The following is a 55735-nucleotide window of genomic DNA, read 5'->3' on the forward strand; positions in this document are numbered from 1 at the left end:
GGGCCGGGCTACTGATCAGGATCGGCAGGCGCGGCATCACGGTGCCGACGTGCAACTCGGTCTTCGAGTAGCGCATCTTGCCGGTGATGCCCAGCTCGGAATACTCCTGCGCGGCTTCGCCGCTGCCGCGCTGGACCGGCAGCAGGCCGGTGCCGACCCGCTCGCGCGAGGAGTCGAGCTGGACGCCGAGCATGCCCTGCAGGTCGAGGCCGAAGCCGACCGGGCCCTCGGTGAAGCCGGACTTGAGGTTGAGGATGAAGCCCTGCGCCCATTCGCGGCGCGCCGAGACGTTGGTCTCGCCCTTGTAGTCGCGGTCGAAGTAGAAGTTGCGCAGGGTCAGGCTGCCCTGGCTGTCCTCGATGAAGCCGCCTGCCTGCGCCGTTCCCTGGGCGAGCAGCAGCAGGGCTGCGCCGGCCGCGCCCCGTCGTGTGTCGAGCATGTCGGTTACCTTTTATTGTTCTTGTGGTCTGCCAGCGCCCCGCAGCGGGACGGCGGCGAAGAAACGGTATGGGGAAATGCAGCGCGGCTCCGCCGAACCGCGCCGATTGGATCAGGCCAGCGCGCTCCGGTCGCGACGCCGGCCGAGCAGGTAGAACACCGCGATGCCAGCGAGCACCAGACCTGGCGCCGAGGCCAGCATCACCCCGGCGCTGCCGAAGCCCAGCGCCAGCATCTTGCCAGCCACCAGCGGGCCGCTCATGGCGCCCAGGCGGCCGACCGCCACGGCGCTGCCGACCCCGGTGGCACGGACTTCGGTGCGATAGAACAGCGGCGCCAGGGCATAGAGCACGCCCTGCCCGCCGGTGGCGAACATGCCGGCGGCGAAGCCGGCCACCAGCATGCTGGCGAACGCCTCGGACAGACCGAGCGCCGCCAGCGCGGCAAGCAGGCCGAGATAGATCAGCCCGGCCATCGCCAGCGGCCGCAGGTGCTCCATCAGCATGCCGAGCATCAGGGTGCCGACCGCCGCACCGATCTGCAGGGAGAACATCACCCAGCTGGCCTCTCTGCCGGTGAACCCCTGCCCCACCAGCAGGCTCGGCAGCCAGCTGATCAGCATGTAGACGACCATCAGGGTGAAGAAGTAGGCGCCCCACAGCAGCAGGGTCGGCAGCGCACTGCCGTTATGGAACAGGCCCTCGACGACCGGCACGGATGCGGCCCGGGTGGCCGCCTGCTGGCGGGCGCGAAAGGCCGCCGACTCGGGCAGCCAGAAGGCCAGCAAGGGCACCACCAGCAGCGGCAGCACGCCGCCGACGTAGTAGACCACCGTCCAGTCGGCAGCGAAGCCGGCGATGCCGATGGCAGCCGCCAGCGCCGCGCCCAGCGGCACGCCGCAGTACATCAGGGTCACCGCGGTGCCGCGCAGGCGCGGGCCGGCCGCCTCCGAACACAGCGCAATCAGGTTGGGCAGCGCCGCACCGAGGCCGACGCCGGTCAGCAAGCGCGCCGCCAGCAGGCTGTAGAGCTCCCAGGCATGGGCGGTGGCGATGGAGAACAGGCCGAACAGCGCCACCGAACCGATCAGCACCCACTTGCGGCCGATGCGGTCGGCCAGCCAGCCGCCGACCAGGGCGCCGGGCAACAGGCCGAGGATACCGGCGCTGAACACCCACCCCATGTGCAGCCTGTCCAGACCGAAGGCCGCGGCCATGCCCGGCGCCGCGATGCCCGGCGCCTGGAAGTCGATGCCCTCCAGCAGCGCGACGGCAAAGCACAGGGCGATGGTCAACCAGGTTCGCCGGGCGTCCTGTTCCGTCTCTGCAGGCGCCAGATGTTGCGTGGTGTAGGTTGTCATTATTGTTGTACCTATGGTTTGTGGGGACGTGCGTAACCGGCCGGCCGCCCGAAGGCCGCCGGCGCAGCTGTGGTTTTTCGGGTTCAGCGCTTGAGCAGGTCCAGCGCCACGTCGACGATCATGTCCTCCTGGCCGCCGACCATCCGCCGCCGGCCCAGCTCGACGAGGATGTCCACGGTGCTCAGGCCGTATTTCTGCGCCGCCACCTCGGCATGGCGCAGGAAGCTCGAGTAGACGCCGGCATAGCCGAGCGCCAGGGTCTCGCGGTCGACCCGCACCGGACGGTCCTGCAGCGGGCGGACGATCTCGTCGGCGGCGTCCATCAGGGTGTAGAGGTCGGTGCCGTGGTTCCAGCCCAGGCGCTCGGCCGCGGCGATGAACACCTCCAGCGGCGCGTTGCCGGCCCCCGCGCCCATCCCGGCCAGGCTCGCGTCGATGCGGTCGCAGCCTTCCTCCACCGCGACGATGGAGTTGGCCACCCCGAGCGACAGGTTGTGGTGGGCGTGCATGCCGGTCTGGGTCGAAGGGTCGAGCAGGTCCTTGACCGCGCGGAAGCGCTCGCGGATGTCCTGCATGCCCATCGCCCCGCCCGAGTCGACCACGTAGATGCAGGTGGCGCCGTAGCGCTCCATCTTCTTCGCCTCGACGGCGAGGTTCTGCGGGCTGGTCATGTGGCTCATCATCAGGAAGCCCACGGTGTCCATGCCGAGTTTTCGCGCGTGCTCGATGTGCTGCCTGGACACGTCGGCCTCGGTGCAGTGGGTGGCCACCCGGACGATGCGCGCGCCGGCTTTATAGGCATTGTCGAGGTCGTGGACGGTGCCGATGCCGGGCAGCAGCAGGGTGGCGATCCGGGCGTGGCTCACTTCGGCCACCGCCTCGATCCACTCCAGATCGGTGTGCGCGCCGAAGCCGTAGTTGAAGCTCGAACCCTGCAGGCCGTCGCCGTGGGCCACCTCGATGGAGTCGACCTTCGCCTGGTCCAGCGCGCGGGCGATGGCCTGCACGTTGGCGATCGAATACTGGTGGCGGATCGCGTGGCTGCCGTCGCGCAGGGTGACGTCGGAGATGTACAGCTTCTTGCCGGGATTGAAGGTCATGGCGGGTCTCCTTACGCGTTCAGCATCGACTGGGCCATGCGCTCGGCGGTGGCCAGCGCGGCGGAGGTCATGATGTCCAGGTTGCCGGCGTAGGCCGGCAGGTAGTGGGCGGCGCCCTCCACCTCGAGGAACACCGAGGTCTTCAGGCCCGAGAGATGACCGAGGCCGGGGATGTTCAGCGGCGCGGAGTCGGGAATCACGTCGAACTGCACCCGCTGCTTGAGGCGATAGCCCGGCACGTAGGACTGCACCGCCTGGGCCATCTCCGCGATGGACGCCTCCACCTGCGCCTGGTCGGCGAGATCCGACAGCACGTAGACGGTATCGCGCATGATCAACGGCGGCTCGGCCGGGTTGAGGACGATGATCGCCTTGCCCTTCTGCGCCCCGCCGATCACCTCGATGGCTTTCGAGGTGGTCTCGGTGAATTCGTCGATGTTGGCGCGGGTGCCGGGGCCGGCGGATTTCGAGGCGATCGAGGCGACGATCTCGGCGTAGTGGACCCTGGCGACGCGCGACACCGCGGCGACCATCGGGATGGTGGCCTGGCCGCCGCAGGTGACCATGTTGACGTTGGTCTCGTGGAGGTTCCGCTCCAGGTTGACCACCGGCACGCAGTAGGGGCCGATGGCCGCCGGGGTCAGGTCGATCATGCGCAGGCCGGGTTTCAACCCACGGAGGAACACGTCGTTCTTCACGTGGGCGCCCGCCGAGGTGGCGTCGAAGACGAAATCGATGTCGGCGAACACCGGCAGGCGGGTCAGGCCCTCGACGCCCTCAAAGGTGGTGGCCACGCCGAGGCGCGCGGCGCGGGCCAGGCCGTCGGAGGCCGGGTCGATGCCGACCATCGCGCCCATTTCCAGATGCTGGCCGTGGCGGAGGATCTTGATCATCAGGTCGGTGCCGATGTTGCCGGAGCCGACGATGGCGACTTTCAGTTTTTTCATGCTTGTTCTCACTGATACACCCGCAGGAGGGAAGCCGCTCACGCGGCGCTGAATGTGATGCCGACGGCACCGATGCCCGGGATATCCGCTTCGAAACGATCGCCCGCGACCACGCCGACCATGGGGCCCAGCGCCCCGGTAAGGATCAGGTCGCCGGCCTTGAGCGGCTCGCCCAGGCGGGCCATGGTGCGCGCCAGCCACACCGCGGCGTTCAGTGGATGGCCAAGGCATTCGGCGCCGCTGCCGCTGGAAACCTCCTCGCCGTTGCGGGTCATGCGCATCGCCGCCTGGCGCAGGTCGACATCGGCCAGCCGGCGCGCCGGGCCGCCGAGCACGAAGCAGCCGCTGGAGACGTTGTCGGCCACGGTGTCGACGAAGCGGATGTTCCAGTCCTGCACCCGCGAACCGACGATCTCCAGCGCTGGCAACACCCAGCCGGTGGCCGCGACCAGCTCGGCGAAGGTGGTGTCGGCACGTGGCAGGTCGCGCTCGAGGATCAGCGCGATTTCCGCCTCGATCTTCGGCTGCAGCACGCGCGTGAAGGGCACCACCTCGTTGTCGCCGTAGCCCATGTCGGCGAACAGGGTGCCGAAATCCGGCTGGTCGACGCCGAGCTGGGCCTGCACCTTGGGATTGGTCAGGCCGATCTTGCGGCCGACCACGCGGCGGCCGGCAGCGACGCCGTGGGCGATGTTGAGGCGCTGGATGGCGTAGGCGGCCGCGCCGTTGTCTTCGCCGATCAGTCCGCGCAGCGGCTCGACGGCCACCCCGCTCGCCTCGGCCTCGCGCAGGACGGCGGCCAGTTGTTCCAGGATCTGTTGGGTCACGCTCATGGAGTACCTCGCAGGGTGCGGGCCGATCGAGCCGAAGCCGGCGACGCTGTTCCGTAGGCTGGCGGTTGTACGCTTGGGCTCATTGTTGTTTCCCACAGGGGGCTTTCCGCCATCGGGGGCGAGTATAGGAATGCCCTCAAAACCCCTACAATGAAAAAACTCCCCCACGTGCACTTAGTGCACTTAATTGTTTTTAAAAGGATTTTTAGTAGACATGAGCAACGAGCGCGATACCGAATACAAGACCGTGCGTGGCCTGACCCGCGGCCTGCAGATCCTCAACGCCCTCAACCGGGTGGACGGCGGCGCCAGCCCGGCGAAGCTGGCCGAACTGACCGGGCTGCACCGCACCACGGTGCGGCGCCTGCTGGAGACCCTGCAGGACGAGGGCTACGTGCGACGCAGCGAGTCGGACGACAGCTTCCGCCTGAGCATGAAGGTGCGCGAGCTGAGCGAGGGCTTTCGCGACGAACAGTGGATTTCCGCGCTGGCCGCGCCGCTGCTGGCCGAGCTGCTGCAGGAGGTGGTCTGGCCGACCGACCTGTGCACCCTGGACGTGGACGCCATGGTGGTGCGCGAGACCACCCACCGCTTCAGCCGGCTGTCGTTCCACCGCTCGATGGTCGGCCGACGCCTGCCGATGCTGCTCACCGCCACCGGCCTCGCCTACCTGGCCTTCTGTCCTGAGGCCGAGCGCGAACGCATCGTCGAACTCCTGGCCAGCCGCGACGACGACCAGGGGCGCCTGGCGCGCGACCGGGCGAACCTGGACAACCTGCTGCGGCGCACACGCCATCGCGGCTACGGCGAGAACTACGGCAGCTGGAACAGCGAGGAAAGGATCGCCGCCATCGCCGTGCCGATCCGTGGGGAACAGCGGGTCTACGGCTGCATCAACCTGGTCTACGTGGCCAAGGCGATGACCATCGATCAGGCCGCGAAGCGCTACCTGAAGGCTTTGCAGCGCTTCGCGGCCACCGTCGAACAGGGCATCCACGAACGCGAGCAGGCCGGGCCGGTGCTGGCCGGCAACTGATCCCGGACGACACGAACCGCCCGTGGAGCCAGCTTGGTGGCGATCGGTTGGCATGGTGGACAAGCCTGCGGCGTTGTCCGCCCTACGAACTGGAGGCTGCACATTTTCGCGGCCTCCAGATCGGGCGCTGCAGGCGCAGGCAAAAGCCTGGGGAAAGGCGCCCCGCTCAGTGGCCGAGGAAGTCCAGCACCATGCGGTTGAACTTGTCGGCGTGCTCCCACTGCGCCCAGTGGCCGCAGCGGTTGAACACGTGCAGTTCGGCGTTGGGCAGGCCGGCGAGCAGGCGCAGGCCGGTGTCCATCGGCACGAAGCGGTCGTTGCTGCCCCAGACGATCAGGGTCTGCGCCTTGATCTCGGCAAGGCGCGGACCGAAGTCGGGGAACTGCTTCGGGTTGGCCGTCAGGCTCTCGACGAAGTTCTCAAGGTGGTCGCGCCGGCCCAGCATGTTGTCGAGCCGGGTCTGGAACAGCTCCTCGGTCAGCTCGCTGGTGTCGTAGACGAAGACGCTCATCATCTTCTTCAGGTTGTCGATGCTCGGCTCGCGGTACAGCCCCTGCAGCAGCTTGATGCCCTCGGTCGGCATTGGCGCGAAGGGACTGGCGCCGCCGGTGCCGCCGCCCATCAGCACCAGCTTGCCGACCCGCTCGGGGTTGGCGAGGGCAAAGGCCACCGCGCTGTGCCCGCCCATGGAGTTGCCGATGAGGTGCGCGCGGTCGATGCCGATGGCGTCGAGCAGGCCTTTCAGGGCGCGGGCGTTGAGGTCCGAACGCGAGCCGGTGCAGACGATGGGATCGCTCTTGCTCCAGCCCGGGCAGTCCATGAGGATCACCCGGTAGCCGGCGGCGACCAGCGGCTCGATGTTGCGGTTGAAGTTGGCCCAGCCGCTGGCCCCCGGCCCGGAGCCGTGCAACATCACCACGGTCTCGGCGCCCGCGCCGCAGTCGTTGTAGTGCAGTTGCAGGTCGAGATCGCCTTCGTGGATGCGGACGAAGCGGCTGCTGGAGGCTTCGGTCAGAGCCTGGGTAGTGGTCGTCATGTCGTGTCTTCTCCGGTCGGGGTTAGGGGGCGAGGCGACGGAAGGCGCCGTTCAGGTACAGCAGCGGTTCGCCGCCCTGCTGGCCGCGGGTGGCCAGCACCTCGCAGAGGAAGGCGTGGTGGGTGCTCTCGTCGAAGACCTTGACCACCCGGCAGTCGAAGTTGGCCAGCGATCCCTCCAGTACCGGCACGCCGGTGATCAGCTCGTGCCACTGGCCATGCTCGAAGCGCGCCTCGCCATGCACGCCCTCGACCATGCCGGCGAACACCTTGGCCTCGTACTCCTGGTCGCCGGACAGCACGTTGACGCACAGCGCGCCGCTGTTGAGGATCGCTTCGCAGGCGGCGACCCTCTTGTTGACGAAGACCACCAAGCGCGGCGGATCGGCGGTCACCGAGCAGACCGCGGTGGCGGTGAGGCCGAAGCGGACAGCACCGTCGCGGGTGGTGATGAGGGTGACGGCGGCGGCCAGGTTGCGCATGCCGTAGCGGTGGTCGTCGGCGCTGACCAGCGGCAGCCCGGCCAGTTCGGCATTCGGGGCCCAGTCGAGCAGTTGGTTGATCTCTTGGTTCATGGCATTCGCTCTCGCACAGCAGGCAGATGGGAAAAGGCCCGGCGGATGCGCCCGGGCCCTGGCGATGGCTCGGCTCAGACCCTGACGCCGAACGGATTGGCGGCCGGCATGGGATTGCCGAGCAGCTGGCCGCCCAGCAGGTCGCCGATGTTGTCCTGGTTCTGGGTGATGTGGTTGGCGCCGACCAGGATGTCGCGCAGTTGGCGCTGCATCGGGTTGTTCAGCCAGACGCCGCGGGTCGAGGTCTTCTTGAAGATCATGTGCGCCGCTTCGAAGCACTCGCCGCCGGTGAACTGGTTGGTGGCGAAGTGGCGGACGCGCACGTCCAGCGGCACCAGCCTGCCCTGCGAGGCGTAGCTCCAGGCTTCCTCGGTGTTGTGCAGCACGCGGCTGGCACAGGCGAGAATCTTCGCCGAGGCCTCGCCCAGCCGGCCCCGGATGAAGGGGTCGTTGACCGCGGCGCCGACGGCCTGGTTGAGGTTCTGGCGCGGCACCATGTGCTCGATGTAGAGGTCGACCATGCCGCGCGCCATGCCGATGATCACCGAGGACACGGCGGCGTAGAACACGTAGAAGAACGGCATCTTGTACAGATCGTTCACCTGGCCATGGGAGGCGTCGTCGTAGGCGGCGATGACATGGCTGCGGTAGGCGGGGACGAAGACCTCCCTGACGATCAGCTTCTTGCTGCCGGTGCCGGCCAGGCCGACCACGTGCCAGTCGTCGACGATCTCGAAGTCGCCGGCCTGGACCCAGAAGGAGCGGAACACCGTTTCGCCGTTCTCGGCGACGCGGCCGCCGAGGAAGGCGCCGCCGGCGGCATGGTCGCAACCGCTGGAGGTCAGCCACTCGCCGTTGAGCAGGTAGCCGCCGTCGACCGCGGTGACGGTGCCGAAGGGCGCATAGGAGGAGGACACCAGTCGGGTGTTGTCCTCGCCCCACAGCTCGTCGCCGCAGCGCGGGTCGAGCAGGCCGACCTCGAAGGGGTGCACGCCCAGCACCATCACGTTCCAGGCGCTGGACGGACAGCCGCGAGCCAGCTCCATCAGCACCTTGTTCAGCACGTTGGGGTTCATTTCGTAGCCGCCCCAGCGCCTGGGCTGCAGGATCCTGAAGAAGCCGGCCTCCTGGAAGGCCTGGATGGTTTCGCGCGACACCATGCGCGCCCTCTCGGTGGCGTCGGCCTTCTCGCGCAGCCAGGGGATCATGGCCTCGGCGCGCGCGACGATTTCGGCTTCGCTGGGGATGGAGGTATCGATATGGCTCATTGTTGTTCTCCGCGGGTGACGCATTCGCATTGTTGTTGTGGGGGCTGTTGCCCAGAAAAGGCTCAGCGTTGCTCGGCGCTCACCACGCCATAGCCGGCGATCCATTCGTTGATCGGCCGGTAGTAGTCCTGCCGCGCGCGATAGGCGCCGGTGGCCGCCAGCGCGGCGAAGGCGGCGACCCAGGTACGGATCTCGTGGGTCGAGCGGCCGGCGGCCCTGGAAATCTCCTCGATCCCGAAATCGTCGACTTCCTCGAGGCGGCCCTGCACCAGCAGGTCAATGAAGGCCAGGTCCCAGTCGGTGTTGAGCGGCGTCTGCGGGGACTCCGCAGTGCCGTAGATCTTGCCGGCGGCGATGGTGCGCGCCTGACGGGCGGCACGCGCCTCCGGGGTCGGATTGCGCCCGGCGATCAGAAACTCGGCGATTTCCTCGGGAGCGTCCGACAACAGCGGTACTGGGGGCTCGTGGGACAAGCCGCCGGTGCCCAGGACCAGCACGCGCTTGTTCAGGGTGGCGATGAAGCGGCCGACCGCCTCGCCCAGCTTGCGGATGCGACGGTACGGCCCAAAGGGCGGCGCCACCGAGTTGATGATGATCGGGATCACCGGGTAGCGGGTCAGGCTGCCGGTCAGCTCCTCGAGGGTCTGGGTGCAGCCATGGTCGACCTGCAGGCGATGGGACAGGGCGATGTCGAGGTCGCTGTCGAGAATGAAGCGCGCCATGTCGAGCGCCAGCGCCCGGGGAATCGACAGCGGACCGGGCAGGGTCCGGTAGTCGGCGACCGATTCGGCGGCGGTGGCGATCACGAACGGCGGCATCAGGTCGTAGAACAGGCCGTTGTAATGGTCGGGTGCGAAGATCACGATCAGCTCGGGGTCGAAGGCCTCGACCTCGGCGCGCGACCTGGCGAGAACCGCATCGACCTCCGCGACGACGTCGGTCCCCGGATCGTTGAGGCCGCGCAAGGGCGTATGCGACAGGCATTTCAGTTTGATGGTCATCAAGCCTCCTGGAGCCTCGGAGCGAACCCCTCCCGCCGGCCGCAAATCGCCGGTATCGCCTCGTTCGGGCGCCGTCATTCAGCGGGTTGCCAGGTGGGTTCGCTTCTTGGCTGTTTTTTGTTCGTTTCGGGCCTGGCCATTCTAGAAGCGGGCAATCGACAGCCCCAAAAGCTATCTGCCCTATCGTGCACCATGTGCACTTCATTGTTTTCAATGGATTTTTTATATTGCGTGCTGCTCGGAGAGCCACCCCGGAGTAGCCGAACGGGCGGAACAGCCAAGGGGCCCCGAGAGGATGAAGAACGCCGAAAGGCTATCGGGAGGCGTCGGAACGGAGCGGGCGGGCCGCTCGCCTGAAGCAGGGCTGCACAACGCAGCCCTGGCGCGGTTCAGTCCTGCGGACCGAGGGGGAAGAAGGTGCCGTGACTCCACACGCCCAGCCAGCTGCGCCCGTCGATCTGCCGCGTCTCGGCCAGCTCGACCAACTGGTAGAAGACATTGCGATGGACCAGCGCCTCCAGGTTGGCGCGCACATGCAGGTAGGGCGCGGGCTCCTGGGTGTCGGGGTCGAGCGCGACCCGCAGCGGGTGCTCGGCGCCCGCCTCCACCTCGTCGCCGACCTGGGTGGTGAAGCGCAGCACCTGCTTCTCGCCGCTGCCCTCGACCTGCAGGGAAACCGCGACGAAGGGCGCATCGTCGACCCGGATGCCGACCTTCTCCACCGGGGTCACCAGGAAGTAGTCGTCGCCGTCACGCCGCAGGATGCCCGAGAACAAGCGGACCAGGGCCTTGCGCCCGATCGGGGTGCCCATGTAGAACCAGCTGCCATCGCGGGCGATGCGCATGTCGATGTCGCCGCAGAACGGCGGGTTCCAGAGGTGGACGGGAGGCGGCCCCTTGCGGCCGCCTTCGGGAATCTGCGCCAACAGGTCGTCGGCCTTGCCTGGATCGCTCATCGCTTCTCCTTCGCCGGGCGGGACAGTGACTCCAGGTGGAATATGATGCCTTACAATACGATTGCAAGGAGCAAGCCCATGCATGCCATCCATGATGAATTTCCGCAGCTGGCCGGGCTGCGCTATCTCAACCACGCCGCCGTCGCCCCCTGGCCGAAACGGGCCGGCCAGGCGGTGACGGCCTTCGCCGAGCAGAACGTGCACATCGGCGCACGCGACTATCCCCAGTGGCTGGGCATCGAGCGGCGCCTGCGCGAGCGCCTGATGCGCCTGCTCAACGCACCCAGCACGGCGGACATCGCGCTGGTCAAGAACACCTCCGAGGCTTTGTCCTTCGTCGCCTTCGGCCTGGACTGGCAGGCCGGTGACCGGATCGTCATCAGCGACGAGGAGTTCCCCTCCAACCGTGTCGTCTGGGAGGCCCTCAAGCCGCAAGGCGTCGAGGTCGTGGCGGTCAGCCTCAAGGGCAGCGATCCGGAGGCCGATCTGCTGGCCGCCTGTGGCCCGCACACGCGCCTGCTGTCGATCAGCGCCGTGCAGTATGCCAGCGGCCTGCGCCTGGATCTGGAGCGCCTCGGCCACGGCTGCCGGCAGCTCGGCGTGCTGCTTTGCGTCGACGCCATCCAGCAGCTCGGCGCCCTGCCCTTCGATGTGCGTGCCTGCGACTGCGCCTTTGCCATGGCCGACGGGCACAAGTGGATGCTCGGCCCGGAGGGGCTCGGGGTGTTCTACTGCCGCAGCGACCTGCGCGAGCAGCTCAAGCTGCACGAATACGGCTGGCACATGCTGGAGAACGCCGGCGACTATGATCGTATCGAGTGGGAGCCGGCACGCACCGCTCGGCGCTTCGAGTGCGGCAGCCCGAACATGCTCGGCGCCGTGGCGCTGGAAAGCAGCCTGTCCCTGCTGGAACAGGTCGGCATGCTCAACGTCGCCCAGGGATTGCACGAGCGACTGGCCTGGCTCGAAGAGGGCCTCCTGCGTATCCCCGGCCTGCGCCTGCACAGTCCGCGCGATCCCGAACGGCGCGCCGGCATCCTGACCTTCGCCCTGGACGGCTGGGACAACCAGCAGCTGTTCGAGCGTCTCAAGCGCGAGCAGATCGTCTGTGCCCAGCGTGGTGGCGGAATCCGTCTGTCGCCGCATTTCTACACGCCGACCACGGTAGTCGACGAAACGCTGGCGATCCTGCGCCAGTTGGCATCCGGCTAGGTACTCAACAATGGCGGAAGTATTCCAAAACCGTTTAAAAAATGAACAGCTCGTACTGGACTGGAGCCGATCCGGAGCGATACTTCCCCTACTGACATGGCATTCCCCCGATGCCAAGCCAGCCGGAGGCACCGAGGAACGCGTGCCTTCGCTTACTCCTAACGCTTTTGACCCGGTTTCCTCCCCCAGACTCCGGGTTTTTTTTGCATGGCGGAAAGTCTCAGCAGACGACCCGTGCCAACGGAAACAGGCGCCGGAAGTTGTCGGTGGTCTGCTCGGCCAGCGTCTCGAAGGAAACGCCGCGCAGTTCGGCGAGAAACTCCGCGACTTCGCGCACGTATTGCGGCAGGTTGGGCTTGCCTCGATGAGGGACCGGCGCCAGATAGGGCGCGTCGGTTTCCACCAGCAGACGATCCGCCGGCACCCGGCGCGCCACTTCGCGCAGGGCCTCGGCATTGCGGAAGGTGACGATGCCGGACAGCGAGATGTAGAAGCCGAGATCCAGCGCCGCCCGGGCCATCTCCCAGTCCTCGGTGAAGCAATGCAGCACGCCGGCCTGCGGCAGTGCGGCCTCGCGCAGCAGCTGCAGGGTATCGGCACGTGCCGCGCGGGTGTGCACGACGAGCGGCTTGCCGGTCAGGCGCGCCGCCTCCAGATGCAGACGGAAGGCCTGCTGCTGCAGGGCCGCGGACTCCGGCTGATAGTGATAGTCCAGCCCGGTCTCGCCGATGGCGACCACCCGCGGATGGGCGAGCTCGCCGAGCAGCCAGTCGAGGGCGGGCACGGCATCGGGCTCGACGTCCAGCGGATGCACTCCGACCGAACAGTCCACATCGCTATGCGCTTCAGCCAGCGCCTTGACCGCGGCCGCGTTGTCCGCGCTCACGCCGATGCACAGGAAATGTCCGACGCCGCAGGCACGGGCGGCGTCCAGCGCGGCGTCCAGGGAACCGCCATGGGCGGCGAGATCGAGACGATCGAGATGGCAGTGGGAGTCGACCAGCATGGGTTACATCGTATGGGTGGGACGGTCCGACTTCAGGGCGCCGGCCAGATAGGTTTCGATCTTGTTGCGCGCCACGTTGTCGCCGTCGCCGAACTGCACGCCGACCCCGGCGGCGCGGTTGCCCTGGGCACCGGGCGGGGTGATCCAGACGACCTTGCCGGCGACCGGGATCTTCTCCGGCTCGTCCATCAGGCTGAGCAGCAAGAAAATTTCGTCGCCGAGCTTGTAGCTCTTGTTGGTGGGGATGAACAGACCGCCATTCTTGAGAAAGGGCATGTAGGAAGCATAGAGGACCGACTTATCCTTGATCGACAGGGGCAGGATGCCATTACGCGATCCCAGACCGGGTGGCAGGCTCATGCAGGTTTCCGGATGGCTGATTCAGGTGCCGATTCTAGCCCGGCCCGGGCAGGCTTGCCCACTGTACGAGCAAGGCCTCGAGAAGCAGGGCACGGTTGAGATTGGCCTTGGCGAGCACCTTCTGGCGCTGCGCCAGCAGCCAGTCCTGCATGGCCAGCACCCGGGGCAGCGTGCTCTTCTCCGCCAGGTAGCGGACGACCTTGGCCATGTCGTCCAGGCCCAGGCCCTGTTCGTCGCCGGTCAACTGATAGCGCAGGATCAAAAGGCTCCAGTCACAGAACCAGTCGAACAGCAGCAGCAGCGGCACGCCGTTCCAGGCCTCGGCGAGCTGGCTGGCGCCGGCCTGCTGCTTGAGCAGCTGCTTCACGCCCTCCACTATCCGCGCACGCTGCTCGCGCACCCCTTCGCCGTGCAGCTTCAGAGCGGATAGCGGCGAACCACCGGCCAGGGCGAGCAGTTCCCCCAGCTCCGCGTCGCTCTGCTCTGGCAGGGCCCGGCGCAGCCAGGCCAGGCTGTCGGCGGCTCCCGGCAACGGACAGGCCTGCTGCACGCAGCGGCTCCTGATGGTCGGCAGCAGCCGGCTCGGCTGGTGGCTGATCAGCAGCAGCACGCTCTCTCCGGAAGGCTCCTCGAGGCTCTTGAGCAGGGCATTGGCGGCGTTCGGGTTCATCGCCTCGGCCGGCTCCAGCAGGACCACCTTGCGGCCGCCGAGCTGTGCCGTCTGCACGACGAACTCCACCAGATCGCGCACCTGATCGACCCGGATCGCCTTGTCCGCCTCCTCAGGCTCCAGCAGAAAATGATCCGGATGGCTGCCGGCTTGCAGCAGACGACAGGACTTGCATTGGCCGCAGGCTTCCAGGCCGGCCGGACTCTGGCACAACAGACGGGCGGTCAGGCGCTCGGCCAGCGCCCGCTTGCCGATGCCGGCCGGACCATGCAGCAGATAGGCATGGGCGTGTCGACCACGGCTGGCCAGGCGCTGCCACAGTGCCTGCTGCCAGGGATAGACCTCAGGCACCGCGCAGCTCCAGCAACCGCGGGAGCAGGTCATCCAGCGTGCGCTGGACATCCGCCAGGGGCCGCCCCGCATCCACCACCCGATAGCGGGCCGGATCGCTTGCCGCGCGGCGCAGGTAAGCCTGACGCACCGCCTCGAAGAAGGCGCGCCCCTCCTGTTCGAAACGATCCAGGCGGCCGCGGGCGGCGGCACGGACCAGTCCCATCTCGACCGGCAGGTCGAAGACCAGGGTCAGGTCAGGCCGCAGGTCGCCCTGCACGAAACTCTCCAGGATCGCGATGCGCTGCTCGGGGACGCCGCGGCCACCGCCCTGGTAGGCGTAGGAAGCATCGGTGAAGCGGTCGCAGAGCACCATGGCGCCCCGCGCCAGCGCCGGGCGGATCACAGCGGCCAGGTGCTGGGCGCGGGCAGCGAAGACCAGCAGCAGCTCGGTGTCCACCGCCATCGCCTCGCTGCTGGGCGCCAGCAGCAGTTCGCGGATGCGCTCGGCCAGCGGCGTTCCGCCCGGCTCGCGGGTCAGCACCACCTCACGGCCGGCGGCACGCAAGCCTTCGGCGAGGTATTCGCGATTGGTGCTCTTGCCGGCCCCCTCCGGGCCCTCGAGGGTAATGAACAGGCCGCTCACGGATTTTCCTCACTGTCCTGCTGCACGGAGCGCTCCAGCGCCTCGGGCGATGGGCTGGAGCGATAGTCGGCGCGGCGCTTGAGCTGGTAGTCGCGGACCGCCTGATTGTGCGCCTCAAGGGTCTCGGAAAAGACATGGCTGCCGTCGCCGCGGGCGACGAAATACAGCTCGCGGCCCTCCGCCGGGTGCAGCGCCGCATTGATCGCTTCGCGCCCCGGCAGGGCGATCGGCGTCGGCGGCAGGCCGGGCTGGACGTAGGTGTTGTAAGGGGTGGCCGCGACCAGATCGGCGCGCCCGAGCTTGCCGTTGTAGCGCTCGCCCAGACCGTAAATGACCGTGGGATCGGTCTGCAGCAGCATGCCCTGCTCCAGGCGCCGCACGAACACGCCGGCGATCTGCTTGCGCTCGCGGGGGATGCCTGTTTCCTTCTCGATGATCGAAGCCATGATCAGCGCCTCGTAGGGGGTTTCGTAGGGCAGGTTCGGCGATCGCTCGGCCCACTCCTCGGCGAGCACCTGTTGCAGGCGGGCATGGGCCTGCTTGAGCAACTCGAAATCGCTCATGCCGCGCACATAGCGATAGGTATCGGGAAAGAAGCGCCCCTCCGGATGGGCATCCGGCTGGCCGAGTCGGGCCATCAGCTCGGCATCGGAAAGCCCTGCCAGGGACTGCTCCAGCTTGTCGGCCCGCGCCAGTGCGGCCCGTACCTGACGGAAGCTCCAGCCCTCGACCAGGGTCAGGTTGTACTGCACCACCTCGCCACGCTGCCAGAGATCGAGCAGCTCGACGGCCGTCATACCTGGCTCCAGGCGATATTCGCCGCTACGCATACCTTGTTCGGACAGATTGAAGCGCCAATACAGGCGCAGCCAGAAGCTCCCGCGCAACAGCCCCTCGTCCTGCAGACGATTGAGCAGGCCACCGGGCGTGGCGCCGCTCGGAACCTCCAGCAGGCGCTCCTCGGAGAGCTTCAGGGGTTGTTCGAGTGCGGCCCTCTGCTGCCAGACGGCGAACGCCAGGAGCAGTCCACCCGCCAGCAGGCCACTTTCCAGCAGCAGCAGCCATTTTCGCATCACGTATCAGGAGTCCAGTAGCTTGCAGATCAGGCCCTGCAGTTTACGGGTGAGCGTGCCGACCGGCCAGTCGTGTCCTTCGAACCCGCGCACAGGCCAGATGCCATAGAGGCTGTTGCAGAGAAAAACCTCGTCCGCCGCCAGCAGTTCGGCGAGGTCGATATCACGTACCTGCGCCGGAATGCCCACCCGCTCCGCCTGCTCGAGGATCTCCGCACGCATGACCCCGGCAACCCCGCAGCGCTGCAGGCCGGCAGTCAGCAGGACACCATCCCGGATCAGGAACAGATTGCTGAAAACCCCTTCGATCACCCGGCCGGACAGGTCGCGCATCAACCCCTCGGCATGCTCGGCATCCTGCCACTCGGCACGAGCGAGTACCTGCTCCAGGCGATTGAGATGCTTGAGTCCGGCCAGTCGGGGCTGCTCGGCCAGACGGGTGCTGCAAGGATAGAGCCGTATGCCCTGCTCGGCATTAGCCGACGGATATTGCGGCGGTGGACTGCCGAGGAGGATACGTCGCGGCCGCGACGGCTGGGAAGCCGCATAGCCACGCAGGCCGTCTCCGCGGGTCAGCAGCAGCTTGGCCACCCCCTCGCCCAGCTCGGCCGAGAAGGCCAGCAGCTCGGTACGGATCAGCGGCAGGTTTCCGGGAATGGCCAGCCTGGCACAGCCCTCGGCAAGACGCGCCAGGTGCCGCTCCAGCAGAAGCGGCTGTCCCCGACGCACGGCGATGGTCTCGAACAGACCGTCGCCGTAGGCCAGTCCCCGGTCGGTCAGAGGCAGCGACTCGCCAGGCTGGCCATCGATCCAGCAGGGCATCAGCCAACAAACCGGCGGAACACCAGCGAGCCGTTGGTGCCGCCGAAGCCGAAGGAGTTGGAGAGTACCACGTCGATCGGCAGGCTCTTGGCTTCATGGGCCACGAAATCCAGGTCACAGCCCACATCAGGCTCATCCAGGTTGATGGTCGGCGGAGCGACCTGATCGCGTATCGCCAGCACGCTGAAGATGGCCTCGACCGCACCGGCAGCACCGAGCAGATGACCAGTCATGGATTTGGTCGAGCTGACCGACAGCCGATAGGCACTCCCGCCGAAAACCGACTTGAGTGCCGCCACCTCGGCCAGATCGCCAGCCGGCGTCGAGGTGCCATGGGCATTGATGTACTGGACCTGGTCGACGTTCAGGCCGGCATCGTGCAGGGCGTTGCGCATGCAGCGGGCTGCACCGGCGCCATCCTCCGGCGGCGAGGTCATGTGGAAGGCATCGCCGCTCATGCCGAAGCCGACCAACTCGGCATAGATGTTGGCGCCCCGCGCCCTGGCATGCTCCAGCTCCTCCAGCACCAATGCACCGGCGCCGTCGGAAAGCACGAAGCCATCCCGCCCCTTGTCCCACGGGCGGCTGGCGCGCGCCGGATCGTCGTTGCGGGTGGACAGTGCCCGGGCCGCACCGAAGCCACCGATCCCCAGGCCGCTGGCCGCCATTTCGGCACCGCCGGCAACCATTGCATCGGCTTCGCCATAGGCGATGTTGCGCGCAGCCATGCCGATGCAGTGGGTACCGGTGGTACAGGCGGTAGCCAGGGCGTAGTTCGGCCCCTGCAGCCCAAGATGAATCGACAGGAAGCCGGAAATCATGTTGATGATCGAGCCTGGCACGAAGAACGGAGAAATGCGCCGAGGGCCCTGCTCGATGAGGGATTTGCAGTTGTTCTCGATATTGGTGAGGCCGCCAATGCCGGAGCCCATGGCCACGCCGATGCGCTCCCGATTGACATCGGTGATTTCCAGACCGGAATCGCGCACGGCCTGGAAGCTGGCAGCCAGACCGTACTGGATGAACAGGTCGAGCTTGCGGGCTTCCTTGAGCGACAGGTATTGCTCGACGTCGAATCCCTTCACCGAACCACCGAAGCGGGTTGAATAGGCGGAAAGATCCATGTGCTCGAGCGGAGCGATGCCACTGCGACCAGCCAGGACCCCCTGCCAGCTGCTCGGCACATCGGTACCCAGCGGCGACAACATCCCCAGTCCAGTGACCACGACGCGTCTACGTGACAAAGCAATCTCCTCTTTTCTTTCTTCATTACTGTGCCAGACAGGAGCAGGCACCCTGCCTGCAGGCGACAGGCGATCCCATGCGGGCGGCGTATCTTGTAGCTATCTTGCCGAACTGACCAGAGCCGGCAGGTATCGGATGAAATTCTAGTTATTTCTGCTAAAGAAAAACCGCACGCCTTTTGGGCAGTGCGGCTTTCCGAGTCGGGAGCGACGATTACTTATTGCGCGTGAGCATTGATGTAATCGATGGCTTCCTGCACAGTGGTGATCTTCTCGGCCTGTTCGTCCGGAATTTCGGTCTCGAATTCCTCTTCGAGAGCCATCACCAGCTCGACGGTGTCAAGAGAGTCGGCGCCCAGGTCTTCGACAAAGGAAGCGCTGTTGGTGACTTCCTCTTCTTTGACGCCAAGTTGCTCAGCAACGATCTTCTTGACGCGTTCTTCGATGGTGCTCATACCTTATTTTCACTCCTATGGACAAACCAGGCAGATGGAATGCGATTAAGTTTATAGAAAGGGATTTCAGCATTTCAAGCTGAAGCCCTGCCCCTCCGGACGGCCCCGACGACCTGCTTTTTTCGATCTAGCAGCTCGATGAGATTTCGGATTGCTCTTTGACTGTTGTCTCGAGGCTCTCGTCACATCAACTCATGTACATTCCACCGTTGACCGGAATGGTAGCTCCGGTGACATAGGATGCACCATCGGAGGCAAGGAAAGCGACAACCCGGGCAATTTCCTCGGCCTGCCCCAGACGACCCAGCGGGATCTGACTCAGCAACGCATTGCGCTGTGCTTCGGGCAGCTCGCGGGTCATGTCGGTATCGATGAAGCCCGGCGCCACCGCATTGACCGTGATGCCGCGCGAACCGACCTCACGGGCCAAGGCGCGACTGAATCCTTCCAGCCCCGCCTTGGCTGCAGCATAGTTGACCTGGCCGGCGTTGCCCATGGCACCTACCACCGAGCCGATATTGATGATGCGTCCCCAGCGGGCCTTGGTCATGCCGCGCAGGACTGCCTTCGACAGGCGGTAGAGGCTGTTGAGGTTGGTATTGATGACGTCATGCCATTCCTCATCCTTCATTCTCAACATCAGGTTGTCGCGGGTGATGCCGGCATTGTTGACCAGGATCGCCGGCTGGCCGAGATGCTGCTGGATATGCTCCAGGGTCGTGGCGACGGACTCGTCGCTGGCCACATCCAGCACCAGGCCGGCGCCCTCGACGCCATGGCTCTTCAGGGTCTCGGCGATGCTTTCAGCACCGGCCGAGGAAGTGGCAGTGCCGATCACCACTGCGCCCTGCCGCCCCAGCTCCAGCGCGATCGCCTGGCCGATGCCACGGCTTGCGCCGGTCACCAGCGCCACTTTGCCTTGCAGACTCATTATCATCTCCTTGTTCAGGCCAGCGCAGCACGAGCCGCGGCGAAGGCCTCGGGGGTATCCAGGTTGTGGGTGTTGATGCCCTTGACGCAACGCTTGTTCAATCCGGACAGTACCTTGCCCGGGCCACACTCGACCAGGTCGGTGACACCCTGGGCAGCCAGGCAGATCATGGACTCGACCCAGCGCACCGGACTATAGAGCTGCGCCAGCAGGTCACGCTTGAGGGTATCCAGGTCGCTGACCACGGCAGCGCTGACATTCTGCACCAGAGGAATGCGCGGTGCCTGCCAGGCAATCGCCTCCAGCGCCTCGGCGAAGCGCTCCGCTGCCGGGCGCATCAGGGCACAATGCGATGGCACGCTGACCGGCAAGGCCATGGCGCGCTTGGCACCGCGCGCCTTGCAAGCCTCGATGGCGCGGCCCACCGCCGCAGCGGAGCCGGCGATCACCACCTGTCCCGGTGCATTGAAGTTCACGGCACTGACCACCTCACCCTGCTCGGCCTCGGCGCAGGCTGCCAGAACGTCGGCATCATCCAGGCCGAGAATCGCCGCCATGCCCCCCAATCCAGCGGGCACGGCCTGCTGCATCAACTGCCCCCGGCACTCGACCAGCCTCACCGCATCGACAAAGGGAAGGCTGCCAGCAGCCACCAGCGCGGAGTACTCGCCAAGGCTGTGTCCCGCGACAAAGGCTGGAAGCGCCCCACCCTCGGCCTGCCAGAGCCGCCACAGGGCGACGGAGGCGGTCAGGATCGCCGGCTGGGTCTTGTCGGTCTGGTTGAGCAACTCTTCCGGCCCCTGCTGGACCAGTCCCCAGAGATCGTAGCCGAGGGATTCGGAGGCCTCGGCAAAGGTAGTGCCAATCAGCGGGTGCTGGGCAGCTTGATCGGCGAGCATGCCGAGAGACTGCGAACCCTGGCCGGGAAAGACGAATGCGGGGGAAACAGACATATGAACAGATCCCTGATGATCTTTCTTCGGGAGCGTCCGGGTCATGCCGGACGCGTGTTAATCAGTTGGATGACAAGCCCCAGGCCGCAGTCACATCAGCGCCCGACCAACAGCGCCTCCAGGCGGTCATGCAGATGTTGCGGCAGGTTCTCGCGAACTTCCGCCTGCGCGCGAAGTATCGCGCTGCGAAACCCTTCGGCACCTGCCGCACCATGGCTCTTCACCACGATTCCCTGCAACCCGAGGAAACTGGCCCCATTGTGTCGTGCCGGCGCCAGGCGGGCCTGCAATCGATGCAAGAAGGGCAAAGCCAGGACACCAACCAGTCGCGAAGCGAGACTACGTCCAAATTGCGCCTTGACCTCTCCGGCAATCATGGCGGCAAGTCCTTCGCTGGCTTTCAGCAGAATATTGCCGACAAAACCGTCGCAGACCACTACGTCGGCTTCTCCACGATAGAGACCATCGCCCTCGATGAATCCAACGTAGTTGATTCCCCTGGCCCGCTGCAGCAGAACGGCAGCCTGCTTGACCTGCTGGTTGCCCTTGACCTCTTCGGTACCGACGTTCAGCAGGGCCACCCGCGGACGCTCCACTCCCAGCGTTTCCACGGCGACCGAACCCATCACGGCGAACTGATAGAGGTGCTCGGCACTGCAATCCATGTTCGCCCCCAGATCGAGCAGATGGCAGAGCCCCTGCTCGGTGGGGAGGGCCGCGAACATCGCCGGCCGGTCGATGCCCGGCAGGGTCTTCAGAACATGCCGGGACAGCGCCATCAGTGCTCCCGTATTGCCAGCACTGACACAGGCCTGGACCTGCTGCTCACGCAACAGGTCGAGGGCCACACGCATGGAGGAATCGGCCTTGCTGCGCAAGGCTTGGGCGGGCCGCTCATCCATGGCGATCACCTCCCCGGCATGCACGATGCTCAGACGCGCGCGATCGACCCGGGGGTGGCGAGCAATCAGCTCTTCGAGAAGGGGAGCTTGACCGACGAGGGTCAGATGGAGCGAAGGGATCTCACCCAGGCAGGCAAGACAGGCTGGAACAATACAGCGGGGACCGAAGTCCCCGCTCATTGCATCGACAGCGATGAGCGAAGCGGACAAGAGTTACTCGTCGGAGCCCTTGTCGATCACTTTGCGGCCGCGGTAGAAGCCGTCCGGAGATACGTGGTGACGCAGGTGTACTTCACCGGTGCTCTTCTCAACGGACAGGGCATTCGCCTCCAGCGCGTCATGGGAGCGACGCATATCGCGTGCGGAACGGGACTTTTTGTTCTGCTGAACAGCCATAACTGATTAACTCCTAAACGTTTGGGTCGCGCTTTAACTGCGCCAGTACGCTGAACGGGTTGGACCGCGATACCTCGTCCTCGCTCGGCTCGGGCTCTTCAAGCCCGGCCGGCGGCTGGCAAACATCAGGGTCATGGAGCGGAACGATGGGCAAGGCAAGCAGCAGCTCGTCTTCGACCAACGCCAGCAGATCCAAGGGGTCTTCCCCAACCTCCAGCACGTCATAGTCCTTGGGCAACGACTGAGTGCTCGCCCCCTCCTTCACCACCGCATAATGGCATTCGCTGTGGATCGGCAGGGCGACCAGTTCCAGACAACGCTGGCAAACCATCTTGACCTCGACATCGAGCTCGCTGTGAATGACCACAGCCTTGTGCTCGTCGCGCTCAAAATGAAGTTTCGCACGCACCACTCCCGCCTCTTCGGCAAGCGGATCGCAAAGACGCGGCAGACTGGCCAGCGGCAGCTCACCCTCGAGGGTTGCGCTGCGATCAGCCAGCTTGCGTGGATCAACGTGAGGTGGAATCGGCCCATTCAACATAGGGGCGGCATTCTAGGGATGGGCTGGAGCGCTGTCAAAGGGTATTCTGTCGTGTCCGCCGACCGGCAGCACCGCGAGAATCGCGCCACCCTCCAGGAGAATGCCATGCTGCCCCTCGTACTCGCCTCCAGCTCCCCCTATCGCCGCGAACTGCTGAGCCGCCTGCGACTGCCCTTCAGCTGGAGTGCGCCATCCATCGACGAGACCCCGCACCCCGGAGAAAGCGCCGACACCCTGGCCAGACGTCTGGCCGCCGAAAAGGCCGGCGCCCTCGCCCAGGAACACCCGCACCACCTGATCATCGGCTCGGACCAGGTCGCCGTACTGAACGGACAGATTCTCGGCAAGCCACACGACCTGCCCCGCGCCCGCGCCCAACTGCAGAGCGCGAGCGGCAAGAACGTGACCTTCCTGACCGGCCTGGCCCTGCTCAACACGTCCAGCGGAATGCTGCAAATCGACTGCATCCCCTTCACAGTCCATTTCCGCCCCCTGGACACAGCTCGAATCGAGCGTTATCTGGCAGCCGAACAACCCTTCGACTGTGCCGGGAGCTTCAAGTCGGAAGGACTGGGCGTAAGCCTGTTCCGCTCCACCGAAGGCGAAGATGCCACCAGCCTGATCGGCTTGCCCCTGATTCGCCTGGTCGACATGCTGCTGGCCGAGGGCGTACAGATTCCCTGAGCACAGCAAAGGACCGGCATCAAAGCGATCCGATCGCACGCCATCTCAGCGCAGAACCGGAGCCTGCAGCCCCATCCACATGCCCAGACGCTCGGCCACGCCGCCCCCCAACTTCTTGGCGAAGCGATCGAAGGGGGTTTCCCGCACCGTAAAGTCGACCAGTTTTTCCGCACCCACCACTTCGCGCGCCACATGACTGGAGCTACCCAGCGCATCGACCAGCCCCAGCTGCAAGGCCTGCTCACCGGACCAGACCAGACCGGAGAAAAGTTCGGGGTGATCCCCGTCCTTCAGTCGCTCGCCGCGCCCCCGCTTGACACTATCGACGAACTGCCGATGGGTAACCTCCAGCACCTCTTGCCAGAAGCGAACCTCTCCCTCTTTCTGCGGCTGGAACGGATCAAGGAAAGCCTTGTGCTCGCCGGCCGTATAGACCCGACGCTCGACGCCCAGCCGCTCCATTGCCCCAACGAAACCAAAGCTTGCCGCCGTCACCCCAATCGAGCCGACCAGGCTGGCCTTGTCCGCATAGATGGCGTCGGCGGCGCTGGCGATATAGTAGGCGCCGGAAGCGCCGAGATCGGTGATGACCGCATAAAGCCTGGTGTCGGGATGCGCAGCACGCAGCCGACGGATCTCGTCGTAGATATAGCCGGACTGCACGGGGCTGCCGCCAGGGCTATTGATGCGCAGCACCACACCTTTGGTGTGCCTGTCCTTGAAAGCAGCACGCAGACTGCCGACGATGTTGTCGGCACTGGCAGCCTCGTCATCAGCAATCATCCCGCGCACCTCGATCAGCGCAGTGTGCTCGCCGGTACCTGCCGCCTCCTTGAGGCTCAGCGCCGGGGAAAACATCACCAGGAGCACTGCCAGATAGGCAAACCCCAGCAACTTGAAGAAGATCCCCCAACGACGAGCCCGCCGCCGCTCCTCCACGGTAGCAAGCAAGGTCTTTTCCAGCAGCTTCCAGCTCTTCTCGTCACCACCCTCCGGCGGCGCCTTCCATTCGTTCGCCATGCCTATCCCCCAGCGACGACATTCCGCACCGGCCGGACACCCAGCCAGGCACACAACTCGCCAAAGTCATCGATAATCAAGCGTGGCTCGTGCAAGCGTAGCGCCTCGAGGGGCTGCGCCCCATAGCTAACCGCCACCGCCCCCATCCCGGCATGTCGCGCCATCTGCAGATCGAACGAGGAATCCCCCACCATCAGCGCCTGCTCGGGCAGCATCCGGCAGTGCGCAAGGATCTCGTGCAGCATTCGAGGGTCCGGCTTGCTGGCAGTTTCATCCGCGCAGCGAGTGACATCGAAATACTTCTGCCAACCATGTCCCGCCAGCACCCGGTCAAGCCCCTGACGCGTCTTGCCGGTAGCTACCGCCAGGCGATAGCCCGCGCTCCGGAACGCCTCCAGCGCCTCGGCCACCCCTGCGTACAGCGGCGACGGCTCGCTCTCCAAAGCCAGGTAGTGCCCACTATAGAGCTGACGGAACCGCTCCAGCAGCCGGATATCCTGCAGCCCCGGATAGAGTGCACGAATCGCCTCGGGCAGGCCCAGCCCAATGATGCCCTTTATTGTCGACTCGCCGAGCGGCTCGAGATCACAAGCCGCCGCCGCGACGCGCATGGCTTCGACGATGCGCCCGATGGAGTCGACCAAAGTGCCATCCCAGTCGAAGATCAACAGCCGATAGTCAGCCACTCAAACGCTCCAGAGTCTGCGCCCACATCTCGTCCACCGGCGCCTCCAGGCGCAGCTCGCCCCCCTCCGGCAGCGGCACTGCCAGCGAGTACGCATGCAGAAACAGGCGTTTGCCACCGAGCGCACGAATCTCGCGGGTGAACTCCTCGTCCCCATACTTGGCATCGCCGGCGATGGGATGCCCGGCGTGACGGGCATGCACCCGGATCTGATGCGTCCGCCCGGTGATCGGCCTGGCCTCGACCAGGGTGGCAAAGTCACCGAAACGCCGCAGCACCCGAAAGAGAGTCAGCGCCTCCCGCCCCTCCTCGTCCACCTCCACCATCCGCTCGCCGGAACGCAGGGTATTCTTTTGCAACGGAGCATTGACCTGCTTCCGGGCGCTCGGCCAGGATCCGCACACCAGCGCCAGATAACGCTTGTCCACCCCGTCGCCACGCAACGCCTCGTGTAGATGGCGCAACATGCTGCGCTTCTTGGCGATCATCAACAGACCCGAGGTATCCCGGTCGAGCCGGTGAACCAACTCCAGATCCCGAGCCTCCGGGCGCAACTGGCGCAGCGCCTCGATCACCCCATGACTGAGGCCGCTACCGCCATGCACGGCGATGCCGGCCGGCTTGTTCAGCACCATCAGTGCCTTGTCTTCATGGAGAATGGCCGCTTCGAGCCGCTCGAGCAGCCCCTGCGCCAGCGGGACCGGCTCGTCACGCTCGGCCAGGCGCAGCGGCGGCACACGCACCAGGTCGCCAGCCTGCAGCTTGTACTCGGGCTTGATCCGCCCCTTGTTCACTCGCACCTCACCCTTGCGCAGGATGCGATAGATCAAGGTTCTGGGAGCCCCCTTGAGCCGGGCAAGGAGAAAGTTGTCGATTCGTTGACCGGCCATTTCCGGCCCGATCTCGAGTAGCTGGACGCCAGAATTCGCATGGATGGGATTCGTCATCGCGATATCATATCAATTTTTAGAGAATTGAAGTACTTATTAATAGGTGCTATAGTCATAGATGCCGATTTCTACGGCCAAGCCAGTGGATGGACGCGAAACCCAAACAGCCATTCCATCCACATGCTATCCACGGAGGACGTAAGGCCGTCCGACGGGACTTCCCCGAACATCGCGAAGTCTCGGAAACAAATGCCTTAGCTACATGATGGCGCACCTCCATCCACGGGAGGCCGCACATATATTTATTGCCAACTCGCTGCAGATTCTGCGGACGGCACCCGATTTTCAAAGGACACGTGCAGGGTGGAGATGCACAACCATCGGATTGCGTAGCTGCAAGCTTTCATCCAGACGCACATGGCGTCCGCTGCCGATGCTTGATTCCTCCTCCTGATTGATTGCTTTCTGCCACAACAGTAAGCAGGAGACGTAGTCGCGACTCTGGCCACCAGCCAAATGTTGCTTGACACGGGAATGGACGACAACCCTTCCTGAACGCCCCTGTCACCGACCGCGAGAGTCGTGTGTGCCGAACGCCGTTTCCGGCAGCCCGGAAACCGAACGGTACTACATGAAAAGAATGCTGATTAACGCAACTCAACCCGAGGAGTTGCGTGTTGCCCTGGTCGATGGCCAACGTCTCTACGACTTGGACATCGAATCGGGTGCCCGCGAGCAGAAAAAGGCCAACATCTACAAAGGCCGCATTACTCGGGTCGAGCCGAGCCTCGAAGCGGCTTTCGTCGACTTCGGCGCCGAGCGCCACGGTTTTCTTCCCCTCAAGGAAATTTCCCGCGAGTACTTCAAGAAGGCTCCCGAAGGCCGCATCAACATCAAGGATGTGCTTTCCGAAGGCCAGGAAGTCATCATTCAGGTCGAGAAGGAAGAACGCGGCAACAAGGGCGCGGCCCTGACCACCTTCATCAGCCTCGCCGGTCGCTACTTGGTGCTGATGCCGAACAATCCGCGAGCCGGCGGCATTTCCCGGCGCATCGAGGGCGAAGAGCGCAACGAACTGCGCGAGGCCCTGAACGGTCTCGACGTTCCAACCGACATGGGCCTGATCGTCCGCACCGCTGGCCTCGGTCGCTCCAGTGAAGAGCTGCAATGGGATCTCGACTACCTGGTGCAGCTGTGGACCGCGATCAAGGAAGCCTCGCTGGACCGTGCGCCCCCCTTCCTGATCTACCAGGAATCCAACGTCATCATCCGGGCGATCCGCGACTATCTGCGCCAGGACATCGGCGAAGTGCTGATCGACAGCGTCGAGGCCCAGGAGGAGGCCTTGAGCTTCATCCGCCAGGTGATGCCGCAGTACCAGAGCAAGATCAAGCTCTACGAGGACAGCGTACCGCTGTTCAACCGCTTCCAGATCGAGAGCCAGATCGAAACCGCCTTCCAGCGCGAAGTGAAGCTGCCGTCCGGCGGCTCCATCGTCATCGACCCGACCGAAGCCCTGGTATCCATCGACATCAACTCGGCGCGCGCCACCAAGGGCGGCGACATCGAGGAAACCGCCCTGCAGACCAACCTGGAGGCGGCCGAGGAGATCGCCCGCCAGCTGCGTCTGCGCGACATCGGCGGCCTGATCGTCATCGACTTCATCGACATGACGCCGGCGAAAAACCAGCGCGCCGTCGAGGACAAGATGCGCGAGGCCCTGGAGGCCGACCGCGCACGCGTGCAGATCGGACGCATCTCGCGCTTCGGCCTGCTGGAAATGTCCCGCCAGCGCCTGCGCCCCTCCCTTGGCGAGACCAGCGGCATCGTCTGCCCGCGCTGTAACGGCCAAGGCATCATCCGCGACGTCGAGTCGCTGTCCCTGGCGATCCTGCGCCTGATCGAGGAGGAAGCCCTGAAGGATCGCACCGCCGAGGTGCGCGCCCAGGTACCGATCCCGGTCGCCGCCTTCCTGCTCAACGAGAAGCGCAACTCCATCACCAAGATCGAGTTGCGTACCCGCGTGCGCATCGTCATCCTGCCGAGCGATCACCTGGAGACGCCGCACTTCGAAGTGCAGCGCCTCCGTGACGACAGTCCGGAAGTACAGAGCGCCCAGTCGAGCTACGAAATGGCTCCCGCGGAAGTGGAAGAGGTCCAGCTGGTCAGCGCCACCCGTACCTTGGTACGCCAGGAAGCCGCGGTCAAGACTGCGCCGCCGCGCAATGCCCTGGTGCCGGTTCCGGCCGAACCGCCAGCGGCACCGGCAACGCCCCCCCACCCCGCCCTGGAACTCAACCTGTTCAAGGGACTGGTGAAATCGCTGGTCAGCCTGTTCGCCGGCAAGGAAACGGCCAAGCCCGTCGCCGCCGAGCGGCTGGTCGAGGAGCGTCTGTCGCGCAGCAGCGAGGAGCGACGCAGCAGCCGCCAGCAGAACCGTCGCCGCGAGGGCCGTCACGGCCGCGATGAAGAGCGCAGGCCGCGCGAGGAGCGTCAGCTTCGCGAGGTGCGCGAAGAGCGGATACCGCGTCCGCCTCGTGAGGAGCGACCCGCACGCGAAGAGCGCCAGCCCATCGAAATCGTGGAAGCCCGGGAACCGCGGGAAACCCGCCGCGAGCGCCCGCCCCGCGAAGAGCGTGTGCCGCGCGAAGAACGCCAATCCATGGAAAGCATGGAAGTTCGCGAAGCGCGGGAGCCGCGGGAGCCGAGGGAAGGCCGCCGCGAGCGTCCGCCTCGCGAAGAGCGCCGCCGCGAACTGCGCGAGCCGCTCGATGCTCAGGAAAGCCCGCGGGAAGAGCGTTCAGCCCGTCCGCCACGTGAGGAGCATCCCCAACAGCGGGAAGAGCGCCAGCCCCCTGAGGAGCGCCTGCATGAGGAGCGTCTGGTCGTGAGCGAGCCGAAGGCCCCCGAGGAGGAAGCCCTCGCCCACGAGGAAACTCACGAGGAAGAGCTCGAGACCAGCAGCGAGGAACGCCCGCGTCGGCGCTCCCGTGGTCAGCGCCGCCGCAGCAATCGCCGCGAGCGCCAGCGCGACAGCCAGGGCAACGAAATCGAGAGCAGCGAGGAAGGCGAAGCCGCTGCTGTCGCGGCCGTTGCCACGGCCACTGCCGTGACCGCCGCGCAGACTCAGGCTGAAGAGGCTGCGGCAGAAGCACCCGCCGGCACTGCCCCGCTCGCCGCACAGCCGGTGGCCGAGGAAATCCAACCCGCTGTCGAGGCTGTCGCGGCCACCCCTGTCGCCGAGACCGGTACTGTCGAAGCGACGGAGCCTGCCCCCCGTCCCGAGCAGGCGCAACCTGCCAGGACCGAGGAGCCGGCAGTCAGCAGAAACGAGGCGCCGCAAGCCTCCCCGCAGCCAGCCGAGGAGCCGGCAACGGTTGCCGCGCCCCCAGCCGAAGTGCCGCGCAGCACGGCCCGCGCGATCAACGATCCACGCGAGGTTCGGCGCCGCAAGCGCGAAGCTGCCGAGGCGGAGGCCAGGCAGGCTGCCGAAGCCGCGAAGGCTGTGGAAACCGCAAGGCTTGCAGAAGCCAGCGCCATCGTGACCGCAATGCCGGTGGCCGAGGCACAGCCGGAGGCCGAGTCCGCCCCGGTCATCGCCGCGCCGGAAGCGCCGCAGAAAAGGGATGAGATCCTGCTCGAGCAGCCTCAGGCCGCCAGCGAGCCCTCTCTGATGGCTGCAGAAGCGGTCGAGGTGCCGAGCGAGCAGATCACTCCCGAGCCGGAGGTCTCCAGCGCAGTTCCGGAACCGGTCGAAGCCCCGTTTGAGCTGATTCAGCCGGAGACCGCGACCTTCGTCGCGGTGGAGGAGCCGAGCGAAACGCAGCCTGAGGCAGCGACTCCAGCGGAGGAGGAACGGCCTGCAGATCGGAAAGAGCAGCAGACCCTCGACCTCCAGCCGGTCACCGAGCAGTCGGAAGAAGCCGCCGACGAGCCGAAGAGCGCACCTGCAGAGGAAAGTGAGGAGGCCACCGAGCCACAGCGCGAGGAAGCTGAGAGCAAGGATGAGGTTGCCGAAACCAAGCTGACCGACAAGCAGGATCAGACTGCAGGCTGAAGCTGAAAAGCCGGGACCGGCCCGCGCCGGTCCCTGACGACAAAAGGGGATGCAGTGCATCCCCTTTTGCGTTTTTGCAATGCTGTTCCGGTCAGGGCTCAGATCACGCTGGGCTCGATTTCCAGAGACACGCCGAAGCGCCCTTCGATATCTTCACGAATGCGCTGGGCCAAGCCCAGCATCTGCCTGCCACTCGCCTGTCCGTAGTTGACCAGCACCAGCGCCTGCAAGCGATGTACGCCGGCATCATCGTCGCGATACCCTTTCCAGCCAGCCCGCTCAAGCAGCCAGCCCGCAGCCAGCTTCACATTGCCGTCCGTCTGGGGATAGGCAATCAGGTCGGGATACCGAATGTGCAGGCGTTCGGCCTGCTCGGCGGAAACCAGTGGATTCTTGAAGAAACTGCCGGCATTGCCCAGAACGGCGGGATCGGGGAGCTTCTCCCGGCGGATGGCACTGACTGCCCGGCTGACATCCTGGGGGGTCGGCGATATCACGCCCTGCTCCGCCAGCCACTGGCGCACCGGACCATAGTCCAGATGCAGCCGCGGCGTGCGCTGCAGTGCGAAGCGCACACGCAGGATCAGCCAGCGTCCGGCCTGGCGCTTGAACAGGCTATCACGATAGCCGAAAGCACATTCCTCACGACTGAATTCGCGCAGCGCACCGCTCTGGCGGTCGAGGGCGACCAGACTGGCGAACACGTCCTTGATCTCCACGCCATAGGCGCCGATGTTCTGCATCGGCGCAGCGCCCACCGTGCCCGGTATCAGGCTGAGATTTTCCAGCCCCGCCAGCCCCAGCGCCAACGTATGCTGCACGAAGGGATGCCAGGGCTCGCCCGCCTCTGCCTCTATCAGCACCTGCTCGCCGTCATCGGCCAGCACTCGCACGCCACGGCTGGCCATGCGCAGCACCAACGCCTCGACATCCCGGGTCAGCAGCAGGTTGCTGCCGCCGCCCAGCACCAGCAGCGGCAGGCCATGCTCGGCAGCCAGGGCCAATGCCTCGCGCACCTCAACGTCGTCATGGGCCTCGGCGAACAGCCTGGCTCGCGCTTCGAGGGCAAAGGTGTTGTACGGCTGGAGGGACAGATTTTCCTGTAGCTGCAGGCTCACAGGCGCCTCCGGATCTCGGCGAGCAACTCGTCGCCGGCTCGCTCGAGAAGATCGAGCACCCGTTCGAACCCCTCCTCGCCCCCGTAATAGGGATCCGGCACCTCATCCTCCTCCAGCGCGTAGCGGTGCAGATAGAGATCCAGCTCGGCAGCCGTCCCCTGTGGACGGATGGCCTGAAGGTCCCGCAGGTTGCTGCGGTCCATGGCCAGGATCAGGTCGAAGCGGGCGAAGTCCTCCCGGCAGACCTGACGGGCGCGCAGAGCCTCCAGATCGTAGCCACGCAGACGAGCGGCCCGTCGCGTACGGATATCCGGCGCCTTGCCCACATGCCAGTCACCGGTACCGGCCGAGTCGATGCGAATACGCTCTTCCAGCCCGGCTGCACGCACCCGGTCGCGGAACACCCCCTCGGCAGTGGGCGAGCGGCAGATATTGCCGAGACAGACGAACAGAACCCGCATCAGGCCTCCAGCAGGCGCCGCACGCGCTCCAGGTCTTCGAGGGTATCCACGCCGGCCGGAGGTGCCTCTCGGGCGTCGGCCACATGGATGCGCACGCCATGCCAGAGCGCGCGCAGTTGCTCCAGGCTTTCGACGTTTTCCAGCCAGCACGGTCCCCAGGCGACGAAATCGCGGAGAAAGCCCGCGCGATAGGCATAGATGCCGATGTGCCGGCGATAGGGCACGCCAGCCGGCAACCGTTCACGGTTGCTGGCGAAGGCATCCCGCGCCCAGGGCAAGGGGGCGCGGCTGAAGGTCAGGGCCAGACCATGGATATCGCTTGCGACCTTCACCACGTTCGGATTGAACAGGGTCTCGGCGCTGTCGATCGGCTCGGCCAGGGTAGCGATGGCAGCCTCCGGATGGGCCGCCAGGTTTTCCGCCACCTGATCGATGATCACGGGGGGAATCAGCGGCTCGTCGCCCTGCACGTTGACCACGATGGCATCGTCGTCCAGCTCGAGCCGCTCGGCTACCTCGGCCAGCCGGTCGGTCCCGGAGTTATGCTCGACGCGGGTCAGCAGCACTTCGGCACCGAAGGCCTGGCAAGCCGCCTCGATACGCACATCGTCGGTGGCCACCACCACCCGCTGCGCTCCGCTGCGCCGGGCCTGTTCCCAGACACGCTGGATCATCGGCTTGCCGGCGATGTCCTGCAGCGGCTTGCCCGGCAAGCGGCTGGAGGCATAGCGGGCGGGAATCACCACGCAGAAGGCATTGCTCATTTGTCCAGACGCTCGTCGACGTTGAGGGTGCGGGCCTCGCTCTCCAGCATCACCGGGATGCCATCGCGTACCGGGAAGGCCAAGGCATCGGCCTTGCAGATCAGCTCGGACTTGTCGTCGGCCAGCTTCAGCGGCCCCTTGCAGATCGGGCAGGCGAGAATGTCGAGAAGTTTCGGGTCCATGGTGAAATCCTGGGAAGGCAATGGAAAGCCGGCGATACGCGCCCGGCAGAGGGGCGAACGCTCAGCGCGATGCCAGCAGACGGACGAGGGCCGCGTCGAACCAGTCGGCGAAGGCCGGAGAAGGGACGGCATCGACGGCCAGATACCAGCAATCGGCAGGAGCGAAGGCCCGGCATTTCACCGCATCCTTTTCCGTCATCACCACCGGCAGCGCCGGAGAGAAGCGTAGCTGCTCGGCGCGGTAGCGGGCATGGTCGGCGAAGGCGTGCGGAATCGGGCGCCAGTGTAGCGCCTCGAGCGTGGCGAAGAAACGCCGGGGATTACCGATGCCGGCCAGGGCATGCAGGGCCGTTCCAGGCGGGAAGTGATCCAGGGGGCGGCGCTCGCCGCTGGCCAGATGAACCAATGCGCCGGGCTGAAGTGTGAAGGCGTAGCCTGCCGGCGGATCTTCAATGGCGCCGTTGTAGAGCACCGCATCCACGCTGGTCAGCCGCTCGGCCGGCTCGCGCAAGGGGCCGACCGGCAGGCAGTGGCCATTGCCGAGGCCGCGCGCGGCATCGATCAGAACCAGCTCCAGGTCGCGGGCCAGCCGATAGTGCTGCAGGCCGTCGTCACACAGGATGAGATCGAGTGCCTGGTCCTCGAGCAGGGTCCGCACGGCCCGCGGGCGATCCGGGTCGATCACCAGCGGCACGCCCGTACGCTGGACGATCAGCAGCGGCTCGTCGCCGGCCTGCTCGGCGGACTGGTCGGCGGTGACCCTCCAGGGCAGGCATGGCGGCCTGGCGCCGTAGCCGCGGCTGACCACACCGACCCGCAGACCGCGACCTCGGCAGACCTCGATCAGCCAGAGAATCAGCGGCGTCTTGCCAGTACCGCCGACGGTGATGTTGCCGACCACCACGACCGGCACCGGCGCCCGGTAGATATCGCCCTCGCCGCGCAGGAAGCGCTCCCGGCGGCGGCGTGCCACACACCGGAACAGCACCTCCAGCGGGCGCAGCAGGGCCAGGGCGGGATGGCCGCGGTACCAGGCCTCGAGCAGACGGTCGGCGCCGGCCATCAGGGGGCTGCCTGCGCCTCGACCGTGGTGATCCGTAGATGGGCGAAGCCGAGCTTGCCGGCGGCATCCATGGCAGTGATGACCGCCTGATGGGGAGTCTTGCCGTCGGCGCTGATGACCAGGGGCAACTTGTTGTCGCCATCCGACTCCTTCTGCAGAGCGCGCATCAGGCTGTCCAGGTCACTGCTGATCAGGGCCTGACCATTGAGCGAGTAGCTGCCGTCGGCATCGATCAGCACCTCCAGCTGCTTCGGCTCGGCCGTCTCTGGTGGCGTGCCGCTAACCGCTTCGGGCAGATCGACCTTGAGCTGGGTTTCGCGGGTGAAGGTCGTGGAAACCACGAAGAACAGCAACAGGATGAACACGACATCAAGCAGGGAGGCCAGATTGATCTCGACATTCTCCCGCGGTTTGCGCCGGAACTTCACACCTTGCCCCCGTTGAGATCGACTTCGCGATCCCCCTGTACCACCTCCACCAGCTTGATCGCCTCCTGCTCCATGCCGACCACCAGCTCGTCGATGCGCCGTTGCAGGTAGCGGTGGAAGAACAGCGCGGGAATCGCCACGAACAGACCGGCAGCGGTGGTGATCAGCGCCGTGGAGATACCACCGGCAAGTTGCGGGGCATTGGCCATGCCGGAGCCCATGAAGCTGCTGAAGATCTCGATCATGCCCAGCACGGTACCGAGCAGACCGAGCAAGGGCGCGATGCCGGCGATGGTGCCGAGGGCATTGAGATAGCGCTCCAGATCATGGATGACGCGTGCTGCCGCCTCTTCGATGCACTCCTTCATGACATCCCGGCCATGCTTGGAGTTGGCCAGCCCCGCCGCAAGAATCTGCCCCAGCGGCGAACCCGCCCGCAGTTCCTTGAGCTTGTCGCTGTTCAGCTGCTTGTCCTGGATCCAGCGCCAGACCTGTCCGAGCAGGTGCGGCGGGGTCACCCGGCTCGGCCGCAGGGTCCACAGACGCTCGGCGATAATGGCGAGGGCAACGACGGAACAGAGCACGATCGGCAGCATCATCCAGCCGCCCGCTTTGACAAGCTCCCACACGGTGGCAAATCCCCTTGGAAAAAGTGGCGCAACTCTAGCACAGGCGTACCCGCTCGCCGACGGCCGCCGTTCTCATTTTTCCCGCCAGAAGCGGGACTCCTCGCGCAGCCCGCGAGCCCTGCCCCAGTCGCCCAGGCGGAACTGCAGGGCACCTTGGCGGGCGGTATCGTAGATCACGGCCGGCAGCTTTCGATAGCGCGCCACGACCTCCGGATGCGGATGGCCGAAGCCGTTGTGCCAGCTGCGCGAGATCAGCACCGCACGCGGCGCCAGGGCGTCGAGCAGAGCCGGCGAGGACGAACTGCGGCTGCCGTGGTGAGGCGCCAACAGCCAGTCGGCGCGCCAGTCCGGATGGCTGTCGAGCAGTGCCCGCTCGGCAGCGACATCGATATCTCCGGTCAGCAGCAGGCGCTCGCCACCAGCCTCCACCAACAGCACGCAAGAAGCCCGGTTGCCCTCCTGCACGGCAGTCCAGTGCCAGGTGGCGAAACGCACGCCATCCCAGTCCCAGTTTCGGCTGGCGCAAGGCCATGCGCCGAGCGGCGCCGGCAGTGCCTGCGCCTCGCCGGCGACGACCTCGCCCAGCGGCAGACCGCGCTGCACGGCCAGGGCACCACCGGCGTGGTCAGCATCGGCATGACTGAGCAGCAGACGATCCAGACGGGTCACGCCAAGGCTGCGCAGCGAAGGCAGGACTACCCGCTCGCCCATGTCGAAATCGCCGAAGCGCGGGCCTGCGTCATAGAGCAGGCTATGCTCGCGGGTGCGCAGCAGCACGGCGAGGCCCTGCCCGACATCCAGGACCCAGACATCGGCCCGGCCATGAGGGATTCGCGCCTGCGGTGGAAATGCCAGGGGCAGCAGCATCGCCAGCCCCAGGGCACGCAGCGGCACACCTGCCGGCAGCAGGATCAGCAGGATTCCGAGCAGCGCCAGCAGCCAGCTCCAGATCGGCACCTCATGGGGCAGCCAGGCCGGTACGCCGCCGGCGATCGTGCCGAACAGCCAGAACAGTGCTGCCAGCAAGGCGCCGGCCAGCCAGAGCAGCCCCTCGCCTATTGCCGGCAAGGGCAGCAGCAGGGTTCCGAGCAACGCCAGTGGCACCACCGCGAGGCTGACCCAGGGCACCGCGACCAGATTGGCCAGCGGACCGCTGAGACTGATCGGCAGCCCCAGGGCCAGCAGCAGTGGCAGCAGCCCCAGCGCGCAGGTCCATTGAGCCCGCCACAGGGTCTGCCGCCATGGCCAGGCGCCCAGCCGGCCGCCGAAGGCCAGGACGAGAATCGCCACAGCGCCGAACGACAGCCAGAACCCTGGCTGCAGACTGGCCAGGGGCTCGAGCAGCAGCACGCCATCCAGTGCCATCAGAAGGGACAGCCAGAAACCCAGATGGCGAAAACGCAGGCGCCAGAGCAGCACCACGGCAACCATGGCGCAAGCCCGCTGCACCGGCACGCCAAAGCCCGCCAGCCAGCCATAACCCAGTGCGGAGGCAAGAGCCAGGCCACAGGCACAGGGCAACCATGGCAGAGCGCGCGGCCACACGCCATGCCGTGCCAGCAGGGCGATCAGTCCGTAGACCAGGCCGGCAAGCAGGCCGACATGCTGCCCGGAGATTACCATTAGATGCACGGTGCCGGTATCCTGCAGGAGCTTCCAGTCCGCCGCACTCAGCCCGGAAGCATCGCCCACCACCAGCGCGGCGAGCGCGCCTGCACGGCCCAGGGCATCGACCTGCCGCAGGCGCTGACGCAGGCTGTCGCGCCAGCCATCGGCAGCATCCGGTGCCCCGAGCCGCTCCCCTGCCTTCACCGTACCGGTGGCGCCAATGCGCTGGGCCAGCAGCCAGGCTTCGTAATCGAACCCCTGCGGATTGGCCAGACCGCGCGGACGCTTGAGGGTGACCGCCAGACGCCAGCGCTCCCCGGCACGGATCTCCGGCGCGGCGTGCCAGGCCAGGCGCAGTCGCCGGGGCAGTTCAGCACGCCGGGAGAAGGCGTCCTCCAGTTGGAAGCGCAGCGTGCCGTCGACCCGCTCCGGCAGCCCCGACACCTGCCCCTCCAGCCACAGGGTGCGGCCATCGAGTCCGGCGGGCAGGCGCTCCTCCAGTGCCCAGTATGCCGACAGGCAGGCCCAGCTCAGGCCGAGGAGAAAGAGCGCCGGCAGATAGCGGCGCAATGACAGGCAGGCCAGCCCGCCCAGCAGCATCAGCGACCACAGCCACCAGGGTGGCAGGGCCGGGAGAAAACGCAGGGCGAGCAGGCCTGCCGCGAGCGCAAACATCCCTGTGCGCAACATTCGAAACGACTCCGCAATCGGTGTATTCCAGCGGGACGGGCGGCCAGGATTGGCGGTGACAATACCTGCAGCGGGCCGTCATCAATGTGTGCATAATACTGGCGCTTCGAACTGCCGAGTGTCGCCATGCCCCGTCGCATCTTTAAGCGCTACATGCCGCATCCGGATAGCATCAGGGAACACAAGTCCCTGCGCTTTTTGGGCACCCTGATCCACGACCCCAATCTCTGGCACCTGAACCGACACTCGGTATCGCGCGCCATGCTCGTCGGCCTTTTCAGCGCCTTCATGCCGATCCCGATGCAGATGCTCCTCGCCACCGGCCTGGCCATTCCGCTGCGGGCCAACCTGCCGATCTCCGTCGGCCTGGTCTGGCTGACCAATCCCATCACCATGCCGCCAGTGTTCTACTGCACCTACAAGGTCGGCAGCTGGGTTCTGGATACCCCGCCAATGCCCCTGCCCAGCGAGCTGAGCATGGCCTGGATCAGCGAGCGCATCGCCACCCTGTGGCAGCCCATCCTGGTCGGCTCGCTCATCACAGGGGTCGTGCTCGGCATCATCGGCTACTTCGCAACCATGCTGTTCTGGCGCTGGTGGGTCCGCCACAACTGGCGGAAGCGCCAGGAAAGACGGCGCAACGCCGAACTCTGAAACGAGCGTACGACCTGCAGATTGCTTACTCGTAGCGCAGGGCCTCGGCCGGCTGGGTACGGGCGGCACGCCAGGACGGATAGAGGGTGGCGAGAAAGCTCAGAACGAGAGCGGCCGTACAGACCAGAGCCACGTCCAGCATCTGCAGATCGGACGGCAGGTAGCTGACGAAATAGATATCCGAGCTGAGGATCTGCCGGCCGCTGACCGACTCCAGCCAGCCGATCACTGCGCTGACGTTCAATGCGGCGACCACTCCCAGCATGGCCCCGATCAGAGTACCGAGCGCGCCGATCACCGTGCCCTGCACCATGAAGATCGCCATGATCTGTCCCGGTGTGGCCCCCAGGGTGCGCAGGATGGCGATATCCGCCCCCTTGTCCGCGACCACCATGATCAACGTGGCGACGATGTTGAATGCCGCCACCGCGACGATCAGCAGCAGCAGCAGCCCGATCATGGTCTTTTCCATCTGCATGGCGCTGAACAGGCTGCCCTGGGTCTGTGTCCAGTCGACAGCACGATAGGCCACACCGAGCTCGCCGGCAATTTCCGCTGCCACCTTCGGCGCCTCGTACAAATCCTTCAGCGCCAGACGCACGCCCTGCACCTGCCCCGGCCGCCAGCGCATCAGCAGAGCCGCATCGGCGACATGGATCAGTGCCAGCGAGCCGTCCAGCTCGGCACCTATCCTGAATATCCCGGTCACGTTGAGGCGCTGCATCCGCGGGGTGATGCTGCCCGAGGCATCGCTCAGCTCGGGGACGATCAGGGTCAGCTTGTCGCCGACCTGCAGACCGAAACGCCGCGCGGTGATCTCGCCGATGAGTACCCCGAACTCACCAGGCACCAGATCGGCCATGCTTCCCTGCTGCAGGTGGTCGGCGACGATGGATACCTTGGGCTCCTCATGCGGATCGATTCCCTGGACCTGGATCGGCTGCATCGCCCCCTTGTAGGACAGCATGCCTTCCAGCTCGGTGAGCGGCGCTGCAGCCCGTACCTGCGGATGGGCCAGAGCAGTTCCGGCCAGAGCGCGCCAGTCGTCCAGCGGCTGCGCACCGACGATGGCGGCATGCGGCACCATGCCGAGAATCCGCGAACTCATCTCCTTCTGGAAACCGTTCATGACCGACAGCACCACGATCATCGCCAGCACGCCGAGAGCAAGGCCGATCATCGAGGTCAGCGAGATGAAGGAGATGTAGTGGTTGCGCCGCTTGGCCCGGGTGTAGCGGGCACCGATGAAAACCGCCAGGGGACGAAACATGCTCACTCCGCGACCAGTCGACCGTCTTCGAGACGCAGCACCCGATCCATCTGCCGGGCCAGCTGAGGATCGTGGGTCACCACCAGAAAGGCCGTCTGCAAGGAGGCGCTGAGCTCCAGCATCAGCTCCTGGATACCGTGGGCCGTGTGCTGGTCGAGGTTGCCGGTCGGCTCGTCGAGCAACACCAGCCCCGGCTGGTTGGCCAGGGCGCGGGCGATCGCCACGCGCTGGCGCTCACCGCCGGAAAGCTCCGCCGGCTTGTGCCTGAGACGGTGTTCCAGACCGACCCGCTCAAGCAGCGCAGCAGCCCGCCGACGCGCTTCGGGAATCGCCACCCTGGCGATCAGCAAGGGCATGCAGACGTTCTCCAAGGCCGTGAACTCAGGCAACAGGTGATGGAACTGATAGACGAAACCCAGCGCGCGATTGCGCAACAGGCCCCGCTCCTTCTCGCTGAGCGCCGAGAGCTCCTTGCCGGCCAGCCACACACTGCCCTCGCTAGGCGTGTCCAGGCCGCCGAGCAGATTGAGCAGGGTACTCTTGCCGGAGCCCGAGCTGCCGACGATGGCCACCCGCTCGCCCGGATGCAGTTCCAGCTCCAGACCGGAGAGCACCACCACCGACTGCGGGCCCTCCTCGTAGCGCTTGCCCAGGTTGCGGCAACTGAGAACGGCCCGACTCTTCATAGCAATGTCACTCATAACGCAAGGCCTCCGCGGGCTGGGTGCGCGCGGCGCGCCAGGCCGGATACAGGGTGGCGAGGAAACTCAGCAGCAGGGCCGCCCCGCAGACCAGCACCACGTCCTCGCCCATCAGTTGCGAGGGCAGGTAATCGATGAAATAGACGTCCGCGCTGAGGAACTTGTGGCCCAGCAGCCTCTCGAGCGCCGCGATCCAGCTGCCGATGTTGAGCGCGGCGAGAACACCCAGGACGCCACCGATCAAGGTGCCGATCACGCCGATCACCGTGCCTTGCACCATGAAGGTGGCCATGATCTGCGCCGGTGTGGCGCCCAGCGTACGCAGGATGGCGATGTCGCCCTTCTTGTCAGTCACCACCATGACCAGCGTGGAAATGATGTTGAATGCCGCCACTGCAACGATCAGCAACAGCAGCAGCCCGATCATGTTCTTCTCCATGCGAATCGCCTGATACAGATTGCCATGGCTACGCGTCCAGTCGCGGGCGTAAAAGTCCTCTCCCTCCAGGCTCCCGGCTATCGCCCAGGCGGTGCGTGGCGCCTGGAACAAATCGGCGAGCTTGAGTCGCAACCCCTGGACCTGGCCGCCTTTCCAGCGCTGCAGCCGTCCCAGGTCATCGAGATGGGCCATGGCCACGTAGCCATCCAGCTCGCCGGCACCGACGTGGAAGATCCCCTGCACGGTAAAGCGCTTTATCCGTGGAAACATGCCGGCCGGCGTGACCGTCACCTCGGGAGCGACGAAGGTGAGCCGGTCGCCGATGCCGACGCCCAGTTTGGCAGCCGCCTTGTCGCCGATGAGGATGCCGAATCCGCCCGGCTGCAACGCCGCCAGACTGCCTTGGCGGAAGAAGTCGCCAATGATCGACACGCGCGGTTCGAGAGTGGGATCGATGGCGTTGATCAGCACCTTCTGTACCTGACCGTTGTGGGTCAGAAGCCCCTGCATCTGGGTGAAGGGCGCCACCGCGACGACCTGGGGATGCCTCTGCGCCCGTGCCGCCAGACTGCGCCAATCGTCGATCGGCACCGGGCTTTCGATGGTCGCATGAGGGACCATGCCAAGCACCCGGGTGCGCATCTCGTAATCGAAGCCATTCATCACCGACAGCACCAGGATCATCACCAGCACACCCAGCGCCAGCCCGGTCATCGAGGTCAGCGAAATGAAGGAGACAAAATGGTTGCGACGCCTGGCGCCCGTATAACGCAAGCCGATGAAAACGGACAGCGGTCTGAACATAGCGAAGAATCGTTATCGTCGGCGAAAGAGATGCGCCCCTGACGGGGCCTGAAGGCCGAGTCCAGCTGTTACACTCAGGGCCGGCAGCTGGCCTGGGAGACGCCATGTCGACATGGAATCGCCGCGCATACTACCGTATCGCTGCGACGGATGGCACCGGAAATTGCCCGGCCATCACCAGGAATCATGGACAGCGAGACACATTGTGCACGTCCTGCGCGCGTGCTCCCGCCCCGCTTTCGCCCCTCTCAACCACGCAGAGCGAAACCGCTCCGAAAGGACCCATAGTGACTCTCATCTACGGCCACCGCGGCGCCAAGGGCGAAGCCCCGGAAAACACCCTGATCGGCTTCCAGCGCTGCCTGGAACATGGTGTACGGCGCTGCGAGCTCGATCTGCACCTGTCTCGCGACGGCGAGCTGATGGTGATTCATGACTCGGCCCTGAAGCGCACTACCGGGCGTCGGGGCAAGGTCAGCGAGCAGGATGCCGCGGAACTGGCGAACATCGATGCCCGCCTGGGTGGCCCCGGCTGGGTACGGCCCTGCACTATCCCGCGTCTTGCCGAGCTTTTCGAGAAATGCGACTTCGAACACTGGCAGCTGGAGGTGAAGAGCGCTTCGCGAGTACGCGCGGCTCGCACCGTGCTGGCCATCCAAGAGTTGGTGGAGCGCCATGGACTGCTCGACCGGATCACCGTGACCTCGAGTTCACGGGAAGTCCTGCGCGCCCTGCGGCGGCTGACGCCTGGCTTGTCGCGCGGCCTGGTCGCCGAATACGCCTGGCTCGACCCGGTGAAAGTCGCCAGCAACCACGGCTGCGAGCTGCTCGCCCTGAACTGGACACTGTGCACCCCGGAACGCTTGAAAAAGGCCCGACAGATGGGTCTGCAAGTATCGGTATGGACGGTGAACGAACCGGCGCTGATGCGCCGGCTCGCCGATTTCGGAGTGGACAGCCTGATCACAGACTTTCCCGGTTTGGCCATTGCCACCCTTGGGAAAGGCTGAAGTCGCCCCCTCCGACCGGCTCAGGCCACCGGTCGGAGCCTCTCAAAAAAGCCGGTTGAGCCCGTCGTACGCCGCCACTCGGTAGGCTTCGGCCATGGTCGGGTAGTTGAAGGTGGTGTTGATGAAGTACTTGAGGGTATTCGCCTCGCCCTTCTGGTTCATGATCGCCTGGCCGATGTGGACGATTTCCGAGGCCTGATAGCCAAAGCAGTGCACGCCGAGGATTTCCAGGGTCTCGCGGTGGAAGAGGATCTTCAGCATGCCAGCCTTCTCGACGGCGATCTGCGCCCGGGCCATGCTCTTGAAGAAGGCCTTGCCGACTTCGTAGGGAACTTTCGCCTGGGTCAGCTCGCGTTCGGTCTTGCCGACCGAACTGATCTCCGGAATGGTGTAGATCCCGGTCGGCACGTCGTCAACGAAACGCCAGCTGTCGTTCTCGGTGATGCTGCCTGCGGCCGAACGGCCCTGGTCATAGGCGGCACTGGCCAGGCTTGGCCAGCCGATCACATCGCCGGCTGCATAGATGTTGCCGACTTCGGTGCGGTAATGCTCGTCGACCTGAATCTGGCCGCGACTGTTGGCCTTGAGACCGATGTTTTCCAGGCCCAGCTTGTCGGTATTGCCGGTGCGGCCGTTACTCCACAGGAAGGCGTCGGCCTTGATCTTCTTGCCGGACTTGAGGTGCAGGATCACCCCGTTGTCCAGGCCTTCGACGCGCTCGTACTCCTCGTTGTGACGGATCAGCACGTTGTTGTTGCGCAGGTGGTAGCTGAGCGAGTCGGAGATTTCGTCATCGAGGAAACTGAGCAACTGGTCGCGGTTGTCGATGAGATCGACCAGCACGCCCAGGCCACTGAAGATGGAGGCGTACTCGCAGCCGATGACCCCTGCTCCGTAGATGATCAGCCGGCGCGGCGTGTGACCGAGGCTGAGGATGGTGTCGCTGTCGTAGATGCGTGGATGGCTGAAATCGACATCGGCCGGACGATAGGGACGCGAGCCGGTGGCGATGACGAATTGCTTGGCCACCAGCTTCTCCACCATGCCGTTGAGGTGGACGACCTCGATGGTGTGCTCGTCGCAGAAGCTCGCGGTCCCGAAGAAGGTATCGATGCGGTTGCGCGCGTAGTAGCCGGTCCGCGAGGAAACCTGCTTGGCGATGACCTGCTCGGCGCTCTTCAGGACATCGGCAAAGGAAAACCAGCGCGGCTCGCCGATCTGGCGGAACAGCGGGTTGTTGTTGTACTGCATGATCTGCCGCACCGAGTGGCGCAGTGCCTTGGAGGGAATGGTTCCGAGGTGGGTGCAGTTGCCGCCGACCTGGGGGCGATCATCCACAACCGCCACCTTGCGCCCGGCCTTCACGGCATTCATCGCTGCCCCTTCGCCAGCAGGGCCTGTGCCGATTACCACCACATCGTAGTTATATACAGCCATACTTACTCCTGAAAACGCAGCGGGGCGCCCCCGATGCGGTTGACGAATTCGCTAGGAACCTGACTGAATACTTCAACACCGATCCCGTCGCTATAGGTCTTTTGAGTATCTTAAGCCCATCCTAGAGCGGTTAATCCCTGTTGGCGTCATAGGCGAGGCTGGGCCTGGCCGCCTTGTCGCCCCCGGCATTCGCTTCCTCGCACTTGTCCTGATCGCCTCCACAGATGGGACACTCGTCCTTTTCGATCCCCAGATTGGCGATGCCGCCGCAGGAGCCGGCAATCGGCTTGCGGCCCATGATCACGCCGATGGACATGCCCAGCACCACCAGCACCATGACGAGAAAAACCAGTACCCAGGTCATTGCTTGTCTCCTGTACCGAACAGCCGCTCGAAGGCTGCCGTGCTCTTGGTGATGAACGCCTGCCCCTCGCGGATCACCAGAAAGGCGGCGATATCCTGCCGCTCCGCAAAGGCCAGGCCGCGCTCGTCGCCGAGCACCATCAATATGGTGGACAGACCATCCGCCCTGAGGGCCGAAGGGTCCACGACCGTCACTGCGGCCAGTCGGTGCACGACCGGTGCGCCGCGCTTGGGGTCCACCGTATGGGAATAGCGCTTGCCGTCCTGCTCGAAGAAATTGCGGTAGTCGCCCGAGGTGGAAACCGCATAGCCGTCAAGGGCGATGATCTTCTGTGCGACCCGCTCGTGGTCGTGTGGCGCCTCAATGGCGATCCGCCAGGGCGTGCCGTCGGGCTTGCGTCCCCGGGCCTTGAGCTCGCCGGTAATCTCCACCAGGTAGCTGTCCACGCCCAGCGCCTCAAGACGGGCAGCGACCCGGTCGACCGCATGGCCGGCCGCGATGCTGTTGAAATCCACCTGCACCGGGGCGTCCTTGCACAGTCGATCGCCATCGATGCGCAGATGCCGATATCCCACACGCTGGCGTGCCGCCGCGATCGCCTCGGCATCCGGCACCTGTTCGCCGTGACCGTGCGGGCCGAAGCCCCAGAGGTCCAACAGAGGACCGACGGTCAGATCCAGCGCCCCCTCGCTCTCCACGGACAGGCGCTCGCCAGCGGATACCAGCGCACGCACCTCGTCAGGCATCGGCGCACAACTGCCGGCGGGAAGGGTGTTGAAGCGTTCGATATCCGAATCGGTACGGTAGGTGGAAAGCTGCCGGTCGAGCGCCACCAGGATCGACTCAGCTTCGCGCTGCAGCTCCTCCCGGGCAGGCATGCCCCGGCGCTGGACGTACTTCACCGAATAGGTGCTGCCCATGGTCGGGCCGGCAAAGCTTTCCACCTGCTCAGAAAACATGCAGCCCGCCATCGTGGCCGCCAAGGCGACCACGATGGCGGGCTTCAGTATTGCAGCAACCACACTAGCCGCCGAAGTCGTCAAGCAGGATGTTTTCCCGTTCGACGCCCAGATCAAGCAGCATCTTGATGACCGCCGCGTTCATCATCGGCGGACCACACATGTAGAACTCGCAGTCCTCCGGAGCCGGATGGTCCTTCAGGTAGTTCTCGTAGAGCACGTTGTGGATGAAGCCGGTCAGGCCGGTCCAGTTGTCCTCGGGCTGCGGATCGGACAGCGCCAGGTGCCACTGGAAATTCGGATTCTCCGCCTGCAGCTGGTCGTACTCTTCGACGTAGAAAGCCTCGCGCATGGAGCGCGCGCCGTACCAGAAGCTCATCTTGCGCTTGGATTTCAGGCGCTTGAGCTGGTCGAAGATGTGCGAGCGCATCGGCGCCATGCCGGCGCCACCGCCGATGAACACCATCTCGTTGTCGGTATCCTTGGCGAAGAATTCGCCGAAGGGACCGTACACCGTGACCTTGTCGCCCGGCTTCAGATTGAACACGAAGGAAGACATCTTGCCCGGCGGGATGTCGTCGCGGTTCGGCGGCGGCGAGGCGATGCGGATGTTGAACTTGACGATGCCCTTCTCTTCCGGGTAGTTCGCCATGGAATAGGCGCGGATCGTCGTCTCGTCCACCTTGGAGACGAAGCGCCACATGTTGAACTTGTCCCAGTCGCCGCGGTACTCCTCCTGGATGTCGAAGTCCTTGTAGTGGACCACGTGCGGCGGGCACTCCAGCTGGACGTAGCCGCCCGCGCGGAAGTCCACGCTCTCGCCTTCCGGCAGGCGCAGGGTCAATTCCTTGATGAAGGTGGCCACGTTGGGGTTGGACTCCACCGTGCATTCCCACTTCTTCACGCCGAAGACTTCTTCCGGCACTTCGATCTTCATGTCCTGCTTGACCGGGGTCTGGCAGGACAGGCGCCAGCCTTCCTTGGCCTGGCGGCGGGTGAAGTGCGACTCCTCGGTGGGCAGCATCTCGCCGCCACCAGACTCGACCACGCACTTGCACTGCGCGCAGGTGCCACCGCCACCGCAGGCGGAAGACAGGAAGATGTTGTTGGACGCCAGGGTCTGCAGCAGCTTGCCGCCGGCCGGCACGGTAATGGTGCGCTCGCCGTTGATCTCGATGTTCACGTCGCCGCTGGACACCAGCTTGGCGCGGGCGGCAAGAATGACCACCACCAGCGCCAGCACGATGGCGGTGAACATGCCGATGGCGAGGAATATTTCGTAACTCATCTGCTCATCCCGTCCTTACAGCTGAACGCCGGAAAAAGACATGAAGCCCAGGGACATCAGGCCAATGGTGATGAAAGTGATCCCCAGTCCCTGCAGCCCTTCGGGCACATCGCTGTATTTCAGCTTCTCGCGGATACCGGCGAGCAAGGCGATCGCCAGAGCCCAGGAGAAGCCCGAACCGACCCCGTAGACCACGCTTTCCGAGAGGCTGTAATCGCGCTCGACCATGAACAGGGTGCCGCCCATGATGGCGCAGTTCACGGTGATCAACGGCAGGAACACGCCCAGCGCGTTGTAGAGCGAGGGCACGTACTTGTCCAGGAGCATCTCGAGGATCTGCACGATGGCCGCGATCACGCCGATGTAGCTGAGCAGGCCGAGGAAGCTGAGATCGACTTCCGGCAGACCGGCCCAGGCCAGCGCCCCGTCCTTCAGCAGATAGGTGAAGATCAGGTTGTTGGCCGGCACCGTGATGGCCTGCACCACCACGACCGCGATGCCGAGGCCGATGGCGGTTTCCACCTTCTTGGAGATGGCGATGAAGGTGCACATGCCGAGGAAGAAGGCCAGTGCCATGTTCTCCACGAACACGGCCTTCACGAACAGGCTGATGTAATGCTCCATTAGTAAGCCTCCTTGTTCGAGACCTGCGGGGCCAGACGGTAGGCCGGCTTCTCGACCTGACCTTTCTTCCAGCTACGCAGGCCCCAGATGATCAGGCCGATGAGGAAGAATGCCGAGGGCGGCAGCAGCAGCAGGCCGTTGGGCAGATACCAGCCACCGTCCTTGATTGCCGGCAGGATGGTGAAGCCGAGCAGCTTGCCGGCGCCGAACAGTTCGCGGATGGTGCCCAGCACGATCAGCATGGTGCTGTAGCCGAGACCGTTGCCGATGCCATCGAAGAACGACAGCAGCGGCGGATTCTGCATGGCGAAGGCCTCGGCACGGCCCATCACGATGCAGTTGGTGATGATCAGGCCGACGAACACCGAGAGTTGCTTGGACAGCCCGTAGGCGAAGGCCTTGAGCAACTGATCGACCACGATCACCAGCGAGGCGATGATCACCATCTGCACGATCATGCGGATCGAACTGGGGATCTGGCTGCGGATCAACGAGATAAAGAGGTTGGAGAAGCCGGTCACCAGAGTCAGGGCGATCGACATCACCAGCGCGGTCTTCAGGTTGGAGGTGACCGCCAGGGCCGAGCAGATGCCGAGGATCTGCAGGCCGATGGGGTTGTTGTTGAAGACCGGATTTAACAGGACTTCCTTGATGGTCGGTTGCGCCATGCTCAGGCCCCCCCATTGCGCAGGTTAGCGATAAACGGACCGAAGCCCCTCTGGCCGAGCCAGAAGCGCAGCAGGTTCTCGACGCCGTTGCTGGTCAGGGTTGCGCCAGCCAGGCTGTCCACCTGATGGATCGCCTTCGGGCTTTGCGGATCGACGCCACCCTTGACGATATCCACGGCCAGAGTACCTTCCTCGTCGAACAGGGTCTTGCCCGGCCACAGGCCCTTCCATTTCGGGTTGTCCACTTCGCCGCCCAGACCGGGGGTCTCGGCGTGCTGGTAGAAGCCCATGCCGACCACGGTGTTCAGGTCACCCTTGAGCGCCATGAAGCCGTACAGGGTCGACCACAGGCCGTAGCCGCGCACCGGCAGGATCAGGGTGTCCAACTGGCCGTCCTTCTCCACCAGATAGACGGTGGCAAAACGCTCGCGGCGCTTGATCGAGGCGATGTCCTCGTCGCCCGGCAGGGTATCGGACAGCTTGGGATCCTTGGCCGCCTTGAGCGGATCGAAAGTGCTTGCGTCATGCGCGTCGGTGAAGGTGCCGGTCTCCAGGTCGACGACCTTGGCGACGATGCGCTCCTTGTACAGCGCCTTGACCTGCTTGCCGGACATGTCCGCATCGCCCAGCCCGGCGATGGCCAGGATGCTACGCTGCTTGTCCAGCTGACGATTCTCGACCTGGGTGGGCTTCAGTGCCACAGCTGCGCCGGCGACGAACACCGAGCACACCAGGCAGACCGCCAGGGCCACCGTCAGCGTGCGAGCGGTGGATTCTTTCTGATTAGACATTGCGTGCCAGCCTCCGCTTGATGTTGGCCTGAACGACAAAGTGGTCGATCAGCGGTGCACACAGGTTGCCGAACAGGATGGCCAGCATCATGCCCTCGGGGAATGCCGGGTTGACCACGCGGATCAGCACGACCATCACCCCGATGAGGATGCCGAACACCCACTTGCCGGTATTGGTCATGGAGGCCGAAACCGGGTCGGTAGCCATGAACATCATGCCGAAGGCGAAGCCGCCGACGACCAGATGCCAGTACCAGGGCATGGCGAACATCGGATTGGTATCGGAACCGATCAGGTTGAACAGGGTGCTCAAGGCAATCATGCCGACCAGCACGCCGGAGACGATGCGCCAGGATGCGATCCTGGTCAGCAGCAGTACACCGCCGCCGATGAGGATCGCCAGGGTGCTGGTCTCGCCGATGGAGCCGTGTACGGTGCCGATGAACGCATCCATCCAGCTGGCGCCAGTGGCAACCACGCCATCGATGCCCCCGGCAGCCGCCAGGCTCAGGGCGGTGGCGCCGGAATAGCCGTCGACCGCGGTCCATACGCCGTCACCGGACATCTGGGCCGGATAGGCGAAGAACAGAAAGGCGCGACCGACCAGTGCCGGATTGAGGAAGTTCTTGCCGGTACCGCCGAATACTTCCTTGCCGATCACCACGCCGAAGCTGATGCCCAGCGCCACCTGCCAGAGGGGGATGCTCGGCGGCAGGATCAGGGAGAACAGCACGGAGGTGACGAAAAAGCCCTCGTTGACCTCATGCTTGCGCACCGAGGCGAACACCACTTCCCAGAAGCCGCCGACGATGAAGGTCACCGCATAGATCGGCAGGAAGTAGGCCGCCCCCTGGACGAAGCAGTCCCACAGGCTGTTCGGATCGAATCCGGCCAGGGCCCCGGTTAGGGCAAAGCGCCAACCGTCCTGGGCCGCCAGCAGCTCGGGGCTCTTGGCGAAAATCAGGTTGGCTTGGTAGCCGGTGTTCCACATGCCGAAGAACATCGCCGGGAAGGTGCAGAGCCAGACCAGGATCATCATCCGCTTGAGGTCGATGCCATCGCGCACGTGGGCGGTGGTCTTGGTCACGCTGCCCGGACGATAGAGAAAGGTGTCGACCGCCTCATACAGGGCGTACCACTTCTCCAGCTTGCCGCCCTTTTCGAAGTTGTGCTCGATCTTGTCGAGAAACGCTCGGATTCCCATCAATCAACCCTCCTTCTCGATGCGGGTGAGGTTGTCCCGGAGAATCGGGCCGTACTCGTACTTGCCGGCACAGACATAACTGCACAGAGCCAGGTCCTCTTCATCCAGCTCCAGCGCACCGAGCTTTTGCGCCATCTCGGTATCGCCAACGATCAGGCTGCGCAGCAGCTGCGTCGGCAGGATATCCAGCGGCATCACCGCCTCGTAGTTGCCGACCGGCACCATGGCGCGCGGGCTGCCGTTGGTGGTGGTGGAAAAAGCGAAACGCTTTTCCTCCATCAGCTTGGAGACGAACACGTTGAGCACCGAATGCTTGTCCGTACCGGCACGCAGGTAGTGCAGCATCTCTCGCTCGTCGCCCTCTTTAAGGCAGGACACCTGCAGGTGATAACGGCCGAGATAGGCAAAGGCGCCGTGGGCACTGCGGCCACCCAGCAACGAGCCGGACACCACGCGGTTGTAGCCGGGCTGCAGCTCGCCGGCGGTCAGCTCATCGAGATTGGCACCCAGCCGGGTACGCAGCAGACGCGGGCGCTCGACCACGGGGCCGCCCAGGGCAACGACACGCTCGACCCACAGACGACCGCTGGTGAACAGCTTGCCGACGGCGATCACATCCTGGTAATTGATGGTCCAGACACACTTGCTGGCACTGACCGGATCGAGGAAATGGATATGGGTCCCCGCCAGACCGGCCGGATGCGGACCGGCGAAGGACTCGGCCTGAACCTTGGTCAGTTGCTCGCCAGGCAAGGCAGTGCGATCGGCCTTGCACAGGTAGACCTTGGCCAGATTGCCGAGCACCTTGAGACCGCTCTCGAAGTCCGCCGCCTGCTCGGCGATGATCACAGCCGGATTCGCCGCCAGCGGATTGGTGTCGATGGCGGTGACGAAGATCGAGCTGGGCGTCGAGTCGACCGCCGGCACGCGACTGAACGGCCGGGTACGCAACGCGGTCCATAGACCGGAGCGCAGCAGGTTCTCACGCACCTGCTCGCCACTCAAGCTCTCCAGCTGCTCCTGCGGATACTGGGCGAAGGTCTCCTCCTCGTCGCCTTCCAGGTCGATGACCACCGACTGGAGGACACGCTGTGCACCCCGGTGGATGGCGCTGACGACCCCGGCCCCTGGCGCTGTGTATTGCACCCCCGGCGTCTTCTTGTCGCTGAACAGGACCTGGCCAAGCTTGACCCGATCACCGACCTGGACATTCATGGTTGGCTTCATGCCGTGATAGTCGAAGCCTATCACGGCCACACTGTGAACCGGTCTCGCAGCTTCTATGCGCTGCGTCGGCTCACCTGTTATGGGCAAATCGAGCCCCTGTTTGATTCTGAACATAGGTTTAAGACCTAACCCATTGATTTCAAGAACAATACAAGACTCAAAAGAACGCCAACGGGGGAACAATCAACGGCGGACCGCATGCTCCAACGCTGCACAGCTTCCGAATCCCGGCAAAAAATCCGCCCGATTATAAGGACGCCCTTGGATGATGGCCACCCAAGGACTTGTTTCTTTTACATTTTCTTGAAAGGAAATTTTTCCTGCTTATGCCTTTCCGCGGATGCAGAGCAGATGGAAAAACAGGATGCATAAAAAACAAAAACGGGAGCCGAAGGCTCCCGTTCTGCGATCGAGGCGAAAATCAGCAGGGGAAGGCAGGCGGATTGACTCCGGCCATGTCCTCCAGCACGCGCACAACCTGGCAGCTGTAGCCGAACTCGTTGTCGTACCAGACATAGAGCACGACACGGTTGTCGTTGCAGATGGTGGCTTCCGCATCCACCACGCCCGCATGGCGAGAGCCGACGAAATCGGTGGACACGACCTCGGACGAGTTGACGAAATCGATCTGCTTGTGCAGATCGGAGAACATGGCCACCTGACGCAGATATTCGTTGATCTCGTCGCGGCTGGTGGATTTCTCCAGGTTCAGGTTGAGGATTGCCATGGAGACGTTCGGCGTCGGCACGCGGATCGCGTTGCCGGTCAGCTTGCCTTTCAGCTCCGGCAGAGCCTTGGCCGCGGCAGTGGCCGCACCGGTCTCGGTGATCACCATGTTCAGCGGAGCGCTACGGCCACGACGGCTGCCCTTGTGGAAGTTGTCGATCAGGTTCTGGTCGTTGGTGTAGGAATGCACGGTCTCCACGTGACCATTGATGATGCCGAACTTGTCGTTCACCGCCTTCAGCACCGGCACGATGGCGTTGGTGGTGCAGGAAGCCGCGGAGATGATCTTGTCCTCGTCGGTGATGTCGCGATGGTTGATGCCATGCACGATGTTCTTCAGCGCCCCCTTGCCCGGAGCGGTCAGAACCACGCGGGCGGCGCCCGGGCACTTCAGGTGCTGGCCGAGGCCTTCGGCATCGCGCCACTTGCCGGTATTGTCCACTACGATGGCGTCCTGAATGCCGTATTTGGTGTAGTCGACGGAAGTCGGATCGTTGGAGTAGATCACCTGAATCAGGTTGCCGTTGGCAAGGATGGTGTTGCTTTCCTCGTCCACGGTGATGGTGCCTTCGAACGGACCGTGCACCGAGTCGCGGCGCAGTAGGCTGGCGCGCTTGGCCAGATCGTTGTCGGCGCCCTTGCGCACGACGATGGCGCGCAGGCGCAGGCCGTCGCCGCCGCCGGTCTTCTGGATCAGGATGCGCGCCAGCAGGCGACCGATGCGGCCAAAGCCGTACAGCACCACGTCGGTGCCCTTGTGCTGGATGCTGTTCTGCTTGCCGACGACCTCGGCCAGCTCATCGCGAACGAATTGCTCGACGGAGCGACCGGCGGCGCCTTCCTTGTACTTGGCGGCCATCTTGCCCAGGTCGACGGAGGCGGCACCGAGCTTCAGCTCGCTCATCGCCTTGAGGATCGGGAAGGTCTCGTGCACCGAGAGCTCGGCCTCGTCGGTCTGGCGATGGCGGGCGAAGCGATGGGCCTTGAGGATCGCGATGACGGAGCGGTTGATCAGGCTGCGGCCGAAGATCGAGGTCACCACGTTGTTGTTGCGGTAGAGCTGGCCAATCAGCGGGATCATCGCCTCTGCGAGCGCTTCACGGTCAATCCATTCACCAAGACACTGGTCGGGCTTCTGATTCACGGGCGACACCTTCTTACGTGTAGGGGCTAATAAAAATGACTACATTATGACCATGCCGGCACAGGCCGGCAATCAACAGCGGATGAAACACTGACAGCAAAGCACGCGGATAGTTACAATCGGCCGGATATCAATTTTTCCCCGGAGCCACGCCTCTTCGTGTCCGTACTGCGTCTTCCGAGCCTGCCGGCAGCCCCCGGCAAACAACACTGGGGCAACCTGCCGGGCACGGCACTCCCGCTGGCGATTGCCGAAGCCGCCAGTGCCGCCGCCAAGCGCTTTACCCTGCTTCTCACCGCCGACAGCCTGAGCGCCGAGCGCCTGGAACAGGAACTGCGCTTCTTTGCCCCCGGGCTCCCGGTACTGCAGTTTCCGGACTGGGAAACCCTGCCCTACGACCTTTTCTCGCCCCACCAGGACATCGTCTCGCAGCGCATCGCCAGCCTCTACCGCCTGCCGGAACTGAGCCACGGCGTGCTGGTGGTACCGATCACCACCGCCCTGCACCGCCTGGCGCCTAAGCCCTTCCTGCTGGGCAGCAGCCTGGTGCTGGACGTCGGCCAGCGGCTCGATGTGGAGCAGATGCGCCAGCGCCTGGAAGCGGCCGGCTACCGCTGCGTGGAGACCGTCTACGAACACGGCGAATTCGCCGTGCGCGGCGCACTGATCGACCTCTTTCCCATGGGCAGCGAGCGGCCCTACCGCATCGACCTGTTCGACGACGAAATCGAGACCCTGCGCACCTTCGACCCGGAGACCCAGCGCTCGATCGACAAGGTCGAGTCGATCCGCCTGCTGCCAGCCCGCGAATTCCCGCTGCGCAAGGAGGCGGTCGCCACCTTCCGCGCCCGCTTCCGCGAGCGCTTCGACGTCGACTTTCGCCGCTGCCCGATCTATCAGGACCTCGCCAGCGGTATCACCCCGGCCGGCATCGAGTACTACCTGCCGCTGTTCTTCGAGGAAACCGCCACCCTCTTCGACTACCTGCCGTCCACCACCCAGGTGTTCTCCCTGCCCGGCATCGAACAGGCCGCCGAGAACTTCTGGAGCGACGTGCGCAACCGCTACGAGGAGCGTCGCCTCGATCCGGAACGCCCGCTGCTGCCGCCCGCCGAGCTGTTCCTGCCGGTGGAGGACTGCTTCGCCCGGCTGAAGGACCGGCCGCGGGTGATCGTCTCGGCCGAAGAGATCGAACCCGGCGTCGGTCGCGAGCGCCTGCCCGCGCGCCACCTGCCGTCGCTGGCCTTGGATGCCAAGGCCAGCCAGCCACTGGCGGCCCTGGCCGACTTCCTCGGCGAGTTTCCCGGCCGCGTGCTGTTCACCGCTGAGTCGGCCGGGCGCCGCGAGGTGCTGCTGGAACTGCTCGCACGCCTGAACCTGCGCCCGCAGAACGTCGACGGCTGGCCGGGCTTTCTCGCCAGCGCGGAGCGCCTGGCCATCGCCATCGCCCCGCTGGACGATGGCTTGCTGCTCGAGCAGCCCGCTCTGGCGCTGGTCACGGAGAGCCTGCTGTTCGGCCAGCGGGTCATGCAGCGCCGGCGCCGGGAAAAGGTGCGCGAGGGCGGCGACAACGTCATCAAGCACCTCACCGAACTGCGAGAGGGCGCACCGGTGGTGCACATCGACCACGGCGTCGGCCGCTATCGCGGCCTGGTCACCCTGGAGGTCGAGGGCCAGGCCGCCGAGTTCCTCATGCTCGAATATGCCGAGGAAGCCAAGCTCTACGTGCCGGTGGCCAACCTGCACCTGATCGCCCGCTATACCGGCAGCGACGACGCCCTCGCCCCGCTGCACCGGCTGGGCTCGGAGCAATGGCAGAAGGCCAAGCGCAAGGCCGCCGAGCAGGTCCGCGACGTCGCCGCCGAGCTGCTCGACATCTATGCCCGCCGCGCCGCCCGCGCAGGCTTCGCCTTCAAGGACCCGGCCGCCGACTACGCAGCCTTCAGCGCCAGCTTCCCCTTCGAAGAAACCCCCGACCAGCAGGCGGCCATCGACGCGGTGCGCGCCGACATGCTGGCGCCCAGGCCGATGGACCGCCTGGTCTGCGGCGACGTCGGCTTCGGCAAGACCGAGGTGGCCATGCGTGCCGCCTTCATCGCCGTGCACAGCGGCCGGCAGGCCGCCGTGCTGGTGCCTACTACCCTGCTCGCCCAGCAGCACTACAACAGCTTCCGTGACCGCTTCGCCGACTGGCCGGTGAAGGTCGAGGTGATGAGCCGTTTCAAGTCGGCCAAGGATGTCGAAGGCGCCATCGCCGCGCTGGCCGAGGGCAAGATCGACATCGTCATCGGCACCCACAAGCTTCTGCAGGACGACGTCGAGTTCAAGAACCTGGGCCTGGTCATCATCGACGAGGAGCACCGCTTCGGCGTGCGCCAGAAGGAGCAGCTCAAGGCCCTGCGCAGCGAGGTGGACATCCTCACCCTGACCGCCACGCCGATCCCGCGCACCCTGAACATGGCCGTCGCCGGCATGCGCGACCTGTCGATCATCGCCACTCCGCCGGCACGCCGGCTGTCGGTGCGCACCTTCGTCATGGAGCAGCAGAACACGCTGATCCGCGAGGCACTGCTGCGCGAGCTACTGCGCGGTGGGCAGGTCTACTACCTGCACAACGAGGTGAAGACCATCGACAAGTGCGCCCGCGAGCTGGCCGAACTGGTGCCCGAGGCGCGCATCGCCATCGGCCACGGGCAGATGCGCGAACGCGAACTCGAACAGGTGATGAGCGACTTCTACCACAAGCGCTTCAACGTGCTGGTGGCCTCGACCATCATCGAAACCGGCATCGACGTGCCCAGCGCCAACACCATCGTCATCGAGCGCGCCGACAAGTTCGGCCTGGCCCAGCTGCACCAGCTGCGCGGCCGGGTCGGCCGCAGCCACCACCAGGCCTACGCCTACCTGCTTACCCCGCCGCGCAAGCAGATGACCGAGGACGCGCAGAAGCGCCTGGAGGCCATCGCCGGCGCCCAGGACCTCGGCGCCGGCTTCGTCCTGGCCACCCACGACCTGGAGATCCGCGGCGCCGGCGAGCTGCTCGGCGAAGGCCAGAGCGGGCAGATCCAGGCAGTCGGCTTCACCCTCTACATGGAAATGCTCGAGCGCGCGGTCAAGGCCATCCGCAAGGGCGAGCAGCCGAACCTGGAGCAGCCGCTGGGCGGCGGCCCGGACATCAACCTGCGGATTCCGGCGCTGATCCCCGAAGACTACCTGCCGGACGTGCACGCCCGCCTGATCCTCTACAAGCGCATCGCCTCGGCGGCCGACGCGGAAGAACTCAAGGAGCTGCAGGTGGAAATGATCGACCGCTTCGGCCTGCTGCCCGAGCCGACCAAGCACCTGATGCGCCTGACGCAGCTCAAGCTGCAGGCGGAGCAGCTCGGTATCGCCAAGATCGATGCCGGCCCCCAGGGCGGGCGCATCGAGTTCGCCGCCCATACCTGCGTCGATCCCCTGGTGCTGATCAAGCTGATCCAGAGCCAGCCGAACCGCTACAAATTCGAAGGCGCCACCCTGCTCAAGTTCCAGATCCCCATGGAGCGCCCGGAAGAACGCTTCAACACCCTCGAGGCGCTGCTCGAGCGCCTGACTCCGCCATCCGCTTAAGGACAGACCCCCATGCGTGCGCTACGCCTGCTTCCCCTGCTGTTCGCCCTGCTCGCTCCCGCTGCGTTTGCCGAGGGGCTGTATCAGATCGAATTGATCCTGTTCCGCCAGCCCGGCGATCTGCTGCTCGCCGGCCAGCCGCCGGCGGAGAACTGGGCCACTGGCGCACAAACCCTGAACGATACGAATCGCCGGACCCCGACCCTGGAAGAACAGGCGGCCAAGCTATCGAAAACCGAAGGCTACAAGGTACTGCTGCACAAGGCCTGGCAGCAGCAGTTGGGCGGCGCACCGAGCCGGATGGCCCTGAGCGATGGCAAGGAGCGTCACGGCCACTACCCCATCGAAGGCACGCTGAGCCTGACCCAGGGCCGTTACATGGACGTCGCGGCGGAATTCTGGATCAATCGCTTCGACAACACCGGCTTTCTCGCCGGCAGCGAACGC

Annotated in this window: 55 protein-coding genes (2 of these 55 only partly in view); 8 read left to right on the top strand and 47 right to left on the bottom strand. The window is 65.2% G+C overall.

What is annotated here, in order from left to right; all coding sequences use genetic code 11:
• From GCU53_RS06215 to mhpD, 5 genes are all read right to left on the bottom strand, one after another.
• Positions 1-439, bottom strand: partial view of an OprD family porin gene (locus GCU53_RS06215; protein WP_152386840.1) — the 5' end (the start) only. Its footprint begins 836 nt before the window's first position; only the first 439 of its 1275 coding nucleotides appear in the window; its start codon is at positions 437-439; the stop codon falls past the left edge of the window.
• 111 nt (positions 440-550) lie between these two features.
• Positions 551-1798: a 3-(3-hydroxy-phenyl)propionate transporter MhpT gene (mhpT, locus tag GCU53_RS06220; RefSeq protein WP_152386841.1), complete on the bottom strand. Its 1248-nt coding sequence runs from the start codon at positions 1796-1798 to the stop codon at positions 551-553.
• A gap of 83 nt (positions 1799-1881) precedes the next feature.
• Positions 1882-2898: a 4-hydroxy-2-oxovalerate aldolase gene (dmpG, locus tag GCU53_RS06225; RefSeq protein ID WP_152386842.1), complete on the bottom strand. Its 1017-nt coding sequence runs from the start codon at positions 2896-2898 to the stop codon at positions 1882-1884.
• Between the two features lie 11 nt (positions 2899-2909).
• Positions 2910-3845, bottom strand: coding sequence for an acetaldehyde dehydrogenase (acetylating) (locus GCU53_RS06230; RefSeq protein WP_152386843.1), 936 nt, complete (start codon positions 3843-3845; stop codon positions 2910-2912).
• A gap of 38 nt (positions 3846-3883) precedes the next feature.
• On the bottom strand, positions 3884-4678 hold the full coding sequence (gene mhpD, locus GCU53_RS06235; RefSeq protein ID WP_152386844.1) for a 2-keto-4-pentenoate hydratase: 795 nt from the start codon (positions 4676-4678) through the stop codon (positions 3884-3886).
• Between the two features lie 214 nt (positions 4679-4892).
• On the opposite strand from mhpD, the gene GCU53_RS06240 reads away from it, so the two are divergent.
• Positions 4893-5714 carry a DNA-binding transcriptional regulator gene (locus GCU53_RS06240; RefSeq protein WP_152386845.1) on the top strand — a complete coding sequence of 274 codons (822 nt, stop codon included), beginning with the start codon at positions 4893-4895 and terminating at the stop codon, positions 5712-5714.
• Between the two features lie 166 nt (positions 5715-5880).
• Here GCU53_RS06240 and GCU53_RS06245 read toward each other — a convergent pair whose 3' ends face one another.
• The 5 genes from GCU53_RS06245 to GCU53_RS06265 form a co-directional block, all read right to left on the bottom strand.
• Positions 5881-6750, bottom strand: coding sequence for an alpha/beta fold hydrolase (locus tag GCU53_RS06245; protein WP_152386846.1), 870 nt, complete (start codon positions 6748-6750; stop codon positions 5881-5883).
• Between the two features lie 22 nt (positions 6751-6772).
• Complete coding sequence (locus tag GCU53_RS06250) at positions 6773-7324, bottom strand: flavin reductase family protein (RefSeq protein WP_152386847.1); 552 nt, start codon at positions 7322-7324, stop codon at positions 6773-6775.
• A gap of 74 nt (positions 7325-7398) precedes the next feature.
• Positions 7399-8592 (bottom strand): acyl-CoA dehydrogenase family protein, encoded by a 1194-nt coding sequence (locus GCU53_RS06255; protein WP_152386848.1) that lies wholly within the window; start codon positions 8590-8592, stop codon positions 7399-7401.
• Positions 8593-8654: 62 nt separating this feature from the next.
• Complete coding sequence (locus GCU53_RS06260; RefSeq protein WP_152386849.1) at positions 8655-9593, bottom strand: 3-carboxyethylcatechol 2,3-dioxygenase; 939 nt, start codon at positions 9591-9593, stop codon at positions 8655-8657.
• A gap of 389 nt (positions 9594-9982) precedes the next feature.
• Complete coding sequence (locus GCU53_RS06265; RefSeq protein ID WP_152386850.1) at positions 9983-10549, bottom strand: DUF1285 domain-containing protein; 567 nt, start codon at positions 10547-10549, stop codon at positions 9983-9985.
• Between the two features lie 78 nt (positions 10550-10627).
• On the opposite strand from GCU53_RS06265, the gene GCU53_RS06270 reads away from it, so the two are divergent.
• The gene (locus tag GCU53_RS06270) at positions 10628-11761 is read left to right on the top strand and encodes an aminotransferase class V-fold PLP-dependent enzyme (protein WP_152386851.1); all 1134 of its coding nucleotides are present in this window, start codon (positions 10628-10630) and stop codon (positions 11759-11761) included.
• Positions 11762-11981: 220 nt separating this feature from the next.
• Here GCU53_RS06270 and GCU53_RS06275 read toward each other — a convergent pair whose 3' ends face one another.
• The 13 genes from GCU53_RS06275 to GCU53_RS06335 form a co-directional block, all read right to left on the bottom strand.
• Positions 11982-12767: a TatD family hydrolase gene (locus GCU53_RS06275; RefSeq protein WP_152386852.1), complete on the bottom strand. Its 786-nt coding sequence runs from the start codon at positions 12765-12767 to the stop codon at positions 11982-11984.
• 3 nt (positions 12768-12770) lie between these two features.
• Positions 12771-13127: a PilZ domain-containing protein gene (locus GCU53_RS06280; RefSeq protein WP_152386853.1), complete on the bottom strand. Its 357-nt coding sequence runs from the start codon at positions 13125-13127 to the stop codon at positions 12771-12773.
• A 34-nt stretch (positions 13128-13161) separates the two neighbouring features.
• Positions 13162-14148: a DNA polymerase III subunit delta' gene (locus GCU53_RS06285; RefSeq protein WP_152386854.1), complete on the bottom strand. Its 987-nt coding sequence runs from the start codon at positions 14146-14148 to the stop codon at positions 13162-13164.
• Positions 14141-14773 carry a dTMP kinase gene (gene tmk, locus GCU53_RS06290; protein WP_152386855.1) on the bottom strand — a complete coding sequence of 211 codons (633 nt, stop codon included), beginning with the start codon at positions 14771-14773 and terminating at the stop codon, positions 14141-14143. Before tmk ends, GCU53_RS06285 begins: the two co-directional genes overlap by 8 nt.
• Positions 14770-15846 carry an endolytic transglycosylase MltG gene (gene mltG, locus GCU53_RS06295; RefSeq protein ID WP_152389808.1) on the bottom strand — a complete coding sequence of 359 codons (1077 nt, stop codon included), beginning with the start codon at positions 15844-15846 and terminating at the stop codon, positions 14770-14772. Before mltG ends, tmk begins: the two co-directional genes overlap by 4 nt.
• Before the next feature lie 6 nt (positions 15847-15852).
• Positions 15853-16668 carry an aminodeoxychorismate lyase gene (pabC, locus tag GCU53_RS06300; protein ID WP_152386856.1) on the bottom strand — a complete coding sequence of 272 codons (816 nt, stop codon included), beginning with the start codon at positions 16666-16668 and terminating at the stop codon, positions 15853-15855.
• On the bottom strand, positions 16668-17912 hold the full coding sequence (gene fabF / locus GCU53_RS06305) for a beta-ketoacyl-ACP synthase II (protein WP_152386857.1): 1245 nt from the start codon (positions 17910-17912) through the stop codon (positions 16668-16670). Before fabF ends, pabC begins: the two co-directional genes overlap by 1 nt.
• A 218-nt stretch (positions 17913-18130) precedes the next feature.
• Positions 18131-18367 carry an acyl carrier protein gene (acpP, locus tag GCU53_RS06310; protein WP_003283670.1) on the bottom strand — a complete coding sequence of 79 codons (237 nt, stop codon included), beginning with the start codon at positions 18365-18367 and terminating at the stop codon, positions 18131-18133.
• Between the two features lie 187 nt (positions 18368-18554).
• Entirely contained in the window at positions 18555-19298 is a 744-nt protein-coding gene (fabG, locus tag GCU53_RS06315; protein WP_152386858.1) for a 3-oxoacyl-ACP reductase FabG, read from the bottom strand.
• A 14-nt stretch (positions 19299-19312) separates the two neighbouring features.
• Positions 19313-20251 carry an ACP S-malonyltransferase gene (gene fabD, locus GCU53_RS06320; RefSeq protein WP_152386859.1) on the bottom strand — a complete coding sequence of 313 codons (939 nt, stop codon included), beginning with the start codon at positions 20249-20251 and terminating at the stop codon, positions 19313-19315.
• Positions 20252-20346: 95 nt separating this feature from the next.
• A complete protein-coding gene (plsX, locus tag GCU53_RS06325; RefSeq protein ID WP_152386860.1) occupies positions 20347-21363 on the bottom strand; it encodes a phosphate acyltransferase PlsX in 1017 nt (338 codons plus the stop codon).
• A gap of 3 nt (positions 21364-21366) precedes the next feature.
• Positions 21367-21549, bottom strand: a complete 183-nt coding sequence (rpmF, locus tag GCU53_RS06330; protein ID WP_007160601.1) for a 50S ribosomal protein L32 — start codon at positions 21547-21549, stop codon at positions 21367-21369.
• A gap of 13 nt (positions 21550-21562) precedes the next feature.
• Positions 21563-22090, bottom strand: coding sequence for a YceD family protein (locus GCU53_RS06335; RefSeq protein WP_152386861.1), 528 nt, complete (start codon positions 22088-22090; stop codon positions 21563-21565).
• Between the two features lie 105 nt (positions 22091-22195).
• Here GCU53_RS06335 and GCU53_RS06340 point away from each other — a divergent pair, with 105 nt between their 5' ends.
• Positions 22196-22774 (top strand): Maf family protein, encoded by a 579-nt coding sequence (locus GCU53_RS06340; RefSeq protein WP_152386862.1) that lies wholly within the window; start codon positions 22196-22198, stop codon positions 22772-22774.
• Between the two features lie 45 nt (positions 22775-22819).
• On the opposite strand, the gene GCU53_RS06345 is transcribed toward GCU53_RS06340, so the two are convergent.
• From GCU53_RS06345 to rluC, 3 genes are read right to left on the bottom strand one after another with little or no spacing between them, the layout of a single operon-like run.
• Positions 22820-23794, bottom strand: coding sequence for a S49 family peptidase (locus GCU53_RS06345; RefSeq protein WP_152386863.1), 975 nt, complete (start codon positions 23792-23794; stop codon positions 22820-22822).
• A gap of 2 nt (positions 23795-23796) precedes the next feature.
• Positions 23797-24480: an HAD-IA family hydrolase gene (locus GCU53_RS06350; protein ID WP_208845449.1), complete on the bottom strand. Its 684-nt coding sequence runs from the start codon at positions 24478-24480 to the stop codon at positions 23797-23799.
• Positions 24473-25426 (bottom strand): 23S rRNA pseudouridine(955/2504/2580) synthase RluC, encoded by a 954-nt coding sequence (gene rluC, locus GCU53_RS06355; RefSeq protein ID WP_152386864.1) that lies wholly within the window; start codon positions 25424-25426, stop codon positions 24473-24475. Before rluC ends, GCU53_RS06350 begins: the two co-directional genes overlap by 8 nt.
• Before the next feature lie 574 nt (positions 25427-26000).
• On the opposite strand from rluC, the gene rne reads away from it, so the two are divergent.
• Entirely contained in the window at positions 26001-29426 is a 3426-nt protein-coding gene (rne, locus tag GCU53_RS06365) for a ribonuclease E (RefSeq protein WP_152386866.1), read from the top strand.
• Between the two features lie 98 nt (positions 29427-29524).
• Here the strand turns inward: rne and murB are convergent, their stop codons facing one another.
• The 8 genes from murB to GCU53_RS06405 form a co-directional block, all read right to left on the bottom strand.
• A complete protein-coding gene (gene murB / locus GCU53_RS06370; protein ID WP_152386867.1) occupies positions 29525-30544 on the bottom strand; it encodes a UDP-N-acetylmuramate dehydrogenase in 1020 nt (339 codons plus the stop codon).
• On the bottom strand, positions 30541-31005 hold the full coding sequence (locus GCU53_RS06375) for a low molecular weight protein-tyrosine-phosphatase (protein ID WP_152386868.1): 465 nt from the start codon (positions 31003-31005) through the stop codon (positions 30541-30543). The genes murB and GCU53_RS06375 overlap by 4 nt, the downstream gene beginning before the upstream one ends.
• Positions 31005-31769 carry a 3-deoxy-manno-octulosonate cytidylyltransferase gene (gene kdsB / locus GCU53_RS06380; protein WP_152386869.1) on the bottom strand — a complete coding sequence of 255 codons (765 nt, stop codon included), beginning with the start codon at positions 31767-31769 and terminating at the stop codon, positions 31005-31007. The genes GCU53_RS06375 and kdsB overlap by 1 nt, the downstream gene beginning before the upstream one ends.
• Positions 31766-31951, bottom strand: coding sequence for a Trm112 family protein (locus GCU53_RS06385; protein ID WP_089167535.1), 186 nt, complete (start codon positions 31949-31951; stop codon positions 31766-31768). Before GCU53_RS06385 ends, kdsB begins: the two co-directional genes overlap by 4 nt.
• A gap of 61 nt (positions 31952-32012) precedes the next feature.
• Complete coding sequence (gene lpxK / locus GCU53_RS06390) at positions 32013-33014, bottom strand: tetraacyldisaccharide 4'-kinase (protein WP_152386870.1); 1002 nt, start codon at positions 33012-33014, stop codon at positions 32013-32015.
• Positions 33014-33442 (bottom strand): ExbD/TolR family protein, encoded by a 429-nt coding sequence (locus GCU53_RS06395; RefSeq protein WP_152386871.1) that lies wholly within the window; start codon positions 33440-33442, stop codon positions 33014-33016. Before GCU53_RS06395 ends, lpxK begins: the two co-directional genes overlap by 1 nt.
• The gene (locus tag GCU53_RS06400) at positions 33439-34071 is read right to left on the bottom strand and encodes a MotA/TolQ/ExbB proton channel family protein (RefSeq protein WP_152386872.1); all 633 of its coding nucleotides are present in this window, start codon (positions 34069-34071) and stop codon (positions 33439-33441) included. The genes GCU53_RS06395 and GCU53_RS06400 overlap by 4 nt, the downstream gene beginning before the upstream one ends.
• A 72-nt stretch (positions 34072-34143) precedes the next feature.
• Entirely contained in the window at positions 34144-36354 is a 2211-nt protein-coding gene (locus GCU53_RS06405; RefSeq protein WP_152389810.1) for a DNA internalization-related competence protein ComEC/Rec2, read from the bottom strand.
• 141 nt (positions 36355-36495) lie between these two features.
• On the opposite strand from GCU53_RS06405, the gene GCU53_RS06410 reads away from it, so the two are divergent.
• Entirely contained in the window at positions 36496-37023 is a 528-nt protein-coding gene (locus tag GCU53_RS06410; protein ID WP_152386873.1) for a DUF2062 domain-containing protein, read from the top strand.
• Between the two features lie 25 nt (positions 37024-37048).
• Here GCU53_RS06410 and GCU53_RS06415 read toward each other — a convergent pair whose 3' ends face one another.
• The 3 genes from GCU53_RS06415 to GCU53_RS06425 are packed head-to-tail and all read right to left on the bottom strand — an operon-like array spanning position 37049 to position 40237.
• Positions 37049-38293 carry a lipoprotein-releasing ABC transporter permease subunit gene (locus GCU53_RS06415; protein ID WP_152386874.1) on the bottom strand — a complete coding sequence of 415 codons (1245 nt, stop codon included), beginning with the start codon at positions 38291-38293 and terminating at the stop codon, positions 37049-37051.
• Between the two features lie 2 nt (positions 38294-38295).
• Positions 38296-38994 (bottom strand): lipoprotein-releasing ABC transporter ATP-binding protein LolD, encoded by a 699-nt coding sequence (gene lolD / locus GCU53_RS06420; protein ID WP_152386875.1) that lies wholly within the window; start codon positions 38992-38994, stop codon positions 38296-38298.
• Positions 38987-40237: a lipoprotein-releasing ABC transporter permease subunit gene (locus GCU53_RS06425; RefSeq protein WP_152386876.1), complete on the bottom strand. Its 1251-nt coding sequence runs from the start codon at positions 40235-40237 to the stop codon at positions 38987-38989. Before GCU53_RS06425 ends, lolD begins: the two co-directional genes overlap by 8 nt.
• A 287-nt stretch (positions 40238-40524) precedes the next feature.
• Here GCU53_RS06425 and GCU53_RS06430 point away from each other — a divergent pair, with 287 nt between their 5' ends.
• Complete coding sequence (locus tag GCU53_RS06430) at positions 40525-41247, top strand: glycerophosphodiester phosphodiesterase (protein ID WP_152386877.1); 723 nt, start codon at positions 40525-40527, stop codon at positions 41245-41247.
• 42 nt (positions 41248-41289) lie between these two features.
• Here the strand turns inward: GCU53_RS06430 and sthA are convergent, their stop codons facing one another.
• The 10 genes from sthA to GCU53_RS06480 form a co-directional block, all read right to left on the bottom strand.
• Positions 41290-42684, bottom strand: coding sequence for a Si-specific NAD(P)(+) transhydrogenase (gene sthA / locus GCU53_RS06435; RefSeq protein WP_152386878.1), 1395 nt, complete (start codon positions 42682-42684; stop codon positions 41290-41292).
• Positions 42685-42814: 130 nt separating this feature from the next.
• Positions 42815-43048 (bottom strand): (Na+)-NQR maturation NqrM, encoded by a 234-nt coding sequence (gene nqrM / locus GCU53_RS06440; protein WP_152386879.1) that lies wholly within the window; start codon positions 43046-43048, stop codon positions 42815-42817.
• On the bottom strand, positions 43045-44007 hold the full coding sequence (locus tag GCU53_RS06445) for an FAD:protein FMN transferase (RefSeq protein WP_425278165.1): 963 nt from the start codon (positions 44005-44007) through the stop codon (positions 43045-43047). Before GCU53_RS06445 ends, nqrM begins: the two co-directional genes overlap by 4 nt.
• Before the next feature lie 64 nt (positions 44008-44071).
• Complete coding sequence (gene nqrF, locus GCU53_RS06450) at positions 44072-45295, bottom strand: NADH:ubiquinone reductase (Na(+)-transporting) subunit F (RefSeq protein ID WP_152386880.1); 1224 nt, start codon at positions 45293-45295, stop codon at positions 44072-44074.
• 15 nt (positions 45296-45310) lie between these two features.
• Positions 45311-45919: an NADH:ubiquinone reductase (Na(+)-transporting) subunit E gene (nqrE, locus tag GCU53_RS06455; RefSeq protein WP_152386881.1), complete on the bottom strand. Its 609-nt coding sequence runs from the start codon at positions 45917-45919 to the stop codon at positions 45311-45313.
• Positions 45919-46593 (bottom strand): NADH:ubiquinone reductase (Na(+)-transporting) subunit D, encoded by a 675-nt coding sequence (locus tag GCU53_RS06460; protein WP_208845496.1) that lies wholly within the window; start codon positions 46591-46593, stop codon positions 45919-45921. Before GCU53_RS06460 ends, nqrE begins: the two co-directional genes overlap by 1 nt.
• Positions 46590-47378 (bottom strand): Na(+)-translocating NADH-quinone reductase subunit C, encoded by a 789-nt coding sequence (locus GCU53_RS06465; protein WP_152386883.1) that lies wholly within the window; start codon positions 47376-47378, stop codon positions 46590-46592. The genes GCU53_RS06460 and GCU53_RS06465 overlap by 4 nt, the downstream gene beginning before the upstream one ends.
• On the bottom strand, positions 47371-48582 hold the full coding sequence (locus GCU53_RS06470; RefSeq protein ID WP_152386884.1) for an NADH:ubiquinone reductase (Na(+)-transporting) subunit B: 1212 nt from the start codon (positions 48580-48582) through the stop codon (positions 47371-47373). The genes GCU53_RS06465 and GCU53_RS06470 overlap by 8 nt, the downstream gene beginning before the upstream one ends.
• Positions 48583-48585: 3 nt before the next feature.
• On the bottom strand, positions 48586-49923 hold the full coding sequence (locus GCU53_RS06475; RefSeq protein WP_152386885.1) for a Na(+)-translocating NADH-quinone reductase subunit A: 1338 nt from the start codon (positions 49921-49923) through the stop codon (positions 48586-48588).
• A 307-nt stretch (positions 49924-50230) separates the two neighbouring features.
• Positions 50231-51679 carry a glyceraldehyde-3-phosphate dehydrogenase gene (locus GCU53_RS06480; RefSeq protein ID WP_152386886.1) on the bottom strand — a complete coding sequence of 483 codons (1449 nt, stop codon included), beginning with the start codon at positions 51677-51679 and terminating at the stop codon, positions 50231-50233.
• A gap of 159 nt (positions 51680-51838) precedes the next feature.
• On the opposite strand from GCU53_RS06480, the gene mfd reads away from it, so the two are divergent.
• Positions 51839-55288 (top strand): transcription-repair coupling factor, encoded by a 3450-nt coding sequence (gene mfd / locus GCU53_RS06485; protein WP_152386887.1) that lies wholly within the window; start codon positions 51839-51841, stop codon positions 55286-55288.
• Positions 55289-55300: 12 nt separating this feature from the next.
• Positions 55301-55735: the 5' portion of a CsiV family protein gene (locus GCU53_RS06490; RefSeq protein ID WP_152386888.1), read on the top strand. The gene runs 90 nt beyond the window's last position; the window shows 435 of its 525 coding nt (coding positions 1-435); it begins with the start codon at positions 55301-55303; the stop codon falls past the right edge of the window.

The sequence above is a fragment of the Azotobacter salinestris genome (assembly GCF_009363155.1).
Classification (GTDB): domain Bacteria; phylum Pseudomonadota; class Gammaproteobacteria; order Pseudomonadales; family Pseudomonadaceae; genus Azotobacter; species Azotobacter salinestris.

What these genes read in the sequence shown, in the direction of transcription:
- mhpT (WP_152386841.1), bottom strand. Translation starts at nt 1,798, where the DNA reads ATGACAACCTACACCACGCAACATCTGGCGCCTGCAGAGACGGAACAG.
- dmpG (WP_152386842.1), bottom strand. Translation starts at nt 2,898, where the DNA reads ATGACCTTCAATCCCGGCAAGAAGCTGTACATCTCCGACGTCACCCTG.
- GCU53_RS06230 (WP_152386843.1), bottom strand. Translation starts at nt 3,845, where the DNA reads ATGAAAAAACTGAAAGTCGCCATCGTCGGCTCCGGCAACATCGGCACC.
- mhpD (WP_152386844.1), bottom strand. Translation starts at nt 4,678, where the DNA reads ATGAGCGTGACCCAACAGATCCTGGAACAACTGGCCGCCGTCCTGCGC.
- GCU53_RS06240 (WP_152386845.1), top strand. Translation starts at nt 4,893, where the DNA reads ATGAGCAACGAGCGCGATACCGAATACAAGACCGTGCGTGGCCTGACC.
- GCU53_RS06245 (WP_152386846.1), bottom strand. Translation starts at nt 6,750, where the DNA reads ATGACGACCACTACCCAGGCTCTGACCGAAGCCTCCAGCAGCCGCTTC.
- GCU53_RS06250 (WP_152386847.1), bottom strand. Translation starts at nt 7,324, where the DNA reads ATGAACCAAGAGATCAACCAACTGCTCGACTGGGCCCCGAATGCCGAA.
- GCU53_RS06255 (WP_152386848.1), bottom strand. Translation starts at nt 8,592, where the DNA reads ATGAGCCATATCGATACCTCCATCCCCAGCGAAGCCGAAATCGTCGCG.
- GCU53_RS06260 (WP_152386849.1), bottom strand. Translation starts at nt 9,593, where the DNA reads ATGACCATCAAACTGAAATGCCTGTCGCATACGCCCTTGCGCGGCCTC.
- GCU53_RS06265 (WP_152386850.1), bottom strand. Translation starts at nt 10,549, where the DNA reads ATGAGCGATCCAGGCAAGGCCGACGACCTGTTGGCGCAGATTCCCGAA.
- GCU53_RS06270 (WP_152386851.1), top strand. Translation starts at nt 10,628, where the DNA reads ATGCATGCCATCCATGATGAATTTCCGCAGCTGGCCGGGCTGCGCTAT.
- GCU53_RS06275 (WP_152386852.1), bottom strand. Translation starts at nt 12,767, where the DNA reads ATGCTGGTCGACTCCCACTGCCATCTCGATCGTCTCGATCTCGCCGCC.
- GCU53_RS06280 (WP_152386853.1), bottom strand. Translation starts at nt 13,127, where the DNA reads ATGAGCCTGCCACCCGGTCTGGGATCGCGTAATGGCATCCTGCCCCTG.
- mltG (WP_152389808.1), bottom strand. Translation starts at nt 15,846, where the DNA reads ATGCGAAAATGGCTGCTGCTGCTGGAAAGTGGCCTGCTGGCGGGTGGA.
- pabC (WP_152386856.1), bottom strand. Translation starts at nt 16,668, where the DNA reads ATGCCCTGCTGGATCGATGGCCAGCCTGGCGAGTCGCTGCCTCTGACC.
- acpP (WP_003283670.1), bottom strand. Translation starts at nt 18,367, where the DNA reads ATGAGCACCATCGAAGAACGCGTCAAGAAGATCGTTGCTGAGCAACTT.
- fabG (WP_152386858.1), bottom strand. Translation starts at nt 19,298, where the DNA reads ATGAGTCTGCAAGGCAAAGTGGCGCTGGTGACCGGCGCAAGCCGTGGC.
- fabD (WP_152386859.1), bottom strand. Translation starts at nt 20,251, where the DNA reads ATGTCTGTTTCCCCCGCATTCGTCTTTCCCGGCCAGGGTTCGCAGTCT.
- rpmF (WP_007160601.1), bottom strand. Translation starts at nt 21,549, where the DNA reads ATGGCTGTTCAGCAGAACAAAAAGTCCCGTTCCGCACGCGATATGCGT.
- GCU53_RS06335 (WP_152386861.1), bottom strand. Translation starts at nt 22,090, where the DNA reads ATGTTGAATGGGCCGATTCCACCTCACGTTGATCCACGCAAGCTGGCT.
- GCU53_RS06340 (WP_152386862.1), top strand. Translation starts at nt 22,196, where the DNA reads ATGCTGCCCCTCGTACTCGCCTCCAGCTCCCCCTATCGCCGCGAACTG.
- GCU53_RS06345 (WP_152386863.1), bottom strand. Translation starts at nt 23,794, where the DNA reads ATGGCGAACGAATGGAAGGCGCCGCCGGAGGGTGGTGACGAGAAGAGC.
- rluC (WP_152386864.1), bottom strand. Translation starts at nt 25,426, where the DNA reads ATGACGAATCCCATCCATGCGAATTCTGGCGTCCAGCTACTCGAGATC.
- rne (WP_152386866.1), top strand. Translation starts at nt 26,001, where the DNA reads ATGAAAAGAATGCTGATTAACGCAACTCAACCCGAGGAGTTGCGTGTT.
- GCU53_RS06375 (WP_152386868.1), bottom strand. Translation starts at nt 31,005, where the DNA reads ATGCGGGTTCTGTTCGTCTGTCTCGGCAATATCTGCCGCTCGCCCACT.
- kdsB (WP_152386869.1), bottom strand. Translation starts at nt 31,769, where the DNA reads ATGAGCAATGCCTTCTGCGTGGTGATTCCCGCCCGCTATGCCTCCAGC.
- GCU53_RS06385 (WP_089167535.1), bottom strand. Translation starts at nt 31,951, where the DNA reads ATGGACCCGAAACTTCTCGACATTCTCGCCTGCCCGATCTGCAAGGGG.
- lpxK (WP_152386870.1), bottom strand. Translation starts at nt 33,014, where the DNA reads ATGGCCGGCGCCGACCGTCTGCTCGAGGCCTGGTACCGCGGCCATCCC.
- GCU53_RS06405 (WP_152389810.1), bottom strand. Translation starts at nt 36,354, where the DNA reads ATGTTTGCGCTCGCGGCAGGCCTGCTCGCCCTGCGTTTTCTCCCGGCC.
- GCU53_RS06410 (WP_152386873.1), top strand. Translation starts at nt 36,496, where the DNA reads ATGCCCCGTCGCATCTTTAAGCGCTACATGCCGCATCCGGATAGCATC.
- GCU53_RS06415 (WP_152386874.1), bottom strand. Translation starts at nt 38,293, where the DNA reads ATGTTTCGTCCCCTGGCGGTTTTCATCGGTGCCCGCTACACCCGGGCC.
- lolD (WP_152386875.1), bottom strand. Translation starts at nt 38,994, where the DNA reads ATGAGTGACATTGCTATGAAGAGTCGGGCCGTTCTCAGTTGCCGCAAC.
- GCU53_RS06425 (WP_152386876.1), bottom strand. Translation starts at nt 40,237, where the DNA reads ATGTTCAGACCGCTGTCCGTTTTCATCGGCTTGCGTTATACGGGCGCC.
- sthA (WP_152386878.1), bottom strand. Translation starts at nt 42,684, where the DNA reads ATGGCTGTATATAACTACGATGTGGTGGTAATCGGCACAGGCCCTGCT.
- nqrM (WP_152386879.1), bottom strand. Translation starts at nt 43,048, where the DNA reads ATGACCTGGGTACTGGTTTTTCTCGTCATGGTGCTGGTGGTGCTGGGC.
- GCU53_RS06445 (WP_425278165.1), bottom strand. Translation starts at nt 44,007, where the DNA reads ATGTTTTCTGAGCAGGTGGAAAGCTTTGCCGGCCCGACCATGGGCAGC.
- nqrF (WP_152386880.1), bottom strand. Translation starts at nt 45,295, where the DNA reads ATGAGTTACGAAATATTCCTCGCCATCGGCATGTTCACCGCCATCGTG.
- nqrE (WP_152386881.1), bottom strand. Translation starts at nt 45,919, where the DNA reads ATGGAGCATTACATCAGCCTGTTCGTGAAGGCCGTGTTCGTGGAGAAC.
- GCU53_RS06465 (WP_152386883.1), bottom strand. Translation starts at nt 47,378, where the DNA reads ATGTCTAATCAGAAAGAATCCACCGCTCGCACGCTGACGGTGGCCCTG.
- GCU53_RS06470 (WP_152386884.1), bottom strand. Translation starts at nt 48,582, where the DNA reads ATGGGAATCCGAGCGTTTCTCGACAAGATCGAGCACAACTTCGAAAAG.
- GCU53_RS06475 (WP_152386885.1), bottom strand. Translation starts at nt 49,923, where the DNA reads ATGTTCAGAATCAAACAGGGGCTCGATTTGCCCATAACAGGTGAGCCG.